Below are 57,671 nucleotides of genomic sequence, written 5' to 3'. Positions count from 1 at the left end.
TCAGATTGATTTTACAGGGAAAGTAGAGGAATTTGTAGCTTATAATGGACCTAAGTTTTCATATACAAATGTTCCTTTAGGAAAAGAGTTTTTTGTTGAAAGTAATGAGTTGTTGTTTCAACAAGGTGTAAAGGATGTAGAAATAATTATTCAAAAATGGGATGAAGCTCCTTGTTTTTTTTCAACGGCTGAAACTTCTGAGATCCCATTTGATATTTTTGCTGCTAGTTTTTATTTAATATCAAGATATGAAGAATATTTACCGCATATTAAAGACGAGCATGGCCGTTTTTCGGTAAAAGAAAGTATAGCATATCAAAATGGGTTTTTAGAAAAGCCACTTGTTGATATATGGGCATATAAGTTTCTCGATACTTTAAAGCAAAAATTTCCTGATTTTAAACATACTACAAGAAAATATAAGTATATATCTACAATAGATGTGGATAATGCTTATGCATATAAGTATAAAAGTTTTATTAGGATATTGGGAGGTTTTTTAAAAGACATCTCTCAGTTTAAGATTTTTACAGTTTGGGATAGATTTGCTGTCTTTTTTAATATTAAAAAAGACCCATTTGATACCTTTAAAGAAATAATAGATATAAAGAAAACATATAACATAAGAACTATATTTTTCTTTTTAATAGGTGATTATACTACATTCGATACTAATGTTTCTGCTTCTAAAAGAAAATTTAAATTGTTAATAAAAGATATGGTTGATTACGCTCGTGTAGGCTTACATCCTTCTTATTACACCGTTAATAATGCGGCTATGTTAAAAAAGGAAAAAGAGCGTTTAGAAAACATAACTAATATGCCTATTAAGCGTTCAAGACAACACTATTTAAGAGTGTCTTTACCAGAAACATATCAACAGTTAATAGATTTAGAGATAGATGAAGACTATTCAATGGGATATACAACACATGTTGGTTTTCGAGCAACTACATGTACACCTTTTCACTTTTACGATTTAGATTTTGAAATTCAAACACCATTAAAAATATTCCCATTTGCTTTGATGGATACAACGTTAAACGATTACATGAAGTTAACACCAAAACAGTCATTAGGAAAAATTAGAGATTTAAAAAATGAAGTAAAGGCGGTAAATGGTACTTTTATAACAGTATTTCATAATGAAAGTTTAAGTAATTATTTAAGATGGAGAGGCTGGAATAGATTATACAATTCAATGATAAAAATAGTAAGAAATACATAGATAATATGGATATAAAACATTTGTTTTTTGATTTAGATCATACATTATGGGACTTTGATAAAAACTCTAAACTAACCTTTAATCAAATTTTTAAAGAACAAAATATAACTATTCCAGTAGGTGATTTTTTAAAAGTTTATATGCCTTTGAACTTTAAGTTTTGGAAACTATACAGAGAAGATAAAATAGAAAAATCAGCTTTAAGGTATTATCGATTAAAAGAAACATTTGATAGTTTAAATTATGAAGTTTCTGATGATTTAATAAACCAAATATCTAAAGATTACATAGAATATTTACCAAACTTTAACCACCTATTTGATAATACTAAAGAGGTACTAGAGTACTTAGAAAAGAAGTATGATTTACATATCATTACTAATGGTTTTGAAGAGGTGCAGAAATTAAAACTAAAAAAGTCAGGAATTAGTAATTTTTTTAAACAAGTAATCACATCTGAATGTGTTGGAGCTAAAAAACCTAATTCAAAGGTTTTTAAGTTTGCATTGGAAAAAGCCGGAGCTAAAGCAAAAGAGTCTGTTATGATAGGTGACAATTATGAGGCTGATATTATTGGTGCTCTAAATTCAGAAATGAAAGTAATTCACTTTTCAGAAGAAATAAAAAGTAAAGATGTCCAACAAATAACTTCATTAATTGAATTAAAAAAATATTTATAAATGAATAATATTCTGAAAATAAATAAAAATAAGAAAGTAAAACACTTCTTTATATTATTTGTTTTAATAACACATATGTCATGTATAAAAGATATTGATTTTAGTCAAGCAGAAGATATAGAAATAACACCAGTTATTGTTGCATCATTAGTGTATGCCAATCTTGATCAAACTTCATTAGTTACACCAACAGGAATTGAAATAGCAAGAATAAGAGAGGTTTCAAGGTTAGAAGTTTTTAATAATGAAGGAGCTGAAGATTTAAATAAAATTGAACTTAATTTTGAAATAAATAATCCTTTTGATAGAAACTTTAAACTTAATTTTAATTTTCTCGACGAGAATAATGCAGTAACGTATAGAGTTACATCAATTAATATTCCCAAAAACACTCAGGCTTTTAACTTTCAAGAGGTTATTGATGTTTTGAGTAATTCAAGTATTTTAAATTCAACTAAAATTGAATTAATTCTTGAGCTATTACCAAGTTCAGACGGTACCGTGATTGATATCAACGAACCCAAAAAGTTTACTTTTAAATCAGCAGGAACCCTTTATTTTAAAATAAATTAATGAAACATTTATACATTTTATTGCTGTTGTTTATAATCGTAATACACGAAATAAACAGTCAAAATAAACAAGTTTTATATGGGTTCGATGAAATACCACAAACATTATTATTAAACCCAGGAGCAACCGTTAATTATAAATATCATGTAGGAATTCCCTTTTTATCAGGAGTGTCTTTTCAAGCCGGAGTAACAGGTGATGTTACAATAGCTGATGTTTTTAGAAATGACATGATTAATTTTAATGTTAAGTATAGGAATGCATTAAATAAATTATCAGTTAACGATTATATACAGTTAAACACACAAATAGAAATACTAAATGCAGGTTATAAACTTAATGATAAGTATTATATATCTGGAGGTTTCTATACAGAAGTAGATGCATTTATGGCGGTGCCAAAAAATATATTACAACTAATTAATGATGGCAATGCTTCCAACTTAAATAAAGATTTTTTGGCATCAGAAGTTTCGGTAAAATCTGAAGTATTAAGTATTCTCCATGTTGGTATTTCAAAAAAAGTAGATGATAAGTTAACAGTAGGAGGGAGGTTAAAAATTTATTCGGGAATAGCTAATGTTACTTCTACTGAAAATAAAGGAAGTTTTGCAACAAAATTAGGTCAAGATAATATTTACACACACCATTTAAATAATATTGATGCCGCGGTTTATAGCTCTGGTATTTATAATGAAAATAATAATGTTGAAATTTCTACAAAAGATATAATTAGTAGAGCACTTTTGGGAGGAAACTTGGGCTTAGGTATAGATTTTGGAGTTACCTATAAGATTAATAAACAAACTGAATTAACAGCTAGTTTGTTAGATGTAGGTTTTGTGAATTATTCAAAAAGAAATAGAAATGCATCTGTGAAAGGAAGTTATGATTTTTCTGGTATTGAGTTTAAATACGATGGAACAAATCGTAATTATTGGGAAGACTTAAAGAACGACATAGAAAGCCAAATACCTAATGAAGAAGATAAAAATTCATACACAGTAATGCGTCCTATAAAGTTTAATAGTTCAGTTAAACATAGTTGGGGAAAATCAAGAAGAGAAGAAACTTGCTACGATATGACGTATAATAAATTTTATAACAATGCTATTGGTGGTCAGTTGTTTGCTGTTTTTAGACCTACAGGACCTAAGTTCGCATTCACAAGTTTTTATGAAAGAATTTTAATAAAAGGAGTGAGGAGTAAAATAACCTATACAGTTGATGATTTTTCATACACTAATTTTGGATTAGGATTATCAGTAAAAACAGGAAAGTTAAACATATACGGTGTAGTGGACAATTTGTTTAAAATTGCCGATATTGCTGATGCCAATACAACCTCTTTTCAACTAGGAGTTAATTTAATATTTAAATAAATGAAAAAAATAGTTTACGTTTTATTATTAATCACAGCAACAAGTTTTGCGCAAAAATCTATTAATACTTACAAATATGTTATTGTACCAACAAAGTTTGACTTTTTAAAAGGTAAAGATAAATACCAAACAAGTTCATTAACAAAATTCTTATTCAATAAGTATGGCTTTACAGCACTATTAGAAGATGAGAAGTTACCAGAAGAAGTTGTAAATAATAGGTGTTTAGCTTTAACAGGTACAGTAAGAGATGAATCAGGATTATTTACAACAAAGAGTATTGTAGAGTTAAAAGATTGTAATAACAAAGTGGTGTTTGCATCTAAAGAAGGAAGAAGTAAAGAGAAAGATTACAAAAAGTCCTATCATGAAGCTATTCGTAATGCTTTTAAATCAGTACAGGCATTAAAGTACAAGTATACACCATCAAAAGAAGTAACTACTGTAAAAGAAGAAGAAGTAGCTCCAGTGGTTTCAACTGTTGAGGTAGTAAAAAATAAAACAGTGCAGGCTAATGAAGAAAACACAACAAAGAATGTATTGTATGCACAATTAACAACTAACGGATTCCAGTTAGTAAACACAAAACCTGAAGTTGTTTTTCAAGTATTAAAAACGAATGTAAAAGACGTTTTTGTAATTAAAGATAAGAATGGAGTTTTATATAAAAATGGAAATTTTTGGTTTGCTGAGTATTATATAGATGGAACTAAAACAATAAAACAATATCAAATAAAGTTCTAATGCATATTTTTCACTACTCTTTAAGAAACAATAATAAAGAGTAGTGAAAAAACACTTATAAATATCCATAAAAGAGAAGCAACAATAACAGGCTTAATACCACTTTCTTTTAAATCCTTACCAGTTAAATTCATTCCTACTAAAAATAAGGTTACTACGAGAAGTCTTTTAGATAATTCTACGATGTTTATTGAAAAACTTTCAGGAACAACTTGATAACTGTTGAGTAGCATTGCTACAATGAATCCAATAATAAAATAAGGGGTTTTAATTTTTCTATCACTAGACTTAAAAAGAAGCATAGCAAAAAAAGATAAAGGTATAATCCATAAAGTACGAGCAAGTTTCACAGTAGTTGCTATTTGCAAAGCTTCATCACCATACTCTAAAGCAGCCCCTACAACAGAACTGGTGTCGTGGATAGCTATGGCGCACCAAATTCCAAATTGTTGTTGAGTTAAACCAAAAAGATGTCCTAAAGGAGGAAATATAAATAAGGCAATAGCATTTAAAAAGAAAACAACTCCAATAGCGATACTTATAGTTTTATGATTAGCTTTAATTACAGGTGAAATAGCAGCGATAGCACTTCCGCCGCAAATAGAAGTCCCCGAAGTAATTAAAAAGCCTAACTTTTTCTCAATTGAGAAAAAATTAATAAAAAAGAGACCTAGAGTTACGGTTAAAATAATTGATAAAGTAGCTAAAATAAACCCTTCTTTGCTTGTTTGTATAGTTTCAGTTAAAGACATTCCAAAACCTAAACCAATAACAGACGTTTTTAAAAGAATTTGAGTTGCTTTTTTGGTTTTTTCTGGAAAAGGATTACCAAAAATAGATGTCAAAATAAAGCCAAATACTAAAGCAAAAGGGCTAGAAATGTAGCCAGCCAAGGCTAGTGTTAAAGAGAATATAAAAAAGATAATTAGATAGAATTGTTTCATTTTTTCTAAGAATTTGATGAAACAAAACTACGACTGAAATATAGCTAAAAAGGAAATTAAATAGTTATACAAGATAACTAAAAGTTATAGTTGGTTTTAATTAATTTATAAAGTAGGTCCATTTTTTTTGATTGATAGTTTGTCCTACAAACAAAATCAAACTCACGTTCAAAAGAAAGTCCTTTAATATCAACTATTTTTAATTTGTTTTGAATAAGTTTTTCCGTTACAGCGTGGATAGATAAGAGAGCATAAGAGTTAGAGTAGTGCAAATACTGTTCAATAGCCTCTGTGTTATTTAATGTTATTACTCTGTTTAGTGTAGTAATGTTGTTTTTCTTTAAAGTTTCTTCAATTACCTCACGTGTACCCGAACCAACTTCACGACTTACATAAGGTATTTCACTTAGTTCTTTTTTTGATATAGAGCTTTTACTATTGCTATTGTTAGTGCTTGTAACCAGCACAATCTCATCTTTTATAAATTTTGAGTATCGTAATAATTGATTAGAAGATTTTCCTTCTACAATACCAAACTCTAATTCTTGATTTAAAATCTTATGTTCAATATCTTTTGTATTGCCACTAATTATATTGAACTTTATATTATTAGAGTTTTGTTTTATTTTAGCGAGTACTTTTGGTATCACATACGTAGCAATTGTGGTGCTCAATCCTATATTAAATTCAAGAGAAATGCTCTTTTCATTTAAAAGAAAAGAATTCTTTAATTCTTCAAATAACTCAGTAATTTTATAAGCATAATCAAGAAAAATTTTTCCTTCATTTGTTAATGAAATAGAGTTTCGTGATCTATTAAAAAAAGTTGTATTGTATTCTTCTTCTAATTTTGAAATAGTTTTAGAAACGGCAGGTTGTGAAATATTCAACTCTTTAGAAGCAAGTGTAAAACTTGAATACTGAGCAGCTTTGATAAAAGTTTTTAGTTTATAATTCATAACCTATTTGTATTGTAACTAATAATTGTATTTATCTTTCCAACGTTGCTTCAGTAGTTCTCTAAATTGATTTTCACGAGCATTGTTACCTGGTTCATACAATTTTGTGTTTTTTATCTCATCGGGTAAAAATTCTTGATTTACGAAATTACCAGCGTAGTTGTGAGAGTATTGATATTCCTTTCCGTAGTCTAGGTCTTTCATTAATTTAGTAGGAGCATTACGTAAATGCAACGGAACAGACAAATCACCAGTTGTTTTAACTAAATTTTGTGCTTCACCTATAGCCATATAAGAAGCATTACTTTTGGCAGAGTTTGCTAAATATACAGCGCACTGGCTTAAAATAATCCTAGACTCTGGATAGCCAATTACAGAAACAGCTTGAAAGGTATTGTTGGCTAAAATTAAGGCAGTAGGGTTTGCGTTACCAATATCTTCAGAAGCAGCAATAAGCATTCTACGAGCAATAAACTTCACGTCTTCTCCGCCTTCTATCATACGAGCTAACCAATACACTGCTGCGTTGGGATCACTTCCTCTGATAGATTTTATAAAAGCAGAAACAATATCGTAATGTTGTTCACCTGTTTTATCATAACGAACCGTATTTTTTTGAATTTTAGATAACACCAATTCATTAGTAACCTCAATTTCATCATCAGCAGAAACTAATAATTCAAAAATATTCAGAAGTTTTCTCGCATCCCCACCAGAAACTTGAAGTAGTGCATCGGTTTCTTTTAAGTTGATTTTTTTTTGAGAAATGATTTCATCTTTTTCCATTGCGCGATGTAACAAAGCAACCAAATCATTTTTATCAAAAGAATTTAATATATACACTTGGCAACGAGAGAGTAGGGCAGGTATAACCTCAAAGCTTGGGTTTTCAGTGGTAGCGCCAACTAGAGTTACCCAACCTTTTTCAACAGCGCCTAATAAAGAATCTTGTTGAGATTTACTAAAACGATGAATCTCATCAATAAATAAAATAGGGTTTTTTTGTGTGAACAATCCGCCACTTTTCTTTGCTTTTTCAATTACTTCACGAACATCTTTTACTCCAGAGCTAATAGCACTTAAGGTATAAAATGGACGCCCAGATTCATTAGCAATAATATTTGCTAAGGTAGTTTTTCCAATTCCTGGAGGCCCCCATAAAATTAGTGAAGGAATAATTCCTTGTTTTATATGATTGGTTAAAATTCCATTTTCGCCTACTAAATGTTGTTGACTAATATAGTCACTTAAACTTTGTGGACGGATTCTTTCTGCCAAAGGTTGATTCATAATGTAAAAATAGCAAAGATTTATGACAGAACTTCAGAAATACTGCTTTGGATTTATTTTTGTTATTTTAAAGGTTATGAACACAGAACAGCAACTAAAATTTTCTTCAACAGTTTTTACTATTCCTTTCCTGTTTGTTTTTACAATTTGGCTTGTATACTGGATAGAAATTAAATTTGGATGGAATTTCAATAAATTTGGAGTTTTTCCGAGAAATTTTAGTGGTTTAAAAGGGGTTTTGTGCTCTCCTTTTATTCACAGTGACACCAAGCATCTTTTTAATAATTCAGTTCCTTTATTTGTGCTCTCAGCTTGTCTTTTTTATTTTTATAAGGAAGTAGCAATTAAAGTTTTGTTATTTGGAGGGATTATTACTGGATTACTAACTTGGTTAATTGCAAGAGAATCCTACCATATTGGAGCGAGTGGAATTGTGTATTTGCTTTTTAGTTTTGTTCTTTTTAGTGGGATTATAAAGAAAAACTACAGGTTAGTAGCTGTTTCTTTCATCACCATATTTTTATACGGAAGTATGGTTTGGTATGTATTACCGATTAAAGAAGGAATGTCTTGGGAAGGTCATTTATCAGGGTTAATTACAGGAATAGTATTAGCTTTGTTATACAAAAATAAAGGTATAATTAAGGAAAGGTTTGAGTTCTCTAAAACAGAATTTGATGATATGTTTGATGAAAATGGAAACTATATTCCACCAATTGAAGAAGCCGAGTTAGAATTGAAGGAAATAAAATACCGTTATATCTACAAGGAAGAGGAATAAAAAATCCTGCACTAAGCAGGATTTAAAATATTATAAACGTTGTCTTACAGCTTCATATAAGAACGCACCACAAGCAACTGAAACATTTAAAGATTCAATTTCACCTAGAAGTGGCAATTTAGCCTTATAGTCCACCATTTTTAAAACAGAGTTACTTACTCCTTTGTGCTCAGAACCCATGATGATTGCTATAGGTTGATTAAAATTAACATCAAAAACTGAATCTTCAGTTTTTTCAGTAGCAGCAGCTAATTTAATATCTGCAGCCTTTAGTTGAAAAATGGCATCTTTAATATGATCTACTTTACAAATAGGTACTTTAAAAGCAGCTCCAGCTGAAGTTTTAATGGTTTCAGCATTTACAGGAGCACTACCACTTTTTTGAATGATGATTCCGTTTACACCAGTACATTCTGCTGTTCTAATAATGGCTCCAAAATTCCTTACATCAGAAACTTGATCTAATAATAAAAATAGGGGAGTTTTATCAGATTCTAATGCTTCTTCAATTAAGCTCTCTAAATCATAAAAGTCAATAGGGGAAATTTTAGCTACAGCACCTTGATGATTGTTATGTTTAGATAAACGATCTAACTTCTCAGTAGGAACTACACTAGTTGATACTTTATTCTTCTTTAGGAGCTTATCTAATTGAAAAAATAATTCTCCTCGTAAACCTTTTTGAAGATATACCTTGTTAATAGAAGCTCCACTTTCTATAGCTTCAATAATGGCTCTAATACCGAAAATATTTGTGTTTTGTTCCATGTAGCAAATGTAGTTGATTTTATGGTATAAAAAAACCACCTCGTTAGAGGTGGTTTAATACTAATTAATATATTTATTCCTTTTTATAAGTTAGGGTTTGCGTCAACTTCATCTAAAGGTATTTGATAAATCATTTTAGGGTCCATTGCTGGTATTACAAGATCGGCACCAGGCATAACAAGATTCAATCTTCCATCTTTTCTGTTCAAGCCGACTCCGTTTCTTGCCATATCAAATGAAGCAACACCGTCACCCCATAATTCAATTCTTCTATAGAGTAAAATTTCATCAATTAAATCCTGACCAGTTTTTGTTGATTTAACATAGTTAGGGTCTCTAACAGAGTTCAAGTCAAATAATACTTGTTGAGCATCTGAGTTTTTACCTTGCCTAGCTAATGCTTCGGCCTTTGTTAAATAAAATTCAGTGTTTCTTAAGTAAATATAATCTCCAATAAACTCTCCGGGACCTGGATGAGCGATAAACTTCAAGCTTGTATATTTTGGTGTTATATTATAATGTGCCCATGTTCCAGGTACTATAATTGTCCAAGGTTCATATTGCTTATCAGCAAACCATAACTTCCTCTTATCTGTATTTGGTATCATATCATACAAATTAGAGTTTATAGTTTTAAAATGATTCCACCCACTATAACCATCGTTTATTTGGCTAACATGTGAAAAGAAAGAACCGTATACTGTAGTTGTAGTTGGTGTAATGGTAGCACCCCATATTGCTTCTGATAAAGATAATTCATCAAATCCATGTTGAACATCGTCACTAATTGAGCCAACATTCATAGCTATATCTGCAAATTCTTCTGCTTTTTCCCAGTTTTCGTAGGTAAGATAATATCTAGCTAAATATGCAGCTACTACATTAGCATCAATTTCATCTTTTGTACTTCTTGTATATGATTTTAAACCATTATATGCTAATGTTAAATCATCAAGAATTAACTGTTTTATTTGCCCTAATGTTGATTTAGGTTGAGGAGTATAGTCTCCGCTATCAATTGGTACTGTTGGCGTGTCATCACTAGCTTTAGTATGTTGATAAATTCTTGCTAAATAAAAATAAGCAATAGCTCTGTACGTGTAAGATTTATATTTAAATACTTTAACCTCTTCAGGTGCGGTATCAGGTATAGTATTAATAATAGCGTTAGCTCTGTTTATAAGGGTATAGCAGAATTTCCACATAACCTCATTATTTCTATTTGTAGTAATTATATTATCGTAGTTATTAAAAGAACCAAACCAAGTATTTCTACTCATATCCATATCGTTACTTCTTAAATCCATTCCAAGCTCTAAAGCTTTTAGTCCAAAATCATCATCATCTTCTTGAAGTCCGTCTCTGATATAAGATAAAATAGCACCATCTAAGGCTTTAAGACCTTGAGTATTACCTGCTGCAGCTAATGCTTCTGCTTGCGTTTCGGTTAAATACCTTTCATTTTCAAATTCTTGTTCTAAATCTGAACAGGAAATGAAAAATATTACTGTTAAGGTAAATAAAACAGACTTGTACCACTGTTTTATAAAAATTTTATTGTGTTTCATAATTACATTATTAATTAAGATTAATATTTACTCCAAGAGAAATGGTTCTGTTTGCACCATATTCAGCCGAAGTTCGACCTACTGAGTTTAAACGAGGATCATACCCTTGCCTAGCACTGTATAATAAAAATCCATTATTAACAGTTCCATAAATACGAACATTATCTATATGATATTTTTTAAATACATCATTATTAAGGTTATAAGACAAGCTAATGTTATTTAAGCTTAAGTAACTAGCATCAGTTAAATAAAGGTCAGAAAACCTGTATTGATTTCTTGCTAAAGGATCAATTCTTGGTAATTCAGCTTTAGGATTATCAACAGTCCAAGTTTTATCATAATCAGGGAAATTAGTAACATTTTGAGTCGCGGAAAGTAGACTGAAATACTCGCTGTCAATGCCGTATCCGCCAACTTGATAGGCGAATTGTACATCTAAACTAAAATTACCTGCTTGTATATTTGCACCAAATCCTCCTGTAAAATCAGGAATAGCACTCTTTCCAACAAATTGTCTATTGTCAATTGTAGTATCAGTTTCAAACACAAGACTATAATCATCGGTTTTAAATTCCTCTCCTGTAGTTTTGTTTTTTGCCCAGTATAACGCATCTCCATTTTGAGGATCTACCCCTGCAAACTTCACCATATGGTATTCAAAAATACTTCTACCTACCTCTCTACGGAAGCTGCCTGATTGTGCTGGAGCACTTGGAGGTAAATACGTCATTTCATTTCTAAGAGTAGATAAATTTGCGTTTAAATTTACTTTAAAGTTTTCTTTATCTACAGCTTTCCAAGCTAACTGTGTTTCAAAACCACTATTAACCATAGTACCTGAATTAACAGCTCTAGAACCTTGTTCAGCAGCTGCAGAAATAGCTATTGGAACGTTAAATAAAAGATTATCAGTTTCTTTTCTAAAGTAACCTGCAGTTAAGCTCAATTTATTAAATAAATTTAAATCTAAAGATACATCAAAACTTGCAGAATTTTCCCATGTAACAGCATCTCCTCCTAAATAACGTAACTCTTGTGTTAATTGTCCATTACTTTCTCCAATTATAAATTGATTTAGGTAAGCAGAAAGGTTACGAGTTGTACTATTATCATAAAAAATTCTATCGTTACCTGTTGTACCGTAATTCACTGCCAATTTTGCATAGTTAATTACATTTGAATTACTCAAGAAATCTTCGTTACTAATAACCCATGAAGCACCAGCAGACCAAAAGAATCCCCATCGATTATCAGGGTGAAAAACACTAGTAGAATCATATCTACCTGTAAGGTTTAAAAAGTAAGTATTGTCTAAACCGTAGATAAACCTTGAGAAGTACCCCTCGGTAGCATACTTTGTATTATATCCTTCTGCAGAAGCATAAACAGCAGTATTGTCAATCACTGGGTTTAGATCTCCAATAAGATTTCTTTTAGAAAGAGATAATAAAGAGAACTTTTCTGTATATGTTTCATGACCTAAAAGAACATCAAAAGTATTCCTTCCAGAATCTTTTTTCCATGTTAATAATTGTTGATTTGTAAATGCAGAAAAATGATTAGTGCCACTAGTTAATAAACCATTTTGAGCTGCAGCAAACACACCAGCTCCAGGACCTCTAAAGTCAGTGTCTCTATCAGATTCAGTAAGATAGTTTGTTACATATTCAAAGTCAAAACCTAAAGGTAAATCAAATTTAGCCCTTAAACCTCCATTAAAATTATCTCTTTTAGTTGTTAATGTTGTATTTTCAATTACAGCTAAAGGGTGTTCACCAGGAGCATAAAGTCTAGCTCCTCGACTAGTACCATTATCAAAAAATTGAGGTTGACCAAAATCATAAGCAAAGCCACTAGGAGTATTAGGATCTGAAATAAGATTCCAGTTCTCATCATGTTGATAAACAGGGTAAATAGGAGCTATTCTTCTGTTCCAAAAGAAAGCATTACTAAACTGAGTCGTATTGTTACCAGGAACAGATTGACTAATAGAGTTAGAGTATGAGGCATCACCACTTATTGTTAGTACATCAAATATTTTAGCAGAAGTAGCTTTTAAACGAGCATTATGTCTTTCAAAATTACTTAGAATAGTGTAACCGTTATTTGTTTCTGAACCTAAAGATAAATAATACGTTGCTTCTTCAGAACCACCAGAAATAGAAATATTATTTGAAGTAAAACTAGCAGCGTTCCTAAATAATGCATCTTCCCAACCATTATTTTCTAATAGTAATTTAGCATTAGGGTTAATTTTTCCTGTGTTCGGATCAACTATTTGATTTCCAGGGACATTGTATAGGTTGTAGTTGCCTAATCTATCTAATAAATTGTCAGAAGCAAATTGTCTAGCTTCAGCCATTGTAATAGGAGTACCAGCTTTGCTCTGACGATAAAACTCAGAATTAGCTAAGACACTATGGTAAGATTCATAAAATTTACCAGGTGTTTCTATTATATTGTAATCCTTAACACCTCTTTGAGTAATACCAAATTTGCTATCAATATTAACTTGAATCCTATTTTTACTCCCTTTCTTAGTGGTAATTAATAATACCCCATTTGCTGCCTTATTACCATATAATGAAGTAGATGAAGCATCTTTTAAAATAGATGTAGATTCAATATCTTTTGGGTTAATACTGCTCATACTACCAGAATAAGGAACTCCATCTAAAACAATTAGTGGAGCAGCATCTGCATTGATAGAATTAAAACCCCTTACTCTAATTATAGGTGAAGAACCAGGTTGTCCACTAGATTGAATAACTCTGATACCAGGAGCTAAACCTTCTAAGCTTTTTAAAGGATTTGAAAAGTTAGTGTTTTCTATTTGCTCTTGATTAATAACACTTACTGCACCAGTAACCGAGTTTTTTGATTGCGTACCATAAGCAACTACGACAACTTCTTCGAGTAAGTTATCACTTTTAAGTACCAAAGAAATTTGATTAGAGCTTCCTACAGTCTTTTCTGTAGTTTTCATACCTACAAAACTGAAAACTAATACATCTCCAGTTTTAGCCTTAATGGAATAATTTCCATCAAAATCAGTTTCGGTACCTAAAGTAGTACCTTTTTTTAGGATTGTAACTCCAGGTAATGGACCCGTTTCATCTGAAACAGTACCAGAAATTGTCCTGTCTTGTGCAAAGGATATTTGTACAAGAAATGCAAGGAATAGTGTTAGTATTCCATTAAACTTTGTTCTCATTATGTAATTATTTGAATTAATTAGTGGCTAAAATCTTAATTAAATCTTAAATAAACAATTTTTTAACAAAAAAAGCTGCTCATAAGCAGCTTTTTTATTAGTTATTATTATAGTTTATAATAAAACTTAGTGAAAAGGTAGTACTTCATTTGAAGTTTTGTTTTGAACTAAGATTTTATTCAAGTTGTGCTTTATTTCAACAGTTCCAGCATTAGGGTCATAAGTGAAAGCATCTAGTTCTGATTTTATAGAGTTAATAAAACTAGGTATAACACCTGTTAATCCTGGATGACTTTCGTCAACATTGGAGTTTAATAATAATTCATTTTCAGATAAAACATATTTAACACCCAAGTCAATAATTCTTCGACCTTCAGCGATAAATACTTCTTGTCTCATTAAGTACAATGCTTCAAGAGCCTCATCTATGGTTGTAAGAGCGTTAATAGACGTTTCTGTAAGTGAAGTTCCTGATACAGTATAAGTTGTAGCTGTAGCAGTTCTGTCGATAACCAAACCAGTTTTATATAAAACATCACCTTCGTATCTAACGAGTATACTTGAACTATTAGGTCTAGAGTTAGGGTTTCTTTGAGTTCTGTCTTCTGATGTTTCATCAACTATCTTTGTTGGTCTATTATTAATTATAGATAGAGCGTTCTTCATTGCTGTTTTAGCATCCTCTAAAGAGTTGTCAGATAGATTTGCTTCAGCAATTATAAAATAAGCTTCTTCGGCTTTTAATACAGCGATAGAAGCATCAATAGCATTGTCAACAAAAGAATATTTAGGGTCTAAAAAATCTAATGAAGGAAGAGGTTGTAAGTCGTCAAAAGTACCTCTTTCATATAAAGCATCTTCCATAGTATTTGAAGGACCGTTAGTTTCATCAAAATCAACTGTAAATAATAAGCTATCATCCATATTTAAAGATGTGTTAGCAGAATTAACAGCTTCAATTTTGTTTCCTAAATTGTAATAAGTTCTAGCTTTTGCTAAATGATATTTAGAGTCGTTATTAAGATTAATTGCAGTATTAAAGCTTTCAAGAGCTGAATTATAGTTTTCTGTAGAGCTTTTAGGTACACCTTTGTCTTCTTGTGGCAAAAAGCTGAAGTATTCTCCAGCTAAAAGAAATGATAAGCCCTTATAGAAATGAAATTCAGCCAATGTTTCGTCTGAAGAATTAACATCATTAGGCGAAATACGGTTTATACCAAATGTACACATCTCTCTCAATCTTGCAATGTCAAAATGTAAATCGTTTAAATCTCTGTCTTGAAAATCAATAGTTAAATTATCTAACAATTGATTATAGAAGGTTTGAGAATTCACATAGTTATCAGAGGCTATTTCAGAAATAGTTACAATTTCATTATATAATAATGCGTTTTGTCTTTTGATACCTGTTAACCAGGCTTTTGATGAGTTGGCTTGACCAACAACACTTTGTTCTGATAAATTAGGATTAGTGACATCTGTGAAATCAATAAGATCTTCGTTACAAGAAGAAAAAGAAATTGATAAAGCCAATGTTACTCCTAAATATTTAAATATTTTCATGTTATACTTTGTTGTTAAGTTTATAATCTTGCTTTTAATGTTAAACTATAGATTCTTGGTGCAGATTCGGTACCGTATCCAAATCCTCCACCAGAGAACCCTCCTTGAGCACCAAAACCAGAACCTGATGCTTCAGGATCAAATCTTGATTTCACAAAGTTGAAAGGGTTAGCAACATTAAATCCTAATGTAAAGTCTTTTACTGTATTGGAGATTTCTCCAAAATTATAGGTCCCACCAATATTTCTTATTTTTAAGAAATCTGAATCTTCTACCCAATAACTAGCTAAGTCAAAAAATGTTAACCCTCCGACATTTGCTTGGTAGTCTAATATTTCTTGAGGGAATCTTCCTTCATCTTCTAATCCTGCAAAAAACCTAAGTACATCATCAACAGCAACAGCTTGTCCTCCAGTTTGATAATCACCATTTAAGAATAAATTTAATTTATTGTTGAAAGTGTAGTTAATTGAAAAGCTACCAAAGTTTGGCGAAAAAGTATTACCAATATTTTGGTTTCTTAAAATAGTAGCCACACCATTTTCATCTACAGTAGTTTTTGCACCTCTTAGAAAACCTAAAGGTTGTCCTTCCTTTACATAAGCACCAAGGAAGGTAAATCCACCAACATTAAATTCAGGAGCCCCTCCTGAGCTAACAACTAAATTTTCATTTCTATTATAAGAAACATTGAATTGTAAATTATGTTTCTCATTGTTTATTATGTTTGCTTGTAGAGATAATTCATAACCTTTGTTTGATATTTCACCAATATTTTTTAGTTGGTTTAATTGACCAGAACTAGGAGCTTGTGGAGGAGTGAATAATGCGTCTTCTGTTAATCCATCATAATATGTTGCACTTAAGCGAATTCTATTATTAAATAAGCCAACATCAACTCCGATTTCCTTTGTGGTTACAGTTTCAGATGTTAATTTTGTGTTTCCAGGATTGTTGAAGGTAAATGATTGTTGACCTAAAAAATTATTTGCTGCGATAGTCAAATCTCCAGCAAAAGGAGTAGGGAAGTTAGTTGCTTGTCCCCAGTTAGCTCTTAATTTGAAATTAGACAATGTGTTTCCGAATGTGTTTTTCCAAAAATCTTCATCAGAAATGTTATAAGTTATACCAAATTTAGGTAAATATAATAAGCCTATATCATCACCAAATGCGGTGTTACCATCAATCCTTAATCCCAGATCGATAAAAATTTTATCCCATAAACCTACATTCTCAGATAAATAAAAGCCAAAGTTAGAAAAACCTCTTTGAAAGTCAGTTACAGAATGTTCAGCACCATTAACTGTAATAGCACCATCAGTTACACCAGTAGCGGTTATATTTTGTTGAAAGTCATCATTTCTAAAAAACTGGCTTCCAACTGTTGTTATAAATGAAAAATTATTATTTATATTAAATTTATGTTGAGCGTTTATTTCTCCAGTAAAAGAGATGAAGTTTCTAGTAGCTCTTTGTATAGATCCCCTATCAGTTGTTCCTTCAGGTTGATTACCTTTGGCGATCAATAGAGCGTTGGTTGCGATAAGCTCCTGTCTATTATTTCTTGAGTCAAGCCCAAAGATTAAATTAACTTTAAAGTCTTCGGTAAAATCATAGGTGAATTTGTTAGATGTTTGGAATCTTCTAATTCTGTCTGTTATATCAGTTAATTCACCTTCTTTATCATATCTTGCTTTAAGGGTATTAAAATCTTCGTCAGATAAAGTGTCTATATCACCATTATCTCCACCTTCAGCGTTTGAAAACCTTGAAAATCCACTATTAGCATTATAGTCACGAGTATAGTTAAATGTACTAAATACAGCAGAACCTTGGTAGGTTAGTTTATCAGTGATTTTTGCAGTGAATCCAGATCTTATTGTTCTTCTAAATTGTTTATTTACATTATTAAAACCATCGTCGTGGTACATTGAAGCTGCAACATTATATCTAAATTTATCAGTACCTCCATTCAGTCCTATTTTATAATCTTGAAAAACACCATCTTCGAATATTAAATCTGCAGTTCTTTTAAATCTTAAAAAATCTTTAGTACCACTAATTACACCCGTAGAAGCTTCGAAATTGATAGAAGTTCTACCAACGGTTCCTTTTTTTGTGATGATTTGAATAACCCCATTAGCGGCATCAGCTCCATAAAGTGTTGTGGCAGCTCCACCTTTTACATACTCAATCTTTTCTATTGATTCTAGTGGGATGTCTGCAATTGAAGAACTATTAGCTCCACCAGTAGCAAGGCCAAGTTGGGCGTTTGAGTTCAAGTTGTCTACCCTGATACCATCAACAATTATAACTGGTGTAGTGTTACCGTTAGCGCTTAGAGGTCCTCTTGTTCTGATAATTGAGTTTGTACCAGGTTGTCCTGAGCTTAACTTAATTTGTGCAGAAGGTGCAGAGGCCTGTAAAAGCTGATCTAATTGTTTCGTAGGAGTTTTTTCGATGTCTTTACTTGTTAGAGCGTCAACAGTGGTTGATAATCTCTTTTTACTTATACCCGCACCTGTACCAGTAACTATAATCTCATCAAGAATATTATCACCCGTCATTATCACGTTAATCTGTTGATGGCTATTTACTGTTCTTTCTGTAGTTTTCATTCCTACAAAACTAAATACCAAGATGTCTCCAACTTTTACTTGGATAGAGAATTTTCCGTCAAAATCCGTTTCGGTACCTTGTGTGGTACCTTTTTTTAATACTGTAACTCCAGGTAATGGTCCAGATTCATCAGAAACTGTACCTGAAATTGTTTTTTCTTGTGCAAAGGACATTTGCATAATTAACGCTAGGAATAACGTTAACATTCCATTAAACTTTGTTCTCATTATGTAATTATTTGAATTAATTAGTTGCTAAAATCATAAAATTATCTTAAATAAACAATTTTTTAACATAAATAACTTTAGTTTTAATTAGAAAAAGTATATGAATTTACTTGTTTGTTGTTAAGAGTTAATTTTATTTGTTCATTGATATAGTTTATATGCAAATATTAACAATGAATTAGTTTTTTTTTTTTTTTTTGAGTATAGGTAGAAGAAAGTTAACACATTATTTTTTAAAAATAACTTAATCTTTAATGGTTGAATAGTGTAGAGCTTATTAATTTTGAGTGTTAAAATAGCTATGTGATAGCTATTTTGTGATAGGCTGAGAAGGGGTATTGGTGTTTAACTTGAATTAATTAAAGAGAATGAGTAGTAGTAATAACTATAGGTTTAAGATAAGTCTTTTTAAATCATTTGTCTTTTTTATGTTAATTTTTTTGTGTTCTTCTTTTTTGTATTTAATGTTTAAAATAAATAGGGTTTTCTTTTTTGATCTAGGTATTTTTATGAGTTGGTTATCCTTAATAAAATAGTTGTAGCCTTTATTGATTATTTTGTTTTCGATTATGCCTAGAGACTCCTTTGAGTTTACTGTTCTCTTTTTAAGTTTGTATAGTTTTACAAGAGTGATATTCTTGTTTTGAGCAATCTCTTGATAATAATTATTATCTGTGTTAGGTATAAGGGTGTTGCTTATAGGTTTAAAAGTTTTGTTGTCAAAAATAATTTGATCTATGCTTTGTTTTTTTAAGTAGATAAAATCATTATTTTCAAATTGAACTTCAAATCTTTTATCGAATAAATTGTAATTGCAGTTTGGTAGAGTATAGCTTTTACTTTCTTTAGTAGTTATTTTACATTTTTTCCATTCTTTAGTTAAGTAATATGTGCCAGATACATTTTTTCCAAATTCATTATTGAATTTCATATCAATTTTAGCCATAGCAAAATGATCCATGTTGTTATTGAATATGCTGTTTGCGTGTTTGGGAATTTTTTGAGCTCTGGTAAATTGTGAGAAAATAGTATTTGTGATTAGCGCTGTAATTAATAATAATTTCAATTTCATGATTTTTTAGTGTAAAATTTTGTGTTTTTATTGGATATGATAAAAAAAGCTGAAGTTACTAACTTCAGCTTTTAATGTTTTTTGGTGTTAGTTTTTATCCCAAAAAATCTTTGTTGTTTTTTCATCCCCTCCAATACTTGAAGAAGCACTTTGATAGTTTGTACCATTAAGTGTTGATTCTGAAGTAGGGTATAGAAAACGAGTAGGAATTTGTTCAGGGTCAGTAACAGGTAAGTTGTTTAAGGTTGGTTGGTCAAATAATCTCCAAGTTGTCCATCCTTCAAAACCGTTATTATACAAAGCTAACCATTTTTGAGTAGCAATTTTTTCTTTCCAGTCACCAGATGCAGTTGAGTAAGCAACGTGACTCATTGCTAAATAAGAGTTAACATCGTTTATTTCCCATTCATCAAAAGAGGCTCTGATACCTTCGTTATAGTGAGTTTCGGTATCTCCGCTTACACTATATCCACCTCTAGCAGATGCCTCTGCTAATAAAAACCTAATTTCAGCAGCTGATATAATCGTGCCTTTAAGGTCTGGTACTCTTAGAATGTCTCCTAGTTGAGTATGACCACTGTGGCTGTTGGCAGTACCATAAGTACCTCCTTCGAACAATTGAGTTTGGTTGTTGTATGCATTTGTGTATGAGAAAGTAGCAACTACATTGTCATTAGAGTCAGTTATGTTTAACTCTTCAGGGATTACTTTATTGGTTCTGAAATATACAAACATTCTAGGATCTGTGTTAGTAAAAGAGTCTGGATCTATGTATTCTACTTCATCTTTTTCATCAATTACGCCGTCTCCATTCAAGTCAGATGAATTGTAAGTTAAATACTCTCTTGGTTGCATTTTGTTAATAAATGTGTTAGCTGCAACAAAATCATTACGACCACTCTGTACTAAGCTAACGTATAGAGGATTGGTGTTAGGAGAGGCTCCCAGATAATTAATAGAGAAGTTATCACTGTTATTAAGAATTAAATCTGTTGAAGCTAAGTTAGCATACTGGATAGATTCGGTAGGGTTAGAGTCTGCTATTCTCATAGCCATTCTTAACATTAATGAGTTAGCAGCTTTTTTCCATTTTGAAAGGTCACCACCGTAAATAAAATCATCAAAACCAAAGTTTCCATTGGTGTTAATAGTTTGAATGGCCTTTGATAGTCTATCTAATAAATCTAAATAAATTGTTTCAGCATCATCATATTTTGGAGTTGGATTGTTTGGATCAAGTGCTTCTGTGTATGGCACATCTCCAAAGGTATCTACTAAGATACTATATGCGTAAACTGTAGTAAACTCTATGATTGCTAATTGATTTTCTTTGTTAGGGTTATCTACTGAGTTTTCTGTAGAGACTCTAGCTCCATCTAAATCTTTAAGAACATCTCTGTATAGTGTGTTCCAAATTGAGCCTCCTATGTTTCTACTAACTTGATTAAATTGACTTTCATCAGGATAGGTTGTTTGTGCCCAATATTGAGCATATAGTCTAAAAACGTTTTCATTAACACTACATGAGTTCATTAAGTCAAACATGTTTCTGGTACCGTTGGCAAAAAGTGTTGCGCCTGATACTTCACTCGGATTTTTTTTATCAACATTTAAGTCTTCATCGACACAAGAGACGATTAAGAATGTTGAAATTAAAAATAAAAATATTTTTTTCATAATCTTTTAAAATTCTAAATTAACATTAAGACCAACTGTTCTTACGGTAGGGTATGATCCGGATAAATATCCTTGAGCATTACCTGCTCCTAATCCTGATTCAGGATCAGCAAAAGGTACGTTTTTGTCTATTATCCATAAATTTCTACCTACTAAAGATATTGTTAAATCCGATACTGCAGAATTTTGAAGCCAAGTTTTAGGAAAATTGTACTTAAGGCTTAACTCTCTTAGTTTAATATATGAAGCATCATATATAGTAAGTGCGGCTGGGTTTACGTTCGAGTCTCCCCAGTAGAAAGCTCCATTGTATGTGTCTGCAGGAGTACGAGTAGTGTTTGGTTGTCCGTCTTCTGTAACACCAGGGTTAAGTACACCCCCACTGTCTGGCCCTGATGTAATAGGATTTCTTATTGGGTTTCCAAGTTCGTTAAGCCCCCCTGTGTAGTCTGGTAAACCTGTACCTTGACCATAATGAAGGTCTAATGAGTATACATCTCCTCCTTGTTGGATGTCAATTAAAAAGCTTAACGATAAATTTTTATAAGAAAGAGTGTTTGTGATACCGGCGTTCCAGTCAGGGTTAGTATCTCCTATAATTTGATTGCTTTTAACTTTATAGTAACCATTATCGTTAACAACTTTGTTGCCGTTATCATCGTAGACAAACCCAGTACCTCTTATTGTTCCATAGGGTTGACCTTTAGTGGCATTAATTGAAATACCCCCTTGGAACGATGCAAGTTGAATGTTTTCTACGTCGGAATATAATTCTTTAACTAAGTTGTTGTTTTTTGACCAGTTAATTGTAGTGTTCCATTTAAAGTCTTCATTTTGAATTATTTTTCCATCTAAACTTACTTCAACCCCTTTGTTTTCTATGGTACCAGCATTAACCCATCTACTAGAGAAACCTGAAGCAGCTGTTGTGGTGACTGGCATTAATTGGTTTTCTGTGTCTTTTTTATACCAAGATAAATTTAAGCCCAAGCGATTGTTTAAAAATCTAGTTTCTAGACCAAGTTCTATTTCTTTGGTTCTTTCAGGTACTAAGTTTTCGTTTTTCTTGGTGCCATTAAAAGAGCTTAAAGCTACACTACCGAAATGATCTATAACATTATAGGTGTCGTAAACGTTGTTGGCAGGTAGGTCGTTACCTACTTCAGCGTATCCAGCTCTAAGTTTACCATAGTTTAACCAGTTTGTGTTTATTAGTTCTGAAAAAATAAAACTACCACTAACAGCAAAATAGTTATAGCTATTGTTTGCTGTTGGGAGAGAGGAAGATACATCGTATCTGTCTGTGAATTCTAAGAAGAGTCTATCGTTATATCCTAAAGTAGCTTGAACGTAATATCCGTTAACTTGTTTTTCGGCTAAACGTTCTTCGGGTAGGTTAACGGGTAAGACAGAGTTTCTTAAAGAATATACACCAGGGTTAGCTAAACCTCCGTTTGTTGAGGCTCTCCAGAAGTGGTATTTTTCTTTTCTGATATTCATTCCTAAAACACCATTTAGGGTTAATTTCTCAGATAAATCTTTACTGAAGTTCAACATTAGATCATAGTTGAATTCTGAAAAGTTAATTTGTGTTCTTTGATAACCAGACGCTTGGTCTCCAACTGTTAGTCCAAACTCTGTAGCAACTGATCCAACAGCTCTCCTATCTTCACGTACTTCAGAGTATGTATCAACAGCTACTTTACCAGTTAAATCCAACCAATCATTAATATTATATGTAGCAAATGCATTACCAAAGAATCTGTTTCTGTTATCAGATTGGTAATTTTGATATCTAGTCCAATATGGATTGTCCCAGTATTGTGGTTGTAAAGGAGATCCTCCAACCGAACCTTGGTGATTCCAGCTATAGTTTTTGCCAGTTAAGTCGTAAATATACTTTTGGTCTTTAATGTCAACGTTTACTTGCCACCATTGTCTAAATTGAGACATTAAATTATCTCCATATCCTGTAGAATTTCTACCAATAACATCTTGGTTGATAAAGTTGGCATTGGCACCTGTAGTTAGTTTATTTGAAACTTTCAAAGTACCATTAAAGTTAAAGGTGTTTTTGTCTAGTTTAGAGTTTGGTAAAATACCTTTGTTTTGAAAGTTTGTGTACCCTAATCTGTAACTCACTTTATCATCGCTTCCTGAAATAGATATTGAGTTATTGATTTGGTGAGAAGTTTCGAAGAAATCTGCAGGAGTGTTTTTACCAGCGATGTAAGGTGTTGCAGTTTGGTAGTTTGGGTGTTCAGGAACAAACGCATCCCATTGATAAACAAGAGATCCATCTAAAGGAGCTCCAAAAGAACCATCTTCGTAGGTAGGCACTGCTAAATCGTTAATCCCATCTCCATTAACATCAATATCTTCAAAATATCCTGTACTTCCATAGTAGGGGCCATATCCAGCACCGTATTTATCTTGATACTTTAAAAAAGTAGATCTATCTATTTTTCCTAAGGTAATACCGGAAGATATATTTACCTTCATATTTCCTTCTTTTCCTTTTTTGGTTGTAATAATGACAACTCCGTTTGCTCCTCTAGATCCATATATAGCAGATGCAGCGGCTCCTTTTAAAATATTAATAGATTCAACATCATCAGGGTTAATGTCAGAAGCTGCGTTACCGTAGTCAAAGCCTCTTCTACCATTTTTTTGATTTGCGCTATTTTCTATTTGATTAGAAATAGGGATTCCGTCTATGATAAATAAAGGTTGATTGTTCCCTGTTAAAGAGCTAATTCCTCTGATTAAAAAATTAGAAGATCCGCCAAAATTGTTGTTAGCTTTAATTTGAACACCGCTAATTTTACCAGATAAAGAGTTTACTACATTATCAAGTTTTACAGTAGAAACCTTGTCTCCTTTGATTTCTTGAGAAGCGTAACCTAAACTCTTTTTAGCTCTTTTTATACCTAAGGAAGTTACAACAACTTCATCAAGTACATTGTCGCTAGCCATGGTTAAATTGATAACGTTAGTAGTTCCAACTATTTTTTCAACAGTTTTCATTCCTACGAAACTAAAAATAAGTGTATCACCAGTCTTAGCCTTAATAGAAAATTTTCCGTCAAAGTCAGTTTCTACTCCGGAAGTTGTCCCTTTTATTAGTACGTTAACTCCAGGCAGGGGGCCTGTTTCGTCGGAAACAGTACCTGAAATCACTTTTTCTTGTGCAAAGGATATTTGCACAACTAACGCTAAGAGTAGTGTTAGTATTCCATTAATTTTTGTTTTCATTATGTAATTATTTGAATTGATTGAGTCAAAATTCATAAATAAAACTTAAAAAAACAAGGTATTTGTTAAATAATTATAAAATAAAGTATTTGTTTTGTTGTAGAATGTAAGGTTATTGTTTATTTTTTTTGATTGTTTGTTTTTTGTGTTTTGGAGGAGGTGTAAGTGGTACTGTGAATTTGAGTTTATGAAGTTTTTTTCGAGGTTTGTTAAAAATAACTCCTTGATATTTGAATAAATAGAAAATTGTCGTACATTTGCACACTCTTAAAATTAGAGTAATTTAAGTACAAATTAAAAACAAGTAATAATTTAGTATGCCAACTATTCAACAATTAGTTCGTAAAGGAAGAGCCAAAATAACTAAGAAGAGTAAATCGGCTGCTTTACAAGCATGTCCACAAAGACGTGGAGTTTGTACGCGTGTGTATACCACTACACCTAAGAAACCTAACTCAGCGATGCGTAAGGTTGCAAGGGTGCGTTTAACAAATGGTAATGAAATCAACGCGTATATTCCAGGTGAGGGGCACAACTTGCAAGAGCACTCGATAGTATTAGTTAGAGGTGGAAGGGTAAAAGATTTACCAGGTGTTAAATATCACGTGGTACGTGGAGCATTAGATACTGCTGGAGTTGAGGGTAGAACCCAACGTAGATCTAAGTACGGTGCAAAACGCCCAAAAGACAAAAAGTAAAAATTAATTAGTAACTTTTTTAATGTAAAGACATGAGGAAAAGAAGAGCTAAAAAAAGAGTTTTGTTACCGGATCCAAGATTCAACGATCAATTAGTTACACGTTTTGTGAATAACTTAATGTGGGACGGTAAAAAATCTGTAGCGTTCAAAGTGTTTTACGATGCAATGGATATCGTAAGCGAAAAGAAAACTGACGAAGAAAAGTCGGCTTTAGAAGTGTGGAAAGATGGTTTGTCTAACGTGATGCCTCACGTAGAAGTTCGTTCTCGCCGTGTTGGTGGTGCAACTTTCCAAATTCCAATGCAAATTCGTCCAGACCGTAAGGTTTCTATGGCGATTAAATGGATGATTTCTTATGCGCGTAAGCGTAATGAAAAAACAATGGCACAACGTTTAGCTGCTGAGATTTTAGCTGCTGCTAAAGAAGAAGGTGCTGCTGTTAAGAAAAGAGTTGATACTCATAAGATGGCTGAAGCAAACAAAGCATTCTCACACTTTAGATTTTAATAAGAAATGGCAAGAGATTTAAAATATACAAGAAATATCGGTATTGCTGCTCATATTGATGCTGGTAAAACAACAACAACTGAGCGTATCCTTTTCTATACAGGGGTGTCTCACAAAATTGGAGAGGTTCACGATGGTGCTTCTACAATGGACTGGATGGAGCAAGAAGCTGAAAGAGGTATTACAATTACTTCTGCAGCAACTACTTGTACATGGCAATTCCCAACAGAAAATGGAAAACCAACTGCTGATGCTAAAGGATACCATTTTAATATTATTGATACTCCAGGTCACGTTGATTTTACCGTAGAGGTAAACCGTTCATTACGTGTATTAGATGGGCTAGTGTTCTTATTCTCTGCAGTAGACGGAGTTGAGCCACAATCTGAAACTAACTGGCGTTTAGCTGATAACTATAAAGTACCTCGTATCGGTTTCGTTAACAAAATGGACCGTCAAGGAGCAAACTTCTTAGCAGTATGTCAGCAAGTAAAAGACATGTTAAAGTCTAATGCAGTGCCAATCGTATTAAACATTGGTGATGAAGCAGATTTTAAAGGAATTGTTGATTTAGTTAAAAACCGTGCTATTGTATGGCATGATGATAACTACGGGTCAACTTTCGATGTAGTAGAGATTCCAGAAGAATTAAAAGAAGAAGCTCGTGAGTTACGTGGTAAGTTAATCGAAGAGGTTGCTGCTTATGACGAAAACTTATTAGAGAAGTACATGGAAGATGAAGATTCAATTACAGAAGAAGAAGTGCATGCTGCATTAAGAGCTGCTGTAATGGATATGTCTATAATTCCAATGGTATGTGGTTCTTCATTCAAAAATAAAGGTGTTCAGTTTTTATTAGATGCTGTATGTCGTTATTTACCTTCTCCAGTAGATAGAGATAATATCGTAGGAACTAATCCTGATACTGGTGAGGAGGAAACACGTAAGCCAGACGCAAAAGCGCCATTTTCAGCTTTAGCATTTAAAATTGCTACCGATCCTTTCGTAGGACGTTTAGCATTCTTCCGCGCTTATTCTGGTCGTTTAGATGCAGGTTCTTATGTGTTGAACAACCGTTCAGGTAAAAAAGAACGTATTTCACGTATTTACCAAATGCACTCTAACAAGCAAAATGCTATTGACTTTATTGAAGCTGGAGATATTGGAGCTGCTGTAGGATTTAAAGATATTAAAACAGGAGATACCTTATCTGATGAAAAGAATCCAATTGTTTTAGAATCAATGGATTTCCCAGATCCAGTAATCGGTATTGCTGTTGAACCAAAAACTAAGGCTGACGTTGATAAGTTAGGTATGGCTTTAGGTAAATTAGCAGAGGAAGATCCAACATTTACTGTAAAAACAGATGATGCTTCAGGTCAAACTGTAATTTCAGGAATGGGTGAGTTACACTTAGATATTATTGTTGATCGTTTAAAGCGTGAGTTTAAGGTTGAAGTAAATCAAGGACAACCACAAGTAGAGTACAAAGAAGCTTTAACAGCTACTGCAGATCACAGAGAGGTTTATAAGAAACAATCTGGTGGACGTGGTAAGTTTGCTGATATTGTATTTACTATGGAGCCTGCTGATGAAGGTGTTACAGGGTTACAATTTGAGTCTATTATTAAAGGTGGTAACGTTCCTAAGGAATTTGTGCCTTCTGTAGAGAAAGGATTCAAAGAGGCAATGAAGAATGGTCCTTTAGCTGGTTACGAAATGGATTCGATGAAGATTACTTTAAAGGATGGATCTTTCCACCCTGTAGATTCTGATCAATTATCATTCGAATTAGCTGCTAAGTTAGGTTATAAAGCTGCTGCAAAAGCTGCAAGAGCTGTAATCATGGAACCAATGATGAAATTAGAAGTGTTAACTCCAGAGGAGAACATGGGAGATATCGTTGGAGACTTAAACAGAAGAAGAGGACAAGTAAACGATATGAGCGATCGTGCTGGATCTAAAGTAGTAAAAGCAATCGTTCCTTTATCAGAAATGTTTGGATATGTTACTTCTTTAAGAACATTATCTTCAGGTAGAGCAACTTCTACTATGGAATTCTCTCACTATGCAGAAACTCCAAGTAACATTTCAGAAGAAGTAATCGCAAACGCTAAAGGTTAATTAAGATGAGTCAAAAAATTAGAATAAAGTTAAAATCTTACGATTATAATTTAGTAGACAAGTCTGCTGAGAAAATCGTAAAAACAGTAAAGAGTACTGGTGCTGTAGTAAACGGACCAATTCCTTTACCAACAAATAAAAAGATTTTTACAGTGTTACGTTCACCACACGTAAACAAAAAATCAAGAGAACAATTTCAATTATCTGCTTACAAAAGATTATTAGACATTTATAGTTCTTCTTCAAAAACTATTGATGCACTAATGAAACTTGAGTTGCCAAGTGGAGTTGAAGTTGAGATCAAAGTATAAGTAAATCAATAACTTTCGGTTTAATTTTGTTAAGCCGAAAGTTTTTTATACTTTTGCACACCGAAATTTTAGTTTTCGGAGAGTGGAAATTTCTGAAAAGTATTCAGAAATGACATGTCCTGAGGGTTTCGCGAAGGAAAAACGGTAAAACAAATTCAAAGAGTGAAGGTGTTTTTCGCTCTTTTTTTTTGAGAAATTTGAAGGAAAACAAGAAACATTTGTTTCAAAAAATTATTTTATTAATAGACGCGCTGGATAAATTAAAATCTATCGTCTGAAAATTAACAAATATGTCTGGGTTAATAGGAAGAAAAGTAGGAATGACCAGCTTATTCGATGAAAATGGGAAAAATATTCCTTGTACTGTAATCGAAGCAGGTCCTTGCGTCGTTACCCAAGTCAGAACCGAAGAGGTTGACGGCTATAACGCGTTACAACTTGGTTTCGATGACAAAAAAGCAAAAAGCTCTAATAAGGCTTTAGATGGTCACTTTAAAAAAGCTGGTACATCTGCTAAAAGAAAGGTCGTTGAGTTCCAAGGATTCGAAGGTGAGTACAAATTAGGTGACTCAATTACTGTTGAACACTTTGCTGAAGGAGAATTCGTTGATGTATCAGGAGTTTCAAAAGGTAAAGGTTTTCAAGGTGTTGTTAAACGTCATGGTTTTGGCGGGGTTGGACAAGCAACTCACGGTCAACATAACCGTTTAAGAGCTCCAGGTTCAATTGGTGCAGCATCATACCCTGCAAGAGTATTCAAAGGAATGCGTATGGCAGGTCGTATGGGTGGAGACAAAGTAAAAGTTCAAAATTTAAGAGTTTTAAAAGTGGTTGCAGATAAGAATCTTATCGTTGTAAAAGGAGCAATTCCTGGTCACAAAAACTCTTATGTAACTATCGAGAAATAATGAAAGTAGCAGTATTAGATATTACAGGAAAAGATACTGGTAGAAAAGTTGAACTTTCTAACGAGGTATTCGGAATTGAGCCAAATGATCATGCAATTTATTTAGATGTAAAGCAGTATTTGGCTAATCAAAGACAAGGTACTCATAAATCGAAAGAAAGAGCTGAGATTGCTGGTAGTACAAGAAAGATAAAAAAACAAAAAGGAACTGGTACAGCTCGTGCGGGTAGTATCAAGTCTGGTGTTTTTAGAGGTGGTGGACGTATGTTTGGTCCAAGACCTAGAAACTATTCTTTTAAGTTAAATAAAAACTTAAAGCGTTTAGCACGTAAGTCAGCTTTAAGTATTCAAGCAAAAGAAAACAATTTAGTGGTTGTTGAAGATTTCAATTTTGAAGCTCCAAAAACTAAAGAGTTTATCAATGTATTAAAAGCTTTAGAATTAGACGCTAAAAAGTCTTTATTCGTATTAGGTGAAGAAAGTAAGAATGTTTACTTATCATCTCGTAACTTAAAAGGTTCTAAAGTAGTAGATGCTTCAGGTATTAACACGTATAGCGTTTTAAATGCTAATAAAGTGGTTATTTCAGAAAGCTCTCTAGAAGGAATTGAGTCTAATTTAAGTAAATAGGGAACAAGATGAGTATTTTAATTAAACCTATTATTACAGAAAAAGCTACAAATGATAGCGAGTTAAACAACCGTTATACATTTGTTGTAAATAAAAAAGCTAACAAATTAGAAATCAAAGCAGCTGTAGAAGCTGCTTATGGTGTAGCGATTGAATCTGTAAAAACAATGAATTATCCAGCACAAAGAAAAACTAAATACACTAAAAAAGGTTTAGTTAGTGGATTAACAGGTGGATACAAAAAGGCAATCGTTCAGTTAGCTGAAGGAGAAACTATTGATTTTTATAACAATCTTTAAGAAAAGACAGAATGTCAGTTAGAAAATTAAAACCAATAACACCAGGTCAGCGTTTTAGAGTTGTAAATGGGTTCGACACCATTACTACTGATAAGCCGGAGAAATCTTTATTAGCTCCGAAAAAACGATCTGGAGGTCGAAACAACCAGGGTAGAATGACTACACGTAACATCGGTGGAGGTCATAAACAAAAATACCGTATTATCGATTTTAAAAGAGATAAGCAAGGTATTCCTGCAACAGTAAAAACTATTGAGTACGATCCAAACCGTACTGCATTTATTGCATTAGTTAGTTATGCTGATGGTGAAAAACGTTATGTGATTGCACAAAACGGATTAAAAGTAGGTCAAACAATCATTTCAGGAAAGGAAGTAGCTCCAGAAGTAGGTAACGCTATGTATTTAAGTGAAATTCCTTTAGGAACTACAATTTCTTGTATTGAGTTACACCCAGGTCAAGGAGCTGTTATGGCTCGTTCTGCTGGAGCTTTTGCTCAGTTAGTTGCAAAAGAAGGTAAATATGCAACTGTTAAATTACCTTCTGGAGAAACAAGATTTATCTTATTAACTTGTATGGCTACAATTGGAGTAGTGTCTAACTCAGACCACCAATTATTAGTTTCAGGTAAAGCAGGTAGAAGTAGATGGTTAGGAAGAAGACCAAGAACAAATGCAGTAAGAATGAACCCAGTTGATCACCCAATGGGAGGTGGTGAAGGACGTTCTTCTGGAGGGCATCCAAGATCTAGAAACGGTATTCCTGCTAAAGGATTTAAGACTAGATCAAAGACCAAAGCTAGTAATAAGTATATCGTAGAACGTAGAAAGAAATAATAAACCATGGCAAGATCATTAAAAAAAGGACCTTACGTTCACTATAAGTTAGAGAAAAAAGTGTTAGCTAACGTAGAAGCAGGTAGTAAGTCAGTTATCAAAACTTGGTCTAGAGCAAGTATGATTACTCCTGATTTCGTAGGGCAAACAATTGCAGTTCACAACGGACGTCAGTTTGTACCAGTTTACGTTACTGAAAACATGGTAGGTCATAAATTAGGCGAATTTTCACCAACACGCTCATTTAGAGGACATGCTGGTGCAAAAAATAAAGGTAAAAAATAGTAGGAAATTATGGGAAGTCGTAAACATAACATGGCAACACAGTTAAAAGAAGCTAGAAAGTCTAGAGCTTTCGCTAAATTAACTAATTGTCCTACATCACCAAGAAAAATGCGCTTGGTAGCAGATTTAGTAAGAGGAGTAGAAGTTGAAAAAGCTTTACAAATCTTAAAGTTCAGTCCAAAAGAAGCATCACGTAACTTAGAAAAGTTATTATTATCAGCTATTGCTAACTGGCAAGCTAAAAATGAAGATGCAAGCATTGAAGATGCTGGATTATACGTAAAATCAATTTGTGTTGATAGCGCAGGTATGTTAAAAAGGTTAAGACCAGCTCCGCAAGGTCGTGCACATAGAATTCGTAAGCGTTCTAATCACGTAACTTTAGAGTTAGGAACTAAAAATAATAGTAATTAATCAAAGTAGAAATGGGACAAAAGACAAATCCAATAGGAAATCGTTTAGGAATTATCAGAGGATGGGAATCTAACTGGTATGGTGGAAATGACTACGGAGATAAGATTGCTGAAGATGATAAGATAAGAAAGTATTTATATGCTAGATTATCTAAAGCAAGTGTATCAAGAATTATTATTGAGCGTACCTTAAAACTTGTAACCGTTACTATCACTACTGCACGTCCAGGTATCATTATTGGTAAAGGAGGTCAAGAGGTAGACAAGTTAAAAGAAGAGCTTAAGAAAATTACTGGTAAAGAAGTTCAAATTAATATTTTCGAAATTAAGCGTCCAGAATTAGATGCAAAATTAGTTGCTGCTAGTATCGCACGTCAAATTGAAAATAGAATTTCTTACAAGCGAGCTACTAAAATGGCAATCGCTGCTGCAATGAGAATGAATGCAGAAGGAATTAAAGTTCAATTATCAGGTCGTTTAAACGGAGCTGAAATGGCACGTTCTGAGCATTACAAAGAAGGAAGAATTCCTCTTTCTACCTTCAGAGCAGACATCGATTATGCACTTGTTGAATCACATACTACATACGGAAGAATCGGTGTGAAAGTATGGATTATGAAAGGTGAGGTTTATGGAAAACGTGAATTATCTCCATTAGTTGGACTATCTAAGCAAAAAGGTAGTGGAAACAAAGGTGGTGGTAAACGTCAACCTCGCAGAAGAAAATAATTTTTAAAAGAAATTAACAATGTTACAGCCAAAAAGAGTAAAATACCGTAAGGTACAGAAGGCGAAAGGAAATATGAAAGGTAACTCTGGTAGAGGTACTCAACTTTCTAACGGAATGTTTGGTATCAAATCATTAGACCAGAACTTACTTACCTCTCGTCAAATTGAGGCAGCTCGTATTGCGGCAACTCGTTATATGAAAAGAGAGGGGCAACTTTGGATTAAGATTTTCCCAGATAAACCAATAACAAAGAAACCGTTAGAGGTACGTATGGGTAAAGGTAAAGGTGCACCAGATCACTTTGTAGCAGTTGTAAAACCAGGTAGAATTTTGTTCGAAATTGGTGGAGTACCAATGGAAGTAGCAAAAGAAGCTTTACGTTTAGCAGCGCAAAAACTTCCTGTAAAAACGAAGTTTGTAATAGCAAGAGATTTTGATTATAACGCTTAATTCTATTAGATCATGAAACAATCAGAAATTAAAGAATTATCAACAGCTGACTTACAAGAAAAGCTAGGGGCGTTGAAGAAAAATTATACTGATCTTAAGATGGCTCACGCCATAACTCCATTGGAAAACCCATTAGAGTTACGTAGCTTAAGAAAAACTGTAGCAAGAATTGCTACAGAGTTAACTAAAAGAGAATTACAATAATTCTAGTCAGTTTTAAAGATGGAAAAAAGAAATCTTAGAAAAGAGAGAATCGGTGTAGTATCTAGCAACAAAATGGAGAAATCTATTGTAGTTAGCGAGGTAAAAAGAGTAAAGCACCCAATGTACGGAAAGTTCGTATTGAAGACTAAGAAGTACGTTGCACATGACGAGAATAACGATTGCAACGAAGGTGATACTGTAAGGATCATGGAAACACGTCCTATGAGTAAATCTAAGCGTTGGAGATTAGTAGAAATCCTAGAAAGAGCTAAATAATATGTTACAGACAGAATCAAGATTAAAAGTCGCAGATAACACTGGAGCAAAAGAAGTTTTAGTGATTAGAGTTTTAGGAGGAACAAAAAAGCGTTACGCTAGTGTTGGAGATAAAATTGTAGTTTCAGTAAAATCTGCAACTCCAAACGGAACTGTAAAGAAAGGTCAAGTATCTCGTGCAGTTGTTGTTCGTACTAAGAAAGAAGTTAGACGTAAAGACGGATCATATATCAGATTTGATGATAATGCTTGTGTACTTTTAAATCCTTCAGAGGAAATGAGAGGTACTCGTGTATTCGGACCTGTGGCTCGTGAATTACGTGAGAAACAATTTATGAAAATAGTATCATTAGCACCTGAGGTGTTATAAAATCAGATTTTAAAATGAAAAAATTTAAAATTAAATCAGGAGATACTGTTAAAGTTATAGCAGGGGATCATAAAGGATCTGAAGGAAAAGTTTTACAAATCCTTAAAGATAAGGATAGAGTAGTAGTAGAAGGTGTAAATATGGTGTCTAAACACACTAAACCAAGTGCTGCTAACCCTCAAGGAGGAATTGTAAAAAAGGAAGCTCCATTACATATATCGAATGTAGCCTTAATCGAAAACGGTGAAGCTGTTAGAGTAGGGTATGATTTTGATAAGGAAAGTGGAAAAAAGTTCAGAGTTTCAAAAAAATCAGATAAAGCAATATAACAATGAGTTACGTACCAAGATTAAGAGAAGAGTACAAGAGCAGAGTTATCAAAGCTCTTACTGATGAATTTGGTTATAGCAATGTAATGCAAGTGCCTAAATTACAAAAGATAGTTGTAAGTAAAGGTGTTGGTGCAGCTATAGCAGATAAGAAATTAATAGAATACGCTATTGATGAGTTAACTACTATTACTGGTCAAAAAGCAGTACCTACAATTTCTAAGAAAGACGTTGCAAACTTCAAATTACGTAAAGGAATGCCTATTGGAGCAAAAGTTACGTTAAGAGGAGATAAAATGTACGAATTTTTAGATAGATTAGTTACAGCTTCTTTACCACGTGTAAGAGACTTTAACGGTATCAAAGCAAATGGTTTTGATGGTAGAGGTAATTACAATTTAGGAATTACTGAGCAAATCATCTACCCAGAGATTAATATTGATCAAGTGAAAAAAATTAGTGGTATGGATATTACTTTTGTAACATCAGCAGGCACTGATAAGGAAGCTAAATCATTATTAGGAGAATTAGGATTACCATTTAAAAAGAATTAATAAGATGGCTAAAGAATCAATGAAAGCGCGTGAGCGCAAAAGAGCTAAAATGGTTGCTAAATATGCAGAAAAGAGAAAAGCTTTAAAAGAGGCTGGAGACTATGAAGCATTACAAAAGTTGCCAAAAAACGCATCACCAATTAGAATGCACAATCGCTGTAAACTAACTGGACGTCCAAAAGGATATATGCGTCAGTTCGGAATTTCACGTGTTACTTTCCGTGAAATGGCTAACCAAGGATTAATTCCAGGAGTAAAGAAAGCAAGCTGGTAAGAAGCTCTTCCATACAAAATAAAGGTGTATAACTAAACAAAGTTGTACACCTTTTTGCTTAATAAAAAGGTGTAATTAATACATACTTTAATTTCATTTTAAAATTAAAATACTCTTACAGAAATGTAATATTTTGATACTAAAAATGATAATCATCAAAAAGGTTTGATTTTCAAAAAGTTTATGTATATTTGCACTCTGTTTTTATAGGGTAAATTACGCCTTGTAAGTAAATACCACTTAAATGGTATAATGCTTATGAGATTTTACTCAAAAAACAAATAAATAAGTATTAACTGGTTTCAGGTTTAGTATTTGCGTTGATAAGATAATAATGCTAAAAACCAAAACCGAAAATTAATTAACTATGTATACAGATCCAATCGCGGATTTTCTTACTCGAGTGAGAAATGCTATTGCAGCAAATCACAGAGTAGTTGAAGTTCCTGCTTCAAAGTTGAAGAAGGAAATGACGAAGATTTTGTTCGATCAAGGTTACATTTTAAGTTATCAGTTCAATGACGATAAGGTTCAAGGAACGATTAAGATAGCTTTAAAATACGATCGTGATACGAAAGAATCAGTAATCAGAAAGATTCAAAGAATTTCGACACCAGGTTTACGTAGATACGTTGGCGCTAAAGAAATGCCAAGAGTATTGAACGGATTAGGTATTGCTATTGTTTCTACATCAAAAGGTGTAATGACAAACAAAAAAGCAAGACAAGAGAACGTTGGTGGTGAAGTATTATGTTACGTTTACTAAAAAAACATTTTGTAAGATGAGTAGAATAGGAAAGAATCCAATCGCATTGCCACAAGGTGTTGAAGTGAAAGTAGACGGAAATGTGGTTACAGTAAAAGGAAAATTAGGAGAGTTAACTCAAGAAATTAAGTCTGATATTACTGTAAAAGTTGAAGATGGTACCATTACTTTAGAAAGACCATCAGAAAGTAAAGATCATAGAGCAGCACATGGTTTATACCGTGCTTTAATCAATAACATGGTTGAAGGTGTTAGCAAAGGATTTACTAAAGAGTTAGAGTTAGTAGGTGTTGGTTATAGAGCATCTAACCAAGGACAAAAATTAGATTTAGCCTTAGGTTTCTCTCACAATATTGTAATAGATTTAGCTCCAGAAGTTAAGGTTGAAACAGTATCTGAAAAAGGTAAGAACCCAATCGTAAAATTAACTTCACATGACAAGCAATTAGTTGGTCAAGTTGCAGCAAAAATTCGTTCATTCCGTAAGCCAGAACCTTACAAAGGAAAAGGAATTAAGTTTGTAGGAGAAGTATTAAGAAGAAAAGCAGGTAAATCTGCATAATAAATAAGAGAAATTATTATGGCATTATCAAAGCTTGAAAGAAGACAACGAATTAAGCATAGGATTAGAAAGATTGTTACAGGTACAGCTGAAAAACCAAGGTTATCAGTTTTTAGAAGTAACAAAGAAATCTATGCTCAGTTAATTGATGACGTTGCTGGTGTTACATTAGCATCTGCATCATCAAGAGATAAAGAAATTATATCTAGTTCTAAAGCAGAAGCGGCTACAGCTGTAGGTAAAGCTATTGCTGAAAAAGCTGTAAAGGCTGGTGTTGATACTGTTGCTTTTGACCGTAACGGATATTTATACCACGGAAGAGTTAAAGTATTAGCAGACGCTGCAAGAGAAGCTGGTTTAAAATTTTAAGAAATTATATTATGTTAGGATATAAAAACGTAGAAAGAGTAAAACCAAGCGGATTAGAGCTTGTAGATAAATTAGTTGGTGTACAACGTGTTACCAAAGTAACTAAAGGAGGTAGAGCATTTGGTTTCTCTGCTATCGTAGTAGTTGGAGATGGTAATGGAGTTGTAGGTCACGGATTAGGAAAGTCTAAAGATGTTTCTTCTGCAATTGCAAAAGCAGTTGAAGATGCAAAGAAAAATTTAGTGCGTATTCCTATTTTAGACGGAACATTACCACACGAACAAAAAGGTAAATTTGGTGGAGCAAAAGTATTCATCAAGCCTGCTTCACACGGTACCGGGGTTATTGCCGGAGGTGCTGTACGTTTAGTATTAGAAGCTGTAGGTATTAAAGACGTATTATCAAAATCTCAAGGATCATCAAACCCTCACAACGTAGTAAAAGCAACTTTTGATGCTTTATTACAATTACGTAGTGCTGCTACAATTGCTAAGCAAAGAGGTATATCTTTAGAGAAAGTTTTTAACGGTTAAAATTTAAGACGATGAGTAAAATTAGAGTTACACAAGTAAAAAGTCAAATCGGTCGCCTTAAAAATCAAAAAAGAACGTTAGAGGCGTTAGGTTTACGTAAAATGAACCAAACTGTAGAGCATGAAGCATCAGCTACAATTTTGGGTATGGTAAGTAAAGTTTCACACTTAGTTTCTGTAGAAGAAATTAAATAAGACAATATAAAGATGAGTTTACACAACTTAAAACCAGCAGCAGGATCTACAAAAAGCGGTAAAAGAATCGCTCGTGGAGAAGGTTCTGGTCACGGAGGTACCTCTACAAGAGGACATAAAGGAGCTAAATCTCGTTCTGGTTATTCTCGTAAAATAGGATTTGAAGGAGGGCAAATGCCACTTCAAAGACGTGTGCCTAAATTTGGTTTCACTAACATTAATCGTAAAGAATATGTTGGTGTAAATTTAGACAAGTTACAATCATTAGTAGATAACGGAAAGATAACAGATACAGTTAATTTAGACGTTTTAGTAGAAAACAGATTAGCTCGTAAAAACGACTTAGTTAAAATATTAGGTGGTGGAGAGTTAAAAGCTAAATTAAATATAACTGTACATAAATTTACAGCATCAGCTAAAGCAGCTATTGAAGCAGCAGGAGGTGAAGCAGTAACATTATAAGAATTGTAAATGATGAATTTTATAAATACTTTAAAAGACATTTGGAAGATTGAAGAGTTAAAAGAAAAATTACTTTTAACCTTAGGTTTAATCGCTGTTTACCGTTTTATGGCAGCAGTTCCATTACCAGGAATTGACCCTACTCAGTTATCAGCATTAAAAGACAGTACTGACGGTGGACTTTTAGGTTTATTAAACGCATTTACAGGTGGGGCATTTGCTAGAGCGTCAGTTATGGCACTTGGTATAATGCCTTATATTTCTGCATCAATTGTAGTTCAGTTAATGGGTATTGCAGTACCATATTTACAGAAATTACAAAAAGATGGAGAAAGTGGACGTAAGAAGATTACGCAAATAACAAGATGGCTTACGATTGCTATTACGTTGTTTCAAGCACCAACCTATATTGGAGTAATCCAAAACCAAATGGGTTTACCGCAAGAAGCATTCTTAGTAACAGGAGCAACATTTTGGGTATCATCTATCATTCTTTTAAGTGCAGGAACAATTTTTGCAATGTGGCTAGGAGAGCGTATTACTGATAAAGGAGTTGGTAATGGAATTTCATTATTAATTACCGTTGGTATTATCGCAAATTTCCCAGCAGCTTTTATTCAAGAATTAGTTTCTAAGCAAACTGCAGGTGCTGGAGGAATTATGATGATTTTAATCGAATTAATAGTTTGGTTTGTAGTAATCTTGTTAACCGTATTATTAGTTACAGCAGTACGTAAAGTAGCCGTTCAATACGCGCGTCGTACAGCAGTTACAAACATTAAAGATGTTGATGGCGCAAGACAGTACATTCCTTTAAAATTGAATGCAGCTGGAGTAATGCCAATTATTTTTGCACAGGCTATTATGTTTTTACCAATAGCATTAGGTCAAAAATATCCAGCATTAAACAGTTTAACTGATATTAACGGTTTATGGTATAACGTTATATTTGCTTTATTAATTATTGTCTTTAGTTACTTTTATACTGCTATTACTATTCCAACGAATAAAATGGCAGAAGACTTAAAGAGAAGTAATGGTTTTGTTCCAGGTTATAAACCAGGTGAAGAGACAGCTAACTTTTTAGATTCAGTATTGTCGAAAATTACATTACCAGGATCTATCTTCTTAGCAGCTTTATCTATTTTACCAGCAATCATTGTAAAGTTTGGAGTTACTCAAAACTGGGCAATGTTTTATGGAGGAACATCATTAATCATTATGGTAGGAGTTGCAATAGACACTATTCAGCAAATAAACTCGTATTTATTAAACAGTCGTTATGATGGTTTAATGAAAACAGGTAACAGTAACAGAAAATCATTAAAATAATATGGCTAAACAACCAGCAATTCAACAAGACGGAACTATTACAGAAGCATTATCGAATGCAATGTTTCGAGTAGAATTAGAGAACGGACATATTGTTACGGCTCACATTTCAGGAAAAATGCGTATGCATTATATAAAACTATTACCAGGAGATAAGGTAAAGTTAGAAATGAGTCCGTATGATTTATCAAAGGCAAGAATTACTTACAGATATTAAAAACACACACTGATGAAAGTAAGAGCATCATTAAAGAAAAGAAGTGCCGACTGCAAAATTGTACGCAGAAAAGGCAGATTATATGTAATTAACAAAAAGAATCCTAGATTTAAACAAAGACAAGGGTAGTTATGGCAAGAATCGCAGGTATAGATATTCCAAAGAATAAAAGAGGTGTTATCGCTTTAACTTACATCTTTGGTATAGGAAGAAGCAGAGCTAAAGAAGTTTTAGCTGCTGCCAATATAGATGAAAGTATCAAAGTTCAAGATTGGACTGATGATCAAATTGCAGCAATTCGTGAGCAAGTTGGAACTTACACTATTGAAGGTGAGTTACGTTCTGAGGTTCAATTAAGCATTAAACGTTTAATGGATATCGGATGTCAAAGAGGTATTCGTCACAGACTTGGTTTACCATTACGTGGACAAAGAACAAAGAATAACTCTCGTACAAGAAAAGGTAAGAGAAAAACTGTAGCTAACAAGAAAAAATAATCATTGATTATTTTTTACTAATAGTAAAGAATTATGGCAAAGTCTAAAGTAACAAAAAAACGTAAAGTTGTAATAGAGTCAGTTGGTGAAGCTCACGTAACTGCATCTTTCAACAATATTATTATTTCTTTAACAAACAAAAAAGGTGACGTTATTTCTTGGTCATCTGCAGGAAAAATGGGCTTCAGAGGTTCTAAAAAGAACACTCCTTACGCAGCTCAGTTAGCAGCAGAAGATTGTGCAAACGTTGCTAAAGAAGCAGGTTTACGTAAAGTAAAAGTGTATGTTAAAGGACCAGGTAACGGTAGAGAATCTGCAATCAGATCTATTCACAATTCAGGTATTGAGGTAACAGAAATTATTGATGTTACTCCGATTCCTCACAACGGATGTCGTCCACCTAAAAGAAGAAGAGTATAAGTTGAATTAATTTTCAACTTATACTTTATTTAGCGTACTTTTGTGCGTGAAAAATTAAGTATTTTAACACAGTAGGATTAAAAAGATTATCGAAGGAGTACGCCTTAATTCATAATCCCTACTAAACTAATTAGAAATGGCAAGATATACAGGACCAAAAACTAAAATTGCTCGTAAGTTTGGCGAAGCAATTTTCGGAGACGATAAAAACTTCGAAAAAAGAAATTACCCTCCAGGACAACATGGAGTAGGTAAAAGAAGAGGTAAAAAATCTGAATATGCAATCCAGTTAATGGAAAAGCAAAAGGCTAAATATACCTATGGTATTTTAGAACGTCAGTTCCGTAACCTTTTCAAAAAAGCATCAGCTTCTCAAGGAGTAACAGGTGAAATCTTATTACAATTATGTGAATCTCGTTTAGATAACGTAGTATACCGTTTAGGTGTTGCAAATTCACGTAGAGCTGCACGTCAGTTAGTATCTCACCGTCACATTACAGTTAACGGAGATATCGTTAACATTCCATCTTATAGATTAAAAGAGGGAGATGTAGTAGCAGTAAGAGAAAAATCTAAGTCGTTAGAAGCTATTGAAAATGCTTTAGCAGCTAATAGCAATGTTTACGAGTGGTTAACTTGGAATGCAGATCAAAAATCAGGAACATTTGTAAAAGCTCCAGAAAGATTACAAATACCTGAAAACATTAAAGAGCAATTAATCGTAGAATTATACTCTAAGTAATAAATTAATCATATTGGTATTTAGCCAAAGGGTTTATTCGTATTTCTTCACACTTATAAACCGCGCAACTAAATAACAATTAAAACGAAGAAAAATAATATGGCAATTTTAAATTTTCAAAAGCCTGATAAAGTAATAATGATTGAATCTACTGATTTTTCAGGAAGATTCGAATTTAGACCTCTTGAACCAGGTTTTGGATTAACAGTTGGTAATGCATTACGAAGAGTATTATTATCATCTCTTGAAGGATTCGCTATTACATCATTACGTATCGACGGAGTTGATCATGAGTTTTCAACTATTCAAGGTGTTGTAGAAGATGTAACAGAAATTATCTTAAACTTAAAGCAAGTACGTTTTAAGAAGCAGATTGAAGAATCAGACAGAGAAACAGTTTCTATTGCAATATCAGGACAAGAGCAATTAACAGCTGGTGACTTACAAAAGTTCATTTCAGGTTTTCAAGTACTAAATCCAGATTTAGTAATTTGTAACATGGATAAATCAGTAACGTTAAATGCTGAAATTACCATTGAAAAAGGTAGAGGTTTTGTACCAGCAGAAGAAAATAAAAGAGCTGGTGCGCCTTTAGGAACAATTTTTACAGATTCTATTTACACTCCAATAAAGAATGTAAAATATGCTGTTGAAAATTTCCGTGTAGAGCAAAAGACCGATTACGAAAAATTAGTTTTCGATATCGATACTGATGGATCTATCAATCCTAAAGATGCCTTAACAGAAGCAGCTAAGATTTTAATCCACCACTTTATGTTATTCTCTGATGAGCGTATCACTTTAGAGGCAGATGAAATTGCACAAACTGAAACTTATGATGAAGAATCATTACATATGCGTCAGTTATTAAAGACGAAACTAGTTGATATGGATTTATCAGTTCGTGCTTTAAATTGTTTAAAAGCTGCAGAAGTAGATACTTTAGGAGACTTAGTATCATTTAACAAAAGCGATTTAATGAAGTTCAGAAACTTTGGTAAAAAATCATTAACAGAATTGGATGAGTTAGTGGCTAACAAAGGTTTAAATTTCGGAATGGATTTAAGCAAATACAAATTAGATAAAGATTAACCTTTCATATTTTGCTCCTCTAAATTAGAGTAGTAGCAAGATGAGAGCTAAAACCAAATGTCATGAGACACGGAAAGAAATTTAATCACTTAGGTAGAAAAACAGCGCATAGAAAAGCGATGTTATCTAATATGGCTTGTTCTTTAATAGAGCACAAGCGAATCAATACTACTGAAGCTAAAGCGAAAGCTTTACGTAAGTTTGTTGAGCCTTTAATTACAAAATCTAAAGACGATACAACGCATAACCGTCGTGTAGTATTTAGTTACTTGCGTAGCAAAGAAGCTGTTACAGAATTATTCAAAGAAATTTCTGTAAAAGTAGCAGACAGACCAGGAGGATACGTTCGTATAATCAAATTAGGAAACCGTCAAGGAGATAACGCTCCAATGGCGATGGTTGAATTAGTTGACTACAACGAGTTATACAATCCAAAAGGAAACAAAGCTAAAAAGAGTACTCGTCGTAGCCGTCGTGGTGGAGCGAAGAAAACTGAAGCTGCAGCTGTTGAAACTCAAACTTCACAAGAAGAAGAATAAAAATGAGAATTTTTATAAATTATATCAAAGGGATAAACATTTAATGTTTGTCCCTTTTTTTATATATTTTTGCAAACAAATTACACAACACCACTAAATGAAATATAAAACACGTAAAAAAGCATTAGTTCTATTAGCAGATGGGACTATTTTCTACGGTAAATCTATTGGGATAGAAGGAACCGCAACAGGAGAAATTTGTTTTAATACAGGTATGACAGGATACCAAGAAATTTTTACAGATCCTTCTTACTTCGGACAATTAATGGTAACGACCAATGCTCATATTGGTAATTATGGAGTTAATAATGAAGAAGTAGAATCAGAAGGAATTAAAATTTCAGGCTTAATTTGTCGTAACTTCAGTTTTACACACTCTCGTGTAGATTCAGATGGGAATCTATTCGATTGGTTCGAAAAGCACAATTTAGTAGCTATTTCAGATGTTGATACACGTGCGTTAGTATCTTACATTAGAGAAAATGGAGCTATGAACGCTGTTATTTCAACTGAAATAGATAAAATAGACGAATTAAAGAAGCAATTAGCTGAAATTCCTAACATGGAAGGATTAGAATTAGCTTCTAAGGTATCAACCAAAGAACCTTATTTCGTAGGTGATGAAAATGCCCCAATAAAAATATCAGCTTTAGATATAGGTATAAAGAAAAATATTTTAAGAAACTTAGCTAAAAGAGGCGCTTATATTAAAGTGTACCCTTACAATGCTAGTTTCGAACAAATGAGTGATTTTAACCCTGATGGATACTTTATTTCTAATGGACCTGGAGACCCAGAGCCTTTAGTAGAAGCTCAAAAGACAGCCAAAGAAATAATAGAAAAAGATTTGCCTTTATTTGGAATCTGTTTAGGGCACCAAGTAATTGCATTAGCTAATGGAATTTCTACTTATAAAATGCATAATGGTCATAGAGGTATTAATCATCCTGTTAAAAATTTATTGACAGGAAAAGGAGAAATTACTTCCCAAAATCATGGTTTTGCTATTAATAGAGAAGAAACAGAATCGCATCCAGATGTGGAAATAACACATGTACATTTAAACGATAATACTGTAGCAGGTATTAGAATGAAGTCTAAAAATGTATTTTCTGTACAATACCATCCAGAAGCTAGTCCTGGACCGCATGACGCTGAATACTTATTTGATCAGTTCATTGAGAACATTAAAAAAGTAAAAGCATAAATTTTTAAAAAGTATAATAAATAAATTCCCGTGAATTAACAATCACGGGAATCTATATTAAAAGTAAATAACTATGAGTATCATAATAAACATTCATGCACGTCAAATTTTTGATTCAAGAGGAAATCCAACAGTGGAAGTAGATGTAACTACAGAAAATGGAATCGTAGGTAGAGCAGCAGTACCATCTGGTGCTTCTACAGGTGAACACGAAGCTGTTGAATTACGTGATGGAGGTGACAATTATATGGGTAAAGGTGTTTTAAAAGCGGTTGAAAATGTTAACACAGTTATTGCCCAAGAGTTATTAGGAGTATCTGTATTTGAGCAAAACATGATCGATCAATTGATGATTGATTTAGATGGAACTCCGAACAAATCAGTTTTAGGAGCGAATGCTATTTTAGGTGTTTCTTTAGCAGCAGCAAAAGCAGCAGCAAATGAATTAGGATTACCATTATATCGTTATGTAGGCGGAGTTTCAGCAAATACTTTACCTGTTCCTATGATGAATATCATTAATGGAGGTTCACATTCAGATGCACCAATTGCATTCCAAGAATTTATGGTTATGCCAGTAAAAGCTCAAAACTTTACAGAAGCAATGCAAGTAGGGTCTGAAATCTTCCATAACTTAAAGAAAGTATTGCATGATCGTAATTTATCTACAGCAGTAGGTGATGAAGGTGGATTTGCTCCAACGCTTGAAGGAACAGAAGATGCTATTGAAACAATTGCCTTAGCAACCAAGAATGCTGGATACAAATTTGGAGAAGAAGTGATGATTGCATTAGATTGTGCTTCAGCTGAGTTTTATATAGATGGACAGTATGATTATACTAAGTTTGAAGGAGATAAAGGTGCTGTAAGAACTTCAGAAGAACAAGCTACTTATTTAGCTGAATTATGTGAAAAATACCCTATTATATCTATTGAAGATGGAATGGATGAGAACGATTGGGATGGATGGAAGATGTTAACAGAAAAAGTAGGAGATAGAGTTCAGTTAGTTGGAGATGATTTATTTGTAACAAACGTTGAGCGTTTATCAAAAGGAATTGAGAATGGAATTGCAAATTCAATCTTAATTAAAGTAAATCAAATAGGTACATTAACAGAAACAATTGCAGCGGTAAACATGGCGCATAATGCAGGATATACTTCTGTAATGAGTCATCGTTCTGGAGAAACTGAAGATAATACCATTGCAGATTTAGCTGTAGCATTGAACTGTGGACAAATCAAAACAGGTTCTGCTTCACGTTCTGATCGTATGGCAAAATACAATCAATTATTACGTATTGAAGAACAATTGGCAGATGTAGCTTATTATCCGAAAGAAAAAGCGTTTAAAATAAAATAATTTTTTAATAAACTTTAAAGCCCGTACTTAAGTACGGGCTTTTTTAGTTAAGTATAGTATTGTTTTTTGATAAATAGTTTAAATATAAGAAGTAAAAGTAGGGTAAAACACTTCTAACTTTTTATATAGTTGTTTATGAACTAAAAAAATAATTATGAAAAAATCATTCCTGCTTATTTGTAGCTTATTTGTTGCAACAGTATTTTCTCAAGAACAACTAACGCAGCGTGTTTGGAGAGTAAATTTTTTAACCCCAGGGATTGAATATGAAATGCCTATTGGAAATAACTCAACTCTTTCTATAGGGGTAGGAATAGGATATAGTGGAAGTTATCCACACTCTTCAGCTTCTGGTGTAGATACAGGGTTAGTATATGCCATAAACCCTTTTTTAGACCTGCAACAGAGATGGTTTTATAATTTTGATAAACGTAAAACTAAAGGTTTGAATATAACCAACAATTCAGCAAATTTTATATCAGCTCGTATTTTAACAAGAGGTAAAACTCTTTTTGGAGATGATGTAGTAACTGATAATTTAGATTTTGCTGTCGGACCTACTTGGGGTATCCAACGTAAATATGGTAAAAACTTTCACTTTTTATTTGATATGGGACCTATTTATTATTTTGATGTAAATGGAGGTCATGGTTTTTTCCCCTTAATGTTACAACTAAATTTAGGGTTTGATTTATAGAAATATGAAATACTTATACATATTACTTGCTGTTATTGTAATTACGTCTTGTAATTTGGTAAAATACACTCATTCTGGAGATGTAAATTCACGATTAGATTTCAGAAAAGGAAAGTGGTTGTTAAATGATGTTACTTCTTTTAAAAACATTAGAAAAGATGGTTTAACTGAAATGGCAAATGAACGATTTTCTGAACTTATAGGTAATAGACTTTTGGTAGTTAGCAACATGAAAGGACTATTAATTCCTAGTAATATTTCACCTAGTCTTGATAAATCTATTTTAAAAGATATAAAATACGGCACAGGTTATGATTACTTTATTGATATTAGAACTAAAAATATATCCAATGAAGTAGGTGTTTTAGGGGCAAGTAATTCTCTAACTGATCCTTCAAAAAACATAGGTGAGGTGACACTTAGTATCTACGATTTAAACATATTTAAAATAATATACAGTCAAACAGTAGTTGGTAAATTAGTTGTTTCTGAAAAAGATAATGATTATGCGCTTTCAAAAAACTCAAACCTTATTATTCATAGTGCTTTGAAAAGAATTATGAAGAAGATAAAGAAAAACCAAATCAAGGCTAAATAGTATAAAAAACAAAGGCTGTTTTAAATCATAAAACAGCCTTTGAAATTCAATTCAATTCGTTTATTTTAGTCGATTATATTTTAATTTAAGTTTAAGAATTCTTCTTCAGAAATTTCTCCTGAAGCAATTTTTTGTAACTCTTCTAAGTGTGCTACAATATGCTCGTGCTGACTTTGTTCGATAGTAGCAGGCTTAACTAATTCTAACTTTAATCTACCATCTTTTACATAATAGTCATAGTAGTAAAAAAAGTTTGCATCAAAGTTTCTGTTAGAATAGGTACCGTTATCTCCTAATAAGTAACCTAACCTAAAAGCAGATCTTCTTTGTGCAGCTGTACCATGAGAACTTCCATTAGGACCAGCTAATGTTTGTGAGAAGTTGTAAGCACCCGCTGCAGTATTCCAATCACTAGTATAAGTTCTACGGATAAAATATCCTCCAAAACCATCAGCTTCTAATTCAGTAGCACTAACATGATTGCCGCTAGGAATGGTATTGTCTCTAAACTGTACTTGATGTGCCATTTCATGAGCAGCAACATAAGCAATAGCAACATTACCATAATTTAAAGCACTAGCTAGCAATTCTTCTCCCCATACTACATAACCATTAGAATAAGAAAGAGCATTGAAAGTTCCGTCTCCACCTGCTAAGTATAAAGGTACATTACCCATTCCAAAAAAACTCGCAGCTTCGTTGTGTTCAGTTTTTAAAAAATTGGTGGTAGATTGGTTAACTATATAATCAGCCCAATAAGAGTTTGGACCAAAACCGTCAACAGTGTAACACTCAGCATTGTTAATTTCTAGCATGCTTGGAGAGTTAATACCCATAGGGGCGTTGTCGCTTGTTAAATTATTGTCTTCTTTGGTACATTGTACGGCAAGAATTGATATGCATAATAATGCAATAATAAATTTAATTTTTTTCATTGTGAAAGGGTTTTATGAATTGAATTAATTTTTTCTAAAAATATATGTTGTTTTGTTAACGGAGTTAAATAAAAGATATTGTGTATTTAATTTGTTATCAAGAAAAAAATACACACTCTAAAAGAATACGGAATTTGGTATGCTTAAATAAGTTTGTAAGGTCTGAAAAAATAAGAGAATTAAGATTAAATCAATTTTATAAGAGAAATTAATTGTGTCTTTCTTCTAGGTAAGGCGTTGTATTATAAGTAAGATTAGATTTGTTTTTTTTAATAAAATAAACTGATTTTTACATATTAAAAATCTATCAATTCTAACTTTTAAAATAATTCAAAAAATGGTATCTTCGCAACTCACTTCAATCATAAAAAATTATAGTAAAAAATGTCAGATATAGCAAAATTACAAATTGGCGAAAATACGTATGAGTTTCCTTTAATAAAAGGAACAGAAAATGAAACTGCAATTGATATTAAAGCCTTAAGAGGAGCCACGGGTGGAGTTATAACTATTGACCCAGGATACAAGAATACAGGTTCATGCCAAAGTGCTATAACATTTTTAAACGGTGAAGAAGGTGTCTTAAGATACCGTGGATATTCAATTGAAGAATTGGCAGAAAAAGCAGATTTCTTAGAAGTGGCTTATGCGTTAATTTTTGGAGAATTACCAACTAAAGAACAATTAGATAAATTTTATGGAGACATCTTAGATGAAGCTATTGTTGATGATGACATCAAAAAAATTATTGATGCCTTTCCAAAGAATGCACATCCAATGGGGGTGTTATCGTCGTTAACGTCTGCATTAACAGCTTTTAATCCATCTTCTGTTAATGTTGACTCAGAAGAAGATATGTATAAAGCTATTGTTAAAATAATGGGGAAATTCCCAGTATTGGTAGCTTGGACTTTACGTAAGAAACAAGGATTGCCATTAAACTACGGTTCACGTAAGTTAGGTTATGTTGAGAATATTTTAACAATGATGTTTCAAAAACCTAATGACGAGTATGAATTAAATCCAATAGTTAAAGATGCCCTAGATAAGTTATTAATCTTACATGCAGACCATGAACAAAACTGCTCTACATCTACAGTACGTATTGTAGGTTCTTCTCATGCAGGGTTATTTGCATCGCTATCAGCAGGAATTTCAGCTTTATGGGGACCTTTACATGGTGGAGCAAATCAAGCAGTACTTGAAATGTTAGAAGCAATTAAAGAAGATGGGGGAGATACTAAAAAGTACATGGCAAAAGCTAAAGATAAAAATGATCCTTTCCGTTTAATGGGATTCGGACATCGTGTATATAAAAACTTCGACCCGAGAGCAAGAATCATCAAAAAAGCTGCCGATGAAGTGTTAAATGACTTAGGAGTTGAAGACCCAATTTTAGATATCGCAAAAGGATTAGAGCAAGAAGCATTAAATGATCCATATTTTGTAGATAGAAAACTATATCCAAATGTAGATTTCTATTCAGGAATAATATATAGAGCTATGGGAATTCCTGTAGAAATGTTTACAGTAATGTTTGCTCTAGGGCGCTTGCCAGGATGGATTGCTCAATGGAGAGAAATGCGTTTAAACAAAGAACCAATTGGTCGTCCACGTCAAGTTTACGTTGGAGAGAACTTAAGGGAATTCGTAGAATTAGACAAGAGATAAACTATTTAAAAAGTGTCATTTAAAATAATTAAATGGCATTTTTTTATGTAAAATAACTCATGATGAAAGAAATTAAAATTATCAAAAACAGATCAGACATTGGAGCAGGAACTCGTGGGTCTGACATGGGAGTAGATGCGATTGAAATTGCAGCGATAAATAAAAAAAGTAATTATTTCGATTCTTTTGATTTTGAAGATGTAATCACTGAAAACGAATCTATTTATAACAAGGTAAATAATTCGTTTGCAAAACGAATTGATAGCGTTTTTAATCAATGTAAACGATTAAGTAACCACGTGAAAGTAAATTTACAAGAAGGGAAGTTTCCTATAGTTTTGTCTGGAGACCATTCTTCAGCGTTAGGAACTATCAGTGGAATAAAAGCAGCTAACCCTAATAAAAGAGTAGGAGTAGTTTGGATTGATGCTCATGGAGATTTACATTCTCCTTATACATCACCATCAGGAAATATTCACGGAATGCCTTTATCTGCCGCTATTTCAGATGATAATTTAGACTGCCAAATTAATGATGTAGACAGAGAAACATCAGAGTTGTGGGAACGTATGAAAAACATAGGTACTCCAGGGCAAAAAGTTTTACCTGAAGATATCATTTTCTTTGGTGTTCGTGATACAGAAGAACCAGAAGACAAACAAATGGAAAAATATGGTATTAAAAACTATATGGTTGCTGAAGTTCGTTACCGTGGATTAGATGTTTGTGTAAACGAAGCTTTAGATAAATTATCTGTTTGTGATGTAATATATGTGTCGTTTGATGTAGATTCAATGGATTGTGATATGATATCTTATGGTACAGGAACACCAGTACCTAAAGGATTTGATCAACATGAAATCATTGATATAATTAACGGATTGTTAGCAAGTAATAAAGTAGCTTGTTTGGAGTTTGTTGAAGTAAACCCATTACTAGACTTTAAAGGAAATAAAATGGCTGAAACGGCGTTTGAAGTTCTTGAAGAAGTAACTAAAAAGGTAAAGAGTTTATAGTATTATAATAATTTTTGTAAAAAGCGAACTTTTAAAAGTTCGCTTTTTTATTTTTATAGAGGTCGTTTTAGAAAAAATAAACGTTTATATTTGTTGCAGTAAACTTTAGGAGTAGCTAGTTCGCTAGTTTGAGAAAGATCCTTTGAACCTGATATGGTTAACACCAGCGTAGGGAAAAGTTATAAAATCTTATTTAGGTATTGTTCATAATAAAACAATTCTGAATTTCTTCTACAGTTTACTTTAAATATATGTTAGTATGATAACGATAAAAGTAAACAATAATCAACAAGAGTTTTTAAGCCCATTAGTATTGCAAGAATTAGTAGATAAACTACAAATTAAAACCAATGGAATTGCTATTGCTGTTAACAGTAGTGTGGTAAAAAAAACAGATTGGTCTTCAAAACTACTCCAAAACAATGATGAAGTTTTAATCATTAAATCTACACAAGGAGGATAATATTTTCAGCAAACAAAATTCAAATTATAAACAAACAACCTTAAAATGAAGAAAAAAGATACAGCTCCAAAACAAGATGGTGTAACAAGACAACCATTTCCGAACTCCAAAAAAATATATGTTCAAGGAAAAATTCATCCACAGATAAAAGTAGCAATGCGCGAAATTGAATTGAGTGATACCGTGGATTCGATGACTAAAAAAAGAACACCTAATGAGCCAGTTACAGTATACGATACTTCAGGTCCTTATACAGACCCCAATAAAGAGATTAATATTCATAATGGATTAGAACGTATTCGAGAAGAATGGATTATAGAGAGAGGAGATGTAGAAGAATTAAATGAATTTACTTCGAATTATTGTAACGAACGTTTAAATGATAAAAGTTTAGACCATTTACGATTTAACTTAAAGCATAAACCTAAGAGAGCTAAAAAAGGACAAAATGTAACACAGTTACATTATGCAAAAAAAGGAATTATTACTCCTGAAATGGAATATATTGCCATTCGTGAAAACCAGCGAATAGACGAAATAACACGTTTATCTAAACAACATCCAGGGCAAGATTTCGGAGCAAGTATTCCTGCAAAAATTACTCCTGAATTTGTGAGAGAAGAGGTAGCAAGAGGACGAGCAGTTATTCCATCAAATATCAATCACCCAGAAGCAGAACCAATGATTTTAGGTCGTAATTTCTTGGTGAAAATCAATGCGAATATTGGAAATTCAGCTACCACCTCATCAATAGAAGAAGAAGTAGAAAAAGCAGTTTGGGCATGTCGTTGGGGTGCTGATAATATTATGGATTTATCTACAGGTAAAAATATTCATGAAACTAGAGAGTGGATTATCCGTAATTCACCTGTACCTGTAGGAACCGTACCTATTTATCAAGCTTTAGAGAAAGTAAATGGGATTGCTGAAGACTTAACTTGGGAAATTTTTAGAGATACTTTAATTGAACAAGCTGAGCAAGGAGTAGATTACTTTACGATTCACGCAGGAGTTCGTTTACGTTATGTGCCTATGACGGCAAAACGTATTACAGGGATTGTATCAAGAGGAGGTTCTATCATGGCAAAATGGTGTTTAGCACACCATAAAGAGAGCTTTTTATATACTCATTTCGAAGAAATTTGTGAAATTATGAAGGCTTATGATGTTGCTTTTTCGTTAGGAGATGGTTTACGACCAGGTTGTATTGCCGATGCGAATGATGAAGCGCAATTTGCTGAATTAGAAACGTTAGGGGAGCTAACAAAAATAGCACGTAAACATGAAGTACAATGCTTTATAGAAGGTCCAGGTCACGTGCCAATGCATATGATTAAAGCAAATATGGATAAGCAATTGGAAGCTTGTGATGAAGCTCCGTTTTATACTTTAGGGCCTTTAACTACGGATATTGCTCCAGGATACGACCATATAACTTCAGGAATTGGAGCGGCAATGATTGGTTGGTTTGGTTGTGCCATGTTGTGTTATGTAACACCAAAAGAACATTTAGGGTTACCTAATAAAGAAGATGTACGTACAGGAGTAGTTACTTATAAATTAGCAGCCCATGCAGCGGATTTAGCAAAAGGACATCCGGGAGCGCAACACAGAGATGATGCTTTAAGTAAAGCACGTTTTGAGTTCCGTTGGGAAGATCAATTCAATTTAGGATTGGACCCAGAATTAGCTAGAGAATATCACGATGAGACCTTACCAGCAGAAGGAGCTAAAATTGCACATTTTTGCTCTATGTGTGGGCCAAAATTCTGTTCTATGAAAATATCGCAGGAAGTACGTGACTTTGCAGCAGAAAATAAAGTGGAAGGAGACGAAGTATTTGCAAAAGGAATGGAGGAAAAATCTAAAGAGTTTAAAGACAAAGGTTCAGAAGTTTATCTATAAAACCTAAACTTAGAATTATGAATTACGAGTTGACAATTTCTAAATTCGTAATTCATAATTTAAAATTCACTATATGATTGTTTTAATAGCTCCAGAAAAAGATATTCCAAATGAGATTGAAATCCTTCAACAATTATTTAAAGAAGGATTGGAATATTATCATTTCAGAAAACCTGATAAGAATTACGAGGAGCATGTAGCTTATTTGAATAAGATAGATGAAAAGTATCATGATAGAATAGTTACTCATTATTTTCATAAACTCATTAATGAATTCAACCTAAAAGGAATTCATTTTCAAGAGCAAAAAAGAATTGATGCTTTAGAGAATGGAAGCGAATATTTTATAGGATTAAACATGATAGGAAAAACGATGAGTAGCTCTTTTCATGAACCTTCAGTTCTAGCGAATTGCGACATCGAATTTGATTACCATTTATTAAGTCCTGTTTTCTCTTCTATTTCAAAGAAAGGATACGAAGGAAGAGGTTTTGATGTAAATCATATTGATAAAACCATTATAGGTATGGGCGGAATTAATACTGATACCATTCAAAAAACCTTAGAGTTAGGTTTTCAAGGAATAGGTGTGTTAGGAGGAGTTTGGAATACAGAAACCCCAGTTGAAAGCTTTAAAAATATCAAGCGTCATTACGAGAAGTATATGAAGAAGTAATCTTTTTATCAAAAGAAAGCATATTAATAAAAAATGAAACAACAAGCTTACATACTAACGATTGCAGGATTTGATCCGTCAAGTGGAGCAGGATTGACTTCGGATATTAAAACTTTTGAAGCACATGGGTTATATGGATTATCGGTATGTACAGCAGTTACAGTTCAAAATGACATCGATTTTAAAGACTGTGTTTGGATTGATAAAGAAACCATCATCAGTCAAATAGAAACTTTATTTGAACGCTTTGAAATATCAGTAGCAAAAATAGGAATCATCCAATCTTGGAATGTATTATTGGAGGTTGTTCAAACACTAAAAAAATACAATTCATCCATAAAAATAGTATTGGATCCTATTTTAAAAGCCAGTGCTGGATTTGATTTTCATTCCGAAGAGAATATAAAGGTGTTTGAAGAAGTATTGCAACATTGTGATTTTATCACTCCAAATTATGATGAAATCAAAGTTTTGTTTTCTAATAAATCGATTGAAGAAACCATTGAATTCATTTCAGAAAAGACCAATATCTATTTAAAAGGAGGACATAGAGAAGATAAAAAAGGATGGGATGAAGTATATCACAGTAAGATAGTACAATTGAATATTCCACCGAAAGCTACATCCGTTTTTGAAAAGCATGGAAGCGGTTGTGTGTTGTCTTCAGCTTTAGCTTCAAACATAGCCAAACAACTTTCTTTAGAAGATGCATGTACAAATGCCAAATGGTATACAGAACAATTTTTAAACTCTAATAAAACGCTCTTAGGAGAGCACAACTATACATGATAAGTAAATTACACTATATAACTCAAGGGAAAACTCCAGAAGAACACTTAGAAAATGTTCAAAGAGCTTGTGCTTCTGGAGCAGAGTGGGTACAACTCCGATTAAAGAATCTGGATCCGAAAACTATTTTAAAAACAGCTCAAAAAGCGAGAGAAATTACGAGTCATTTTCAAACTCGTTTAATCATAAACGATTATTACAAAGTAGCTAAAGAAATCAAAGCAGATGGAGTTCATTTAGGAAAAACAGATACGTGTCCGTTAAAAGCAAAAGAGTATTTAGGTGATTTATATATCGTAGGAGGAACAGCAAATACTTTAGAAGATTGTAAAATGCTACTAGAGAAAAAAGTAGATTATATTGGTTTAGGTCCTTATCAGTTTACTGAAACTAAAAAGAATTTGAGTCCAGTTTTAGGGACTACTGGCTACCAGATGCTTTTAGAAGAGTTGAAAACAACCACTCCAATAATAGCCATTGGAGGAATTACTATAGAAGACGTATCTGAAGTTATAAACACAGGAGTATATGGAGTCGCTGTTTCAGGAGCAATTACACAAAATTTCAACTCGATTCCTACATTTCATAAAATTTTAAAAGCTCCAAGTACCAATGAACAAGTGTACAAAATAGGAGCGCAATAAATTAGCAATAATGAATACCAACTTAACAATAGCCGATAAAACATTTACCTCACGATTATTTACAGGAACAGGAAAATTCAGTTCCTCACAATTAATGAAAGAGGCTTTGCTAGCATCAGAAAGTGAATTGATAACAGTTGCTTTAAAAAGAGTAGATGTTCAAAATGAAGATGATGATATCTTATCACATTTAAGCCACTCAAGAATCAATTTATTACCAAACACTTCGGGAGTTCGTACAGCAAAAGAAGCAGTGTTTGCAGCTGAATTGTCTAGAGAAGCTTTGGAAACGAATTGGGTAAAATTAGAAATACATCCAGACCCAAGATATTTATTACCTGATCCTATCGAAACCTTAAAAGCTGCGGAAGAATTGGTGAAAAAAGGTTTTGTAGTGATGCCTTACATTCATGCAGATCCGGTTTTATGTAAGCGATTAGAAGAAGTAGGAACACAATGTGTAATGCCTTTAGGAGCGCCCATTGGAAGTAATAAAGGATTGAAGACGTTGGAGTTTTTAGAAATCATTATAGAACAATCTAATGTTCCAGTAGTTGTAGATGCTGGTATTGGAGCACCCTCGCATGCGGCATATGCTATGGAATTAGGAGCTGATGCTGTTTTAGTAAACACAGCTATTGCGGTATCACAAAATCCGGTAGCGATGGCACAAGCTTTTAAGATGGCAGTTGAAGCAGGAAGAATGGCATATGAAGCAAAATTAGCTCCCGTAAGAAAACAAGCAGAAGCAAGTAGCCCATTAACGAGTTTTTTAAGTTAGTATAACGTCATTACGAGGAGAAAAGGACGAAGTAATCTGTTTGCTGAGAACCTAAAAAAATAAAGATTTCTTCGCTTCGCTTACGATGACGAATAAAAATTAAAAGATGTGTAAAACATTTACAACCATATTTAATCAATACAATTGGGATGAAACTTTACAAAGCATTTTCAATAAAACATCCGTTGATGTTGAAAGTGCTTTATCTAAGGATAAACTCGATTTGGAAGATTTTAAAGCGCTCATTTCTCCTGCAGCAAAACCATTTTTAGAGCAAATGGCGCAAAGGAGTCGCATGCTTACTAAAAAGCGATTTGGAAATACCATTCAAATGTATGCTCCAATGTATTTGAGTAACGAGTGTCAGAATATATGTACGTATTGCGGATTCAGTTTTACAAACAAAATTCCGAGAAGAACATTAACCGACGATGAAATATTAAAAGAAGTTGCTTTTTTAAAGAAAAAAGGCTACGATCATATTTTGTTAGTTACTGGGGAAGCTAACAGAACAGTGGGAGTTGATTATATCAAAAACGCGATTCAGCTCATTCGTTCACAATTTTCAAATATTACTATTGAAGTTCAACCTTTAGATCAAGATGAATATGAATTGTTAATTGAGAATGGGTTGTATGCCGTATTGGTATATCAAGAAACCTATCATAAACAAGAGTATAAAAAACATCATCCGAAAGGGAAAAAATCAAACTTTGAGTATCGTTTAGAAACCCCTGATAGATTGGGGAAAGCAGGTGTTCATAAAATAGGATTAGGAGCTTTATTTGGACTGGAAGATTGGCGAGCTGATAGCTTTTTTACAGCATTACACTTAAAATATTTACAAAAAACCTACTGGAAAACGAAGTATTCTATTTCATTTCCACGCTTGAGACCACATTCAGGAGGATTAGAACCCAAAGTAGAAATGACGGATGCAGATTTGGTACAATTAATCTGTGCGTTTAGATTATTAGATGAAGATGTAGAACTGTCAATGTCTACCCGAGAAAGTGAAGTTTTTAGGAATAATATTGTTAATTTAGGGGCAACCTCAATAAGTGCAGAGTCAAAGACAAATCCTGGAGGATATAGTGTTGAACCACAATCGTTAGAGCAATTTGAAATTTCAGACGAACGAAGTACAGAAGAAATTGTACAGATGCTAAAAGGTCAAGGGTTAGAAGTGGTTTGGAAAGATTGGGAGCAGTTTGGAAAGATTGGCTTTTAGCTGTTAGCACTTGGTTTTTTGAGGTAATGATTAAGATTGAAAAACAAATAAAAAAGCTATGAGAAATTATCGAAAGTTTGAAGTGTGGAAAAAATCACATGAGCTAGCATTAAAAGTGTACGAGTTAACTAAAGGCTTTCCTAAAGAAGAAATATATGGAATAACCTCACAATTAAGAAGAGCTTCATTATCAGTTCCAACGAATATTGTTGAAGGAGTTAGTAGAAATACAGAAAAAGAATTTGCTTATTTTGTTAATATAGCATCAGGTTCATCAGCTGAGGTTGAGTACCTTCTAGAATTTGCAAGTGAATTGAATTATTTGTCGTACGAAGACAATGAAAATTTAAATAGAGAAATAATTTCAATAAGAAAAATGTTAAATGTATTATACTCAAGGTTAAGAAAATAAAGTTGTAAAATAAATACTAATAGCCAAAAGCGAATAGCTAATAACCAAATGCTAACAAAAGAAGAACAAAAACAATACAACCGTCATTTAATTCTCGATAAAATAGGGGAAGAAGGACAATTAAAACTAAAACAAGCCAAGATATTAGTTATAGGGGCTGGTGGATTAGGATGTCCTGTATTACAATATTTAACGGCAGCAGGTATTGGGACGATTGGAATTATTGATGATGATATAGTAGATCAAAGTAATTTACAGCGTCAAGTTTTATATACGATAGATGATATAGGAAAGTCTAAAGCGGAAACAGCAGCAAATCGTTTATCTAAATTGAACCCTTTTGTTCAATTTCATGTGTATAAAGAAAAATTAACAAATCAGAATGCTATTTCATTATTTGAGAAATATGATGTAATTGTAGATGGTAGCGATAATTTTGAAACACGCTATTTAACCAACGATGCAGCGGTATTAACACAAAAGCCATTGGTGTATGGGGCTATTTTTAAGTTTGAAGGACAAGTAAGTGTGTTTAATTATCAAGGAAGTGCTACTTACCGATGTTTATATCCAACACCACCCAAACCAGAAGAATCACCCAATTGTTCAGAAATTGGTGTAATAGGTGTGTTACCTGGAGTTATAGGAAGTTTACAAGCAAATGAAGTTATTAAGATTATTTGTGGAATAGGGGAGGTGTTAGCTAATAAATTATTGATGTATGATACATTAAGCATGCGTCAAATGATATTAAAGTTTGAAAGAACTGATAAAGCTGAGGTAACAGAGTTAGATAACGATTATGAATTCTT

65 protein-coding genes and 1 riboswitch (2 of these 66 only partly in view) are annotated in these 57,671 nt (G+C 32.8%); of the genes, 53 read left to right on the top strand and 12 right to left on the bottom strand.

The genetic code is table 11. The annotated features are described in order from the left end of the window. The 5 genes in view from MHM83_RS07355 to MHM83_RS07335 are tightly spaced (at most 5 nt apart) and all read left to right on the top strand, a layout consistent with a single transcriptional unit that may run on beyond the window. A protein-coding gene (locus MHM83_RS07355) for a polysaccharide deacetylase family protein (RefSeq protein WP_047789850.1) crosses the window boundary here: on the top strand, positions 1-1,228 show its 3' portion. It extends 80 nt beyond the left edge of the window; only the last 1,228 of its 1,308 coding nucleotides appear in the window; the start codon falls outside the window, past its left edge; the stop codon is at positions 1,226-1,228. Positions 1,229-1,233: 5 nt separating this feature from the next. Then, positions 1,234-1,908, top strand: a complete 675-nt coding sequence (locus MHM83_RS07350; protein ID WP_047789849.1) for a YjjG family noncanonical pyrimidine nucleotidase — start codon at positions 1,234-1,236, stop codon at positions 1,906-1,908. Beyond that, positions 1,909-2,481 carry a hypothetical protein gene (locus MHM83_RS07345; protein WP_125064442.1) on the top strand — a complete coding sequence of 191 codons (573 nt, stop codon included), beginning with the start codon at positions 1,909-1,911 and terminating at the stop codon, positions 2,479-2,481. After that, entirely contained in the window at positions 2,481-3,863 is a 1,383-nt protein-coding gene (locus MHM83_RS07340) for a DUF5723 family protein (protein ID WP_239179011.1), read from the top strand. Before MHM83_RS07345 ends, MHM83_RS07340 begins: the two co-directional genes overlap by 1 nt. Then, positions 3,864-4,607 carry a hypothetical protein gene (locus MHM83_RS07335; RefSeq protein ID WP_239179009.1) on the top strand — a complete coding sequence of 248 codons (744 nt, stop codon included), beginning with the start codon at positions 3,864-3,866 and terminating at the stop codon, positions 4,605-4,607. A 20-nt stretch (positions 4,608-4,627) separates the two neighbouring features. Here MHM83_RS07335 and MHM83_RS07330 read toward each other — a convergent pair whose 3' ends face one another. The 3 genes from MHM83_RS07330 to MHM83_RS07320 all read right to left on the bottom strand — a co-directional run bounded on the left by MHM83_RS07330 (position 4,628) and on the right by MHM83_RS07320 (position 7,800). After that, complete coding sequence (locus MHM83_RS07330) at positions 4,628-5,551, bottom strand: YeiH family protein (protein ID WP_159490042.1); 924 nt, start codon at positions 5,549-5,551, stop codon at positions 4,628-4,630. A gap of 77 nt (positions 5,552-5,628) precedes the next feature. Beyond that, positions 5,629-6,510, bottom strand: coding sequence for a LysR family transcriptional regulator (locus MHM83_RS07325; protein ID WP_239179007.1), 882 nt, complete (start codon positions 6,508-6,510; stop codon positions 5,629-5,631). An 18-nt stretch (positions 6,511-6,528) separates the two neighbouring features. Then, complete coding sequence (locus tag MHM83_RS07320; protein WP_047789843.1) at positions 6,529-7,800, bottom strand: replication-associated recombination protein A; 1,272 nt, start codon at positions 7,798-7,800, stop codon at positions 6,529-6,531. A gap of 76 nt (positions 7,801-7,876) precedes the next feature. Here MHM83_RS07320 and MHM83_RS07315 point away from each other — a divergent pair, with 76 nt between their 5' ends. Then, positions 7,877-8,581, top strand: a complete 705-nt coding sequence (locus MHM83_RS07315) for a rhomboid family intramembrane serine protease (RefSeq protein ID WP_239179005.1) — start codon at positions 7,877-7,879, stop codon at positions 8,579-8,581. Between the two features lie 30 nt (positions 8,582-8,611). On the opposite strand, the gene rlmB is transcribed toward MHM83_RS07315, so the two are convergent. The 8 genes from rlmB to MHM83_RS07275 form a co-directional block, all read right to left on the bottom strand. Then, positions 8,612-9,349, bottom strand: coding sequence for a 23S rRNA (guanosine(2251)-2'-O)-methyltransferase RlmB (gene rlmB, locus MHM83_RS07310; protein ID WP_159490045.1), 738 nt, complete (start codon positions 9,347-9,349; stop codon positions 8,612-8,614). Positions 9,350-9,432: 83 nt separating this feature from the next. Further along, positions 9,433-10,917 carry a RagB/SusD family nutrient uptake outer membrane protein gene (locus MHM83_RS07305; protein ID WP_159613073.1) on the bottom strand — a complete coding sequence of 495 codons (1,485 nt, stop codon included), beginning with the start codon at positions 10,915-10,917 and terminating at the stop codon, positions 9,433-9,435. 10 nt (positions 10,918-10,927) lie between these two features. Beyond that, on the bottom strand, positions 10,928-14,134 hold the full coding sequence (locus MHM83_RS07300; RefSeq protein WP_239179003.1) for a SusC/RagA family TonB-linked outer membrane protein: 3,207 nt from the start codon (positions 14,132-14,134) through the stop codon (positions 10,928-10,930). A 126-nt stretch (positions 14,135-14,260) separates the two neighbouring features. Continuing rightward, positions 14,261-15,697, bottom strand: coding sequence for a hypothetical protein (locus MHM83_RS07295; RefSeq protein ID WP_159613069.1), 1,437 nt, complete (start codon positions 15,695-15,697; stop codon positions 14,261-14,263). Between the two features lie 20 nt (positions 15,698-15,717). Continuing rightward, positions 15,718-18,543, bottom strand: a complete 2,826-nt coding sequence (locus MHM83_RS07290) for a TonB-dependent receptor domain-containing protein (RefSeq protein ID WP_239179001.1) — start codon at positions 18,541-18,543, stop codon at positions 15,718-15,720. Positions 18,544-18,928: 385 nt separating this feature from the next. Continuing rightward, complete coding sequence (locus tag MHM83_RS07285) at positions 18,929-19,615, bottom strand: hypothetical protein (protein ID WP_239178999.1); 687 nt, start codon at positions 19,613-19,615, stop codon at positions 18,929-18,931. 87 nt (positions 19,616-19,702) lie between these two features. Continuing rightward, the gene (locus MHM83_RS07280) at positions 19,703-21,292 is read right to left on the bottom strand and encodes a SusD/RagB family nutrient-binding outer membrane lipoprotein (RefSeq protein WP_159613060.1); all 1,590 of its coding nucleotides are present in this window, start codon (positions 21,290-21,292) and stop codon (positions 19,703-19,705) included. A gap of 6 nt (positions 21,293-21,298) precedes the next feature. Next, a complete protein-coding gene (locus MHM83_RS07275; protein ID WP_239178997.1) occupies positions 21,299-24,547 on the bottom strand; it encodes a SusC/RagA family TonB-linked outer membrane protein in 3,249 nt (1,082 codons plus the stop codon). A 317-nt stretch (positions 24,548-24,864) separates the two neighbouring features. Here MHM83_RS07275 and rpsL point away from each other — a divergent pair, with 317 nt between their 5' ends. The 36 genes from rpsL (at position 24,865) to MHM83_RS07095 (ending at position 46,336) form a co-directional block, all read left to right on the top strand. Then, a complete protein-coding gene (rpsL, locus tag MHM83_RS07270; RefSeq protein ID WP_028890722.1) occupies positions 24,865-25,245 on the top strand; it encodes a 30S ribosomal protein S12 in 381 nt (126 codons plus the stop codon). 32 nt (positions 25,246-25,277) lie between these two features. Further along, positions 25,278-25,754, top strand: coding sequence for a 30S ribosomal protein S7 (rpsG, locus tag MHM83_RS07265; protein WP_239178995.1), 477 nt, complete (start codon positions 25,278-25,280; stop codon positions 25,752-25,754). 6 nt (positions 25,755-25,760) lie between these two features. Further along, a complete protein-coding gene (gene fusA, locus MHM83_RS07260; RefSeq protein ID WP_125068416.1) occupies positions 25,761-27,878 on the top strand; it encodes an elongation factor G in 2,118 nt (705 codons plus the stop codon). Positions 27,879-27,883: 5 nt separating this feature from the next. Further along, the gene (gene rpsJ, locus MHM83_RS07255) at positions 27,884-28,189 is read left to right on the top strand and encodes a 30S ribosomal protein S10 (protein WP_024740605.1); all 306 of its coding nucleotides are present in this window, start codon (positions 27,884-27,886) and stop codon (positions 28,187-28,189) included. Positions 28,190-28,479: 290 nt separating this feature from the next. Beyond that, entirely contained in the window at positions 28,480-29,097 is a 618-nt protein-coding gene (gene rplC, locus MHM83_RS07250; protein ID WP_047789835.1) for a 50S ribosomal protein L3, read from the top strand. Then, a complete protein-coding gene (rplD, locus tag MHM83_RS07245) occupies positions 29,097-29,726 on the top strand; it encodes a 50S ribosomal protein L4 (RefSeq protein WP_047789834.1) in 630 nt (209 codons plus the stop codon). Before rplC ends, rplD begins: the two co-directional genes overlap by 1 nt. A gap of 8 nt (positions 29,727-29,734) precedes the next feature. Continuing rightward, complete coding sequence (gene rplW / locus MHM83_RS07240) at positions 29,735-30,025, top strand: 50S ribosomal protein L23 (RefSeq protein ID WP_239178993.1); 291 nt, start codon at positions 29,735-29,737, stop codon at positions 30,023-30,025. Positions 30,026-30,036: 11 nt separating this feature from the next. Then, on the top strand, positions 30,037-30,861 hold the full coding sequence (rplB, locus tag MHM83_RS07235) for a 50S ribosomal protein L2 (RefSeq protein ID WP_047789832.1): 825 nt from the start codon (positions 30,037-30,039) through the stop codon (positions 30,859-30,861). A gap of 6 nt (positions 30,862-30,867) precedes the next feature. Beyond that, on the top strand, positions 30,868-31,146 hold the full coding sequence (gene rpsS / locus MHM83_RS07230; protein WP_028890729.1) for a 30S ribosomal protein S19: 279 nt from the start codon (positions 30,868-30,870) through the stop codon (positions 31,144-31,146). A gap of 9 nt (positions 31,147-31,155) precedes the next feature. Continuing rightward, positions 31,156-31,560, top strand: coding sequence for a 50S ribosomal protein L22 (gene rplV, locus MHM83_RS07225; protein ID WP_028890730.1), 405 nt, complete (start codon positions 31,156-31,158; stop codon positions 31,558-31,560). 11 nt (positions 31,561-31,571) lie between these two features. Next, on the top strand, positions 31,572-32,288 hold the full coding sequence (gene rpsC / locus MHM83_RS07220) for a 30S ribosomal protein S3 (RefSeq protein ID WP_047789831.1): 717 nt from the start codon (positions 31,572-31,574) through the stop codon (positions 32,286-32,288). 19 nt (positions 32,289-32,307) lie between these two features. Beyond that, complete coding sequence (gene rplP, locus MHM83_RS07215) at positions 32,308-32,739, top strand: 50S ribosomal protein L16 (protein ID WP_047789830.1); 432 nt, start codon at positions 32,308-32,310, stop codon at positions 32,737-32,739. 12 nt (positions 32,740-32,751) lie between these two features. Next, on the top strand, positions 32,752-32,943 hold the full coding sequence (gene rpmC / locus MHM83_RS07210; RefSeq protein ID WP_028890733.1) for a 50S ribosomal protein L29: 192 nt from the start codon (positions 32,752-32,754) through the stop codon (positions 32,941-32,943). 18 nt (positions 32,944-32,961) lie between these two features. After that, the gene (gene rpsQ, locus MHM83_RS07205) at positions 32,962-33,219 is read left to right on the top strand and encodes a 30S ribosomal protein S17 (RefSeq protein WP_028890734.1); all 258 of its coding nucleotides are present in this window, start codon (positions 32,962-32,964) and stop codon (positions 33,217-33,219) included. Position 33,220: 1 nt separating this feature from the next. Continuing rightward, the gene (gene rplN / locus MHM83_RS07200) at positions 33,221-33,589 is read left to right on the top strand and encodes a 50S ribosomal protein L14 (RefSeq protein WP_047789829.1); all 369 of its coding nucleotides are present in this window, start codon (positions 33,221-33,223) and stop codon (positions 33,587-33,589) included. Positions 33,590-33,603: 14 nt separating this feature from the next. Beyond that, on the top strand, positions 33,604-33,918 hold the full coding sequence (gene rplX, locus MHM83_RS07195; RefSeq protein WP_047789828.1) for a 50S ribosomal protein L24: 315 nt from the start codon (positions 33,604-33,606) through the stop codon (positions 33,916-33,918). Positions 33,919-33,920: 2 nt separating this feature from the next. Further along, positions 33,921-34,472 (top strand): 50S ribosomal protein L5, encoded by a 552-nt coding sequence (gene rplE / locus MHM83_RS07190; RefSeq protein WP_159613056.1) that lies wholly within the window; start codon positions 33,921-33,923, stop codon positions 34,470-34,472. A 4-nt stretch (positions 34,473-34,476) separates the two neighbouring features. After that, a complete protein-coding gene (rpsN, locus tag MHM83_RS07185) occupies positions 34,477-34,746 on the top strand; it encodes a 30S ribosomal protein S14 (RefSeq protein WP_028890738.1) in 270 nt (89 codons plus the stop codon). Positions 34,747-35,113: 367 nt separating this feature from the next. Then, positions 35,114-35,512, top strand: a complete 399-nt coding sequence (gene rpsH, locus MHM83_RS07180) for a 30S ribosomal protein S8 (protein WP_047789826.1) — start codon at positions 35,114-35,116, stop codon at positions 35,510-35,512. A 16-nt stretch (positions 35,513-35,528) separates the two neighbouring features. After that, positions 35,529-36,074 (top strand): 50S ribosomal protein L6, encoded by a 546-nt coding sequence (rplF, locus tag MHM83_RS07175; RefSeq protein ID WP_047789825.1) that lies wholly within the window; start codon positions 35,529-35,531, stop codon positions 36,072-36,074. A gap of 18 nt (positions 36,075-36,092) precedes the next feature. Beyond that, positions 36,093-36,443: a 50S ribosomal protein L18 gene (gene rplR / locus MHM83_RS07170; protein ID WP_239178991.1), complete on the top strand. Its 351-nt coding sequence runs from the start codon at positions 36,093-36,095 to the stop codon at positions 36,441-36,443. Positions 36,444-36,451: 8 nt separating this feature from the next. Continuing rightward, positions 36,452-36,976: a 30S ribosomal protein S5 gene (gene rpsE / locus MHM83_RS07165; protein ID WP_125064354.1), complete on the top strand. Its 525-nt coding sequence runs from the start codon at positions 36,452-36,454 to the stop codon at positions 36,974-36,976. Positions 36,977-36,987: 11 nt separating this feature from the next. Then, positions 36,988-37,170 (top strand): 50S ribosomal protein L30, encoded by a 183-nt coding sequence (rpmD, locus tag MHM83_RS07160; RefSeq protein ID WP_047789822.1) that lies wholly within the window; start codon positions 36,988-36,990, stop codon positions 37,168-37,170. 12 nt (positions 37,171-37,182) lie between these two features. Beyond that, positions 37,183-37,632 (top strand): 50S ribosomal protein L15, encoded by a 450-nt coding sequence (rplO, locus tag MHM83_RS07155; RefSeq protein ID WP_047789821.1) that lies wholly within the window; start codon positions 37,183-37,185, stop codon positions 37,630-37,632. Between the two features lie 12 nt (positions 37,633-37,644). Then, entirely contained in the window at positions 37,645-38,964 is a 1,320-nt protein-coding gene (gene secY / locus MHM83_RS07150; RefSeq protein ID WP_047789820.1) for a preprotein translocase subunit SecY, read from the top strand. Between the two features lies 1 nt (position 38,965). Beyond that, positions 38,966-39,181: a translation initiation factor IF-1 gene (infA, locus tag MHM83_RS07145; RefSeq protein ID WP_024740627.1), complete on the top strand. Its 216-nt coding sequence runs from the start codon at positions 38,966-38,968 to the stop codon at positions 39,179-39,181. A 12-nt stretch (positions 39,182-39,193) separates the two neighbouring features. Next, positions 39,194-39,310 (top strand): type B 50S ribosomal protein L36, encoded by a 117-nt coding sequence (ykgO, locus tag MHM83_RS07140; RefSeq protein WP_010181906.1) that lies wholly within the window; start codon positions 39,194-39,196, stop codon positions 39,308-39,310. A 2-nt stretch (positions 39,311-39,312) separates the two neighbouring features. After that, positions 39,313-39,678 carry a 30S ribosomal protein S13 gene (gene rpsM / locus MHM83_RS07135; protein ID WP_047789819.1) on the top strand — a complete coding sequence of 122 codons (366 nt, stop codon included), beginning with the start codon at positions 39,313-39,315 and terminating at the stop codon, positions 39,676-39,678. Between the two features lie 33 nt (positions 39,679-39,711). Continuing rightward, a complete protein-coding gene (rpsK, locus tag MHM83_RS07130) occupies positions 39,712-40,098 on the top strand; it encodes a 30S ribosomal protein S11 (RefSeq protein WP_047789818.1) in 387 nt (128 codons plus the stop codon). Positions 40,099-40,234: 136 nt separating this feature from the next. Continuing rightward, complete coding sequence (rpsD, locus tag MHM83_RS07125; protein ID WP_047789817.1) at positions 40,235-40,840, top strand: 30S ribosomal protein S4; 606 nt, start codon at positions 40,235-40,237, stop codon at positions 40,838-40,840. Between the two features lie 99 nt (positions 40,841-40,939). After that, on the top strand, positions 40,940-41,932 hold the full coding sequence (locus MHM83_RS07120) for a DNA-directed RNA polymerase subunit alpha (protein WP_047789816.1): 993 nt from the start codon (positions 40,940-40,942) through the stop codon (positions 41,930-41,932). Positions 41,933-41,994: 62 nt separating this feature from the next. Next, complete coding sequence (rplQ, locus tag MHM83_RS07115) at positions 41,995-42,471, top strand: 50S ribosomal protein L17 (protein WP_047789815.1); 477 nt, start codon at positions 41,995-41,997, stop codon at positions 42,469-42,471. Positions 42,472-42,568: 97 nt separating this feature from the next. After that, the gene (carA, locus tag MHM83_RS07110; protein WP_047789814.1) at positions 42,569-43,678 is read left to right on the top strand and encodes a glutamine-hydrolyzing carbamoyl-phosphate synthase small subunit; all 1,110 of its coding nucleotides are present in this window, start codon (positions 42,569-42,571) and stop codon (positions 43,676-43,678) included. Between the two features lie 73 nt (positions 43,679-43,751). Continuing rightward, positions 43,752-45,041, top strand: a complete 1,290-nt coding sequence (gene eno, locus MHM83_RS07105; RefSeq protein WP_159490047.1) for a phosphopyruvate hydratase — start codon at positions 43,752-43,754, stop codon at positions 45,039-45,041. 154 nt (positions 45,042-45,195) lie between these two features. Next, the gene (locus MHM83_RS07100; RefSeq protein ID WP_239178990.1) at positions 45,196-45,738 is read left to right on the top strand and encodes a hypothetical protein; all 543 of its coding nucleotides are present in this window, start codon (positions 45,196-45,198) and stop codon (positions 45,736-45,738) included. A gap of 4 nt (positions 45,739-45,742) precedes the next feature. Next, positions 45,743-46,336, top strand: coding sequence for a hypothetical protein (locus MHM83_RS07095; RefSeq protein ID WP_156167073.1), 594 nt, complete (start codon positions 45,743-45,745; stop codon positions 46,334-46,336). Positions 46,337-46,416: 80 nt separating this feature from the next. Here MHM83_RS07095 and MHM83_RS07090 read toward each other — a convergent pair whose 3' ends face one another. Then, positions 46,417-47,271 (bottom strand): hypothetical protein, encoded by an 855-nt coding sequence (locus MHM83_RS07090; RefSeq protein WP_159490049.1) that lies wholly within the window; start codon positions 47,269-47,271, stop codon positions 46,417-46,419. 384 nt (positions 47,272-47,655) lie between these two features. On the opposite strand from MHM83_RS07090, the gene MHM83_RS07085 reads away from it, so the two are divergent. The 11 genes from MHM83_RS07085 to moeB all read left to right on the top strand — a co-directional run. Next, entirely contained in the window at positions 47,656-48,942 is a 1,287-nt protein-coding gene (locus tag MHM83_RS07085; protein WP_047789810.1) for a citrate synthase, read from the top strand. A gap of 62 nt (positions 48,943-49,004) precedes the next feature. Next, positions 49,005-49,958: an arginase gene (locus MHM83_RS07080; protein WP_231128385.1), complete on the top strand. Its 954-nt coding sequence runs from the start codon at positions 49,005-49,007 to the stop codon at positions 49,956-49,958. Positions 49,959-50,055: 97 nt separating this feature from the next. Next, a riboswitch (TPP riboswitch) is annotated at positions 50,056-50,150 on the top strand. 67 nt (positions 50,151-50,217) lie between these two features. Continuing rightward, a complete protein-coding gene (gene thiS / locus MHM83_RS07075; protein ID WP_047789808.1) occupies positions 50,218-50,421 on the top strand; it encodes a sulfur carrier protein ThiS in 204 nt (67 codons plus the stop codon). A 45-nt stretch (positions 50,422-50,466) separates the two neighbouring features. Next, on the top strand, positions 50,467-52,326 hold the full coding sequence (gene thiC, locus MHM83_RS07070; RefSeq protein ID WP_159490050.1) for a phosphomethylpyrimidine synthase ThiC: 1,860 nt from the start codon (positions 50,467-50,469) through the stop codon (positions 52,324-52,326). Positions 52,327-52,399: 73 nt separating this feature from the next. Next, a complete protein-coding gene (locus MHM83_RS07065) occupies positions 52,400-53,002 on the top strand; it encodes a thiamine phosphate synthase (protein ID WP_073181415.1) in 603 nt (200 codons plus the stop codon). 33 nt (positions 53,003-53,035) lie between these two features. After that, positions 53,036-53,791 carry a hydroxymethylpyrimidine/phosphomethylpyrimidine kinase gene (locus tag MHM83_RS07060; protein WP_239178989.1) on the top strand — a complete coding sequence of 252 codons (756 nt, stop codon included), beginning with the start codon at positions 53,036-53,038 and terminating at the stop codon, positions 53,789-53,791. Next, positions 53,788-54,435: a thiamine phosphate synthase gene (thiE, locus tag MHM83_RS07055; RefSeq protein ID WP_167713434.1), complete on the top strand. Its 648-nt coding sequence runs from the start codon at positions 53,788-53,790 to the stop codon at positions 54,433-54,435. Before MHM83_RS07060 ends, thiE begins: the two co-directional genes overlap by 4 nt. Positions 54,436-54,445: 10 nt before the next feature. Then, a complete protein-coding gene (locus MHM83_RS07050; RefSeq protein WP_047789803.1) occupies positions 54,446-55,216 on the top strand; it encodes a thiazole synthase in 771 nt (256 codons plus the stop codon). A gap of 106 nt (positions 55,217-55,322) precedes the next feature. Further along, complete coding sequence (gene thiH, locus MHM83_RS07045) at positions 55,323-56,447, top strand: 2-iminoacetate synthase ThiH (RefSeq protein ID WP_047789802.1); 1,125 nt, start codon at positions 55,323-55,325, stop codon at positions 56,445-56,447. 58 nt (positions 56,448-56,505) lie between these two features. Next, positions 56,506-56,859 carry a four helix bundle protein gene (locus MHM83_RS07040; RefSeq protein WP_167713438.1) on the top strand — a complete coding sequence of 118 codons (354 nt, stop codon included), beginning with the start codon at positions 56,506-56,508 and terminating at the stop codon, positions 56,857-56,859. A 48-nt stretch (positions 56,860-56,907) separates the two neighbouring features. Beyond that, a protein-coding gene (moeB, locus tag MHM83_RS07035) for a molybdopterin-synthase adenylyltransferase MoeB (RefSeq protein ID WP_167713440.1) crosses the window boundary here: on the top strand, positions 56,908-57,671 show its 5' portion. It continues 286 nt past the right edge of the window; only the first 764 of its 1,050 coding nucleotides appear in the window; the start codon lies at positions 56,908-56,910; its stop codon lies beyond the right edge, outside the window.

The organism is Tenacibaculum sp. Mcav3-52, assembly GCF_022347665.1.
Lineage (GTDB): Bacteria > Bacteroidota > Bacteroidia > Flavobacteriales > Flavobacteriaceae > Polaribacter > Polaribacter mesophilus.
The sequence above is the reverse complement of the archived record's forward strand: the minus strand, read 5'-3'. Positions and strand labels throughout refer to the sequence as shown.

Bases quoted from the DNA above. Each gene is read 5' to 3' on its own strand.
- MHM83_RS07350 (WP_047789849.1), top strand. From the start codon at position 1,234: ATGGATATAAAACATTTGTTTTTTGATTTAGATCATACATTATGGGAC.
- MHM83_RS07345 (WP_125064442.1), top strand. From the start codon at position 1,909: ATGAATAATATTCTGAAAATAAATAAAAATAAGAAAGTAAAACACTTC.
- MHM83_RS07340 (WP_239179011.1), top strand. From the start codon at position 2,481: ATGAAACATTTATACATTTTATTGCTGTTGTTTATAATCGTAATACAC.
- MHM83_RS07335 (WP_239179009.1), top strand. From the start codon at position 3,864: ATGAAAAAAATAGTTTACGTTTTATTATTAATCACAGCAACAAGTTTT.
- MHM83_RS07330 (WP_159490042.1), bottom strand. From the start codon at position 5,551: ATGAAACAATTCTATCTAATTATCTTTTTTATATTCTCTTTAACACTA.
- MHM83_RS07325 (WP_239179007.1), bottom strand. From the start codon at position 6,510: ATGAATTATAAACTAAAAACTTTTATCAAAGCTGCTCAGTATTCAAGT.
- MHM83_RS07320 (WP_047789843.1), bottom strand. From the start codon at position 7,800: ATGAATCAACCTTTGGCAGAAAGAATCCGTCCACAAAGTTTAAGTGAC.
- MHM83_RS07315 (WP_239179005.1), top strand. From the start codon at position 7,877: ATGAACACAGAACAGCAACTAAAATTTTCTTCAACAGTTTTTACTATT.
- rlmB (WP_159490045.1), bottom strand. From the start codon at position 9,349: ATGGAACAAAACACAAATATTTTCGGTATTAGAGCCATTATTGAAGCT.
- MHM83_RS07305 (WP_159613073.1), bottom strand. From the start codon at position 10,917: ATGAAACACAATAAAATTTTTATAAAACAGTGGTACAAGTCTGTTTTA.
- MHM83_RS07300 (WP_239179003.1), bottom strand. From the start codon at position 14,134: ATGAGAACAAAGTTTAATGGAATACTAACACTATTCCTTGCATTTCTT.
- MHM83_RS07295 (WP_159613069.1), bottom strand. From the start codon at position 15,697: ATGAAAATATTTAAATATTTAGGAGTAACATTGGCTTTATCAATTTCT.
- MHM83_RS07290 (WP_239179001.1), bottom strand. From the start codon at position 18,543: ATGAGAACAAAGTTTAATGGAATGTTAACGTTATTCCTAGCGTTAATT.
- MHM83_RS07285 (WP_239178999.1), bottom strand. From the start codon at position 19,615: ATGAAATTGAAATTATTATTAATTACAGCGCTAATCACAAATACTATT.
- MHM83_RS07280 (WP_159613060.1), bottom strand. From the start codon at position 21,292: ATGAAAAAAATATTTTTATTTTTAATTTCAACATTCTTAATCGTCTCT.
- MHM83_RS07275 (WP_239178997.1), bottom strand. From the start codon at position 24,547: ATGAAAACAAAAATTAATGGAATACTAACACTACTCTTAGCGTTAGTT.
- rpsL (WP_028890722.1), top strand. From the start codon at position 24,865: ATGCCAACTATTCAACAATTAGTTCGTAAAGGAAGAGCCAAAATAACT.
- rpsG (WP_239178995.1), top strand. From the start codon at position 25,278: ATGAGGAAAAGAAGAGCTAAAAAAAGAGTTTTGTTACCGGATCCAAGA.
- fusA (WP_125068416.1), top strand. From the start codon at position 25,761: ATGGCAAGAGATTTAAAATATACAAGAAATATCGGTATTGCTGCTCAT.
- rpsJ (WP_024740605.1), top strand. From the start codon at position 27,884: ATGAGTCAAAAAATTAGAATAAAGTTAAAATCTTACGATTATAATTTA.
- rplC (WP_047789835.1), top strand. From the start codon at position 28,480: ATGTCTGGGTTAATAGGAAGAAAAGTAGGAATGACCAGCTTATTCGAT.
- rplD (WP_047789834.1), top strand. From the start codon at position 29,097: ATGAAAGTAGCAGTATTAGATATTACAGGAAAAGATACTGGTAGAAAA.
- rplW (WP_239178993.1), top strand. From the start codon at position 29,735: ATGAGTATTTTAATTAAACCTATTATTACAGAAAAAGCTACAAATGAT.
- rplB (WP_047789832.1), top strand. From the start codon at position 30,037: ATGTCAGTTAGAAAATTAAAACCAATAACACCAGGTCAGCGTTTTAGA.
- rpsS (WP_028890729.1), top strand. From the start codon at position 30,868: ATGGCAAGATCATTAAAAAAAGGACCTTACGTTCACTATAAGTTAGAG.
- rplV (WP_028890730.1), top strand. From the start codon at position 31,156: ATGGGAAGTCGTAAACATAACATGGCAACACAGTTAAAAGAAGCTAGA.
- rpsC (WP_047789831.1), top strand. From the start codon at position 31,572: ATGGGACAAAAGACAAATCCAATAGGAAATCGTTTAGGAATTATCAGA.
- rplP (WP_047789830.1), top strand. From the start codon at position 32,308: ATGTTACAGCCAAAAAGAGTAAAATACCGTAAGGTACAGAAGGCGAAA.
- rpmC (WP_028890733.1), top strand. From the start codon at position 32,752: ATGAAACAATCAGAAATTAAAGAATTATCAACAGCTGACTTACAAGAA.
- rpsQ (WP_028890734.1), top strand. From the start codon at position 32,962: ATGGAAAAAAGAAATCTTAGAAAAGAGAGAATCGGTGTAGTATCTAGC.
- rplN (WP_047789829.1), top strand. From the start codon at position 33,221: ATGTTACAGACAGAATCAAGATTAAAAGTCGCAGATAACACTGGAGCA.
- rplX (WP_047789828.1), top strand. From the start codon at position 33,604: ATGAAAAAATTTAAAATTAAATCAGGAGATACTGTTAAAGTTATAGCA.
- rplE (WP_159613056.1), top strand. From the start codon at position 33,921: ATGAGTTACGTACCAAGATTAAGAGAAGAGTACAAGAGCAGAGTTATC.
- rpsN (WP_028890738.1), top strand. From the start codon at position 34,477: ATGGCTAAAGAATCAATGAAAGCGCGTGAGCGCAAAAGAGCTAAAATG.
- rpsH (WP_047789826.1), top strand. From the start codon at position 35,114: ATGTATACAGATCCAATCGCGGATTTTCTTACTCGAGTGAGAAATGCT.
- rplF (WP_047789825.1), top strand. From the start codon at position 35,529: ATGAGTAGAATAGGAAAGAATCCAATCGCATTGCCACAAGGTGTTGAA.
- rplR (WP_239178991.1), top strand. From the start codon at position 36,093: ATGGCATTATCAAAGCTTGAAAGAAGACAACGAATTAAGCATAGGATT.
- rpmD (WP_047789822.1), top strand. From the start codon at position 36,988: ATGAGTAAAATTAGAGTTACACAAGTAAAAAGTCAAATCGGTCGCCTT.
- rplO (WP_047789821.1), top strand. From the start codon at position 37,183: ATGAGTTTACACAACTTAAAACCAGCAGCAGGATCTACAAAAAGCGGT.
- secY (WP_047789820.1), top strand. From the start codon at position 37,645: ATGAATTTTATAAATACTTTAAAAGACATTTGGAAGATTGAAGAGTTA.
- infA (WP_024740627.1), top strand. From the start codon at position 38,966: ATGGCTAAACAACCAGCAATTCAACAAGACGGAACTATTACAGAAGCA.
- ykgO (WP_010181906.1), top strand. From the start codon at position 39,194: ATGAAAGTAAGAGCATCATTAAAGAAAAGAAGTGCCGACTGCAAAATT.
- rpsM (WP_047789819.1), top strand. From the start codon at position 39,313: ATGGCAAGAATCGCAGGTATAGATATTCCAAAGAATAAAAGAGGTGTT.
- rpsK (WP_047789818.1), top strand. From the start codon at position 39,712: ATGGCAAAGTCTAAAGTAACAAAAAAACGTAAAGTTGTAATAGAGTCA.
- rpsD (WP_047789817.1), top strand. From the start codon at position 40,235: ATGGCAAGATATACAGGACCAAAAACTAAAATTGCTCGTAAGTTTGGC.
- MHM83_RS07120 (WP_047789816.1), top strand. From the start codon at position 40,940: ATGGCAATTTTAAATTTTCAAAAGCCTGATAAAGTAATAATGATTGAA.
- rplQ (WP_047789815.1), top strand. From the start codon at position 41,995: ATGAGACACGGAAAGAAATTTAATCACTTAGGTAGAAAAACAGCGCAT.
- carA (WP_047789814.1), top strand. From the start codon at position 42,569: ATGAAATATAAAACACGTAAAAAAGCATTAGTTCTATTAGCAGATGGG.
- eno (WP_159490047.1), top strand. From the start codon at position 43,752: ATGAGTATCATAATAAACATTCATGCACGTCAAATTTTTGATTCAAGA.
- MHM83_RS07100 (WP_239178990.1), top strand. From the start codon at position 45,196: ATGAAAAAATCATTCCTGCTTATTTGTAGCTTATTTGTTGCAACAGTA.
- MHM83_RS07095 (WP_156167073.1), top strand. From the start codon at position 45,743: ATGAAATACTTATACATATTACTTGCTGTTATTGTAATTACGTCTTGT.
- MHM83_RS07090 (WP_159490049.1), bottom strand. From the start codon at position 47,271: ATGAAAAAAATTAAATTTATTATTGCATTATTATGCATATCAATTCTT.
- MHM83_RS07085 (WP_047789810.1), top strand. From the start codon at position 47,656: ATGTCAGATATAGCAAAATTACAAATTGGCGAAAATACGTATGAGTTT.
- MHM83_RS07080 (WP_231128385.1), top strand. From the start codon at position 49,005: ATGAAAGAAATTAAAATTATCAAAAACAGATCAGACATTGGAGCAGGA.
- thiS (WP_047789808.1), top strand. From the start codon at position 50,218: ATGATAACGATAAAAGTAAACAATAATCAACAAGAGTTTTTAAGCCCA.
- thiC (WP_159490050.1), top strand. From the start codon at position 50,467: ATGAAGAAAAAAGATACAGCTCCAAAACAAGATGGTGTAACAAGACAA.
- MHM83_RS07065 (WP_073181415.1), top strand. From the start codon at position 52,400: ATGATTGTTTTAATAGCTCCAGAAAAAGATATTCCAAATGAGATTGAA.
- MHM83_RS07060 (WP_239178989.1), top strand. From the start codon at position 53,036: ATGAAACAACAAGCTTACATACTAACGATTGCAGGATTTGATCCGTCA.
- thiE (WP_167713434.1), top strand. From the start codon at position 53,788: ATGATAAGTAAATTACACTATATAACTCAAGGGAAAACTCCAGAAGAA.
- MHM83_RS07050 (WP_047789803.1), top strand. From the start codon at position 54,446: ATGAATACCAACTTAACAATAGCCGATAAAACATTTACCTCACGATTA.
- thiH (WP_047789802.1), top strand. From the start codon at position 55,323: ATGTGTAAAACATTTACAACCATATTTAATCAATACAATTGGGATGAA.
- MHM83_RS07040 (WP_167713438.1), top strand. From the start codon at position 56,506: ATGAGAAATTATCGAAAGTTTGAAGTGTGGAAAAAATCACATGAGCTA.